Source organism: Streptomyces rubellomurinus (assembly GCF_000961885.1).
GTDB lineage: Bacteria > Actinomycetota > Actinomycetes > Streptomycetales > Streptomycetaceae > Kitasatospora > Kitasatospora rubellomurina.
This window is the reverse complement of the sequence record NZ_JZKH01000002.1, coordinates 112,221-169,123: the sequence shown is the minus strand read 5'-3', so window position 1 is coordinate 169,123 and position 56,903 is coordinate 112,221. Positions and strand designations below refer to the sequence as shown.

Sequence of the window (56,903 nt, the reverse complement as noted above, 5' to 3'; positions counted from 1 at the left end):
GCCGCCGTCATCGGCCGCGTCCCCACCCAGAGCCGCCGCCCGCCCGCGGCCGTCGAACCGCCGTACTCCGACCCGGCCCGCGAGGCCCGCCCCACCCTGCGGGTCGGCCGCGGCGACATCGCCGCCATCCGCGCGGTCGGCGACCTCTTCCGCGCGCTCGACCACGCCTACGGCGGCGGCCACGCCCGCCAGGCGCTGGTGCGCTACCTGGAGAGCGAGGCCGAGCCGATGCTGCGCGGCCGCTACGGCGAGCAGATCGGCCGGGCGCTGTTCGGCGCGGTCGCCGACCTCACCCGGCTGGCCGGCTGGACGTCCTTCGACATCGCCGCGCACGGCCTCGCCCAGCGCTACTTCGTCCAGGCGCTGCGCCTGTCCCAGGCCGCGGGGGACCGCGCGCTCGGCGGCTACGTCCTGGTGACGATGAGCCAGCAGGCCGTCCACCTCGGCCACGGCCGGGAGGCCGTCCAGCTCGCCCGGGTCGCCCAGCAGGGCGTGGGCACCGCCGTCCCGGCCACCGTCCAGGCGCTGATGCACGCCGCCGAGGCGCGCGGGCACGGCCTGCTGGGCGACGTCCGCTCCTGCACGACGGCCCTGGTGCGCGCCGAGCGCTCCCTCGCCGCCGCCCGGACGGGAGACGAACTGCCCGCGTGGGCTCGCTACTTCGACGAGGCCCAGCTCTCCGACGAGTTCGCCCACTGCTACCGCGACCTGCAGCAGTGGCGCACCTCCGCGCAACACGCCGAGAAGTCGCTGCGGCTCCGCTCGCCCGCCTACGCCCGCAGCCGGATCTTCTGCCGGCTGGTGCTCGCCACCGCCCGGCTCGGCATGGGCGACCTCGACGAGGCCTGCACCATGGCCACCGACGCGCTGCGGGCGGCCGGGGAGATGCGCTCGGCGCGCTCGCTGGAGTACGTCCGGGACTTCCACCGCCGCCTCACCCCCTACCGCGGCAGCCCGGTGGCCCGCGCCTTCGAGGAGACGGCCCGCCAGGCGGGGGTGATCTGAGCCGGCATCCGAGCGGGCACGACGGTCCGGGCCGACAGCGGGATCACCAGCTCTCGGCCCGCACCCTCGGCTGCCCCTCCTCCGGCGCCACCGCCCGGACGGCGCCGCGCACCCGCTGCGCCGCCAGCGGGAACGCCAGCACCGACAGCATCCCGGCGCCGACCAGCGCCGCCGCGGTGGAGGACGGCATGTGCCCGTCGTCCACCTCGATGGTGGTGATCACCACGACCAGCGGCAGCGCCGTCGCCCCGTACAGCCCGAGCGCCGCGCGGTCCCGCCGCCCCAGCCCGGCCGGGGCGAGCAGCGCGGCCGGTCCGCCGCGCACGGCGAGCAGCAGGACCAGGAACACCGGGACGAGCAGCAGCGTGCCCGGGTCGTCGAGCAGCGCGTCCAGGTCGAAGTTCATCCCGCTGACCACGAAGAAGACCGGCACCAGGAAGCCGAAGCCGATGCTCTCCAGCTTGGCCTCGATCACGTCCTCCTCGGCCTGCCGGATGCCCGAGAGCAGCAGCCGGGAGACGATCCCGGCGGTGAAGGCGCCGAGCAGCATGTCGAGGTCGAGCCAGAGCGCGGCGGCGACCATCGCGGCGAGCACCAGGATCACCGCCCGGATCGCGAACTGGCCGGACGTGCGGAGCGTGCGCTCGATCAGCCCGGTCGCCCAGGCCGGGCGCGGCCGGCGGGCACCGAGCAGGGCGAGGGCGGTGATCACGGCGAAGGCGCCGAGGATGACGGCCGTCCGGGCGGGGGAGTTGCCGCTGAGCAGCACGGCGATCGCGATGATCGGCCCGAACTCGCCGACCGCGCCGGTGGCCATCACCAACGAGCCGAAGGGGGTGGGCAGTTCGCCGGAGTCGCGGAGGATCGGCAGGATCGTGCCGAGGGCGGTGGTGGTGAGCGCGAGCCCGGCGAAGGCGCCGCCCAGCGGGTCCCGGTTGAGCAGCGCGCCCGCGCCGAGGGCGACCGCCAGCGAGACCAGCCACGCGGCGCCCGCCCGCTTCAGCGGGCCGCCGCGCAGCTTGGCGAAGTCGATCTCGTACCCGGCCAGGAACATCAGCATGGCCAGGCCGAACTGGGAGAGCGCGTCGATCAGGGGGTCGACGCGGGCCCAGTTCAGCACGTCCGGGCCGATCAGGACGCCGAGCACGATCTCGAACACGACGGTCGGCACGGCGATCCACCGCAGCAGCCGGTCGGCGAGCAGCGGTGCGGCCACGGCCGCCGCGGGGATCAGGATCAGCGCGACCGGCTGGGCGGAGGCGCTCACCGCGCGGCCGGCCGGGGAGCCGGTCGAACGAGCGCGGAGCCCGCAGAGGTCGTCGGAATCGTCCGATGAGCGGTCAGAGCGGTCAGAGCGGTCGGATCGGTCAGATCGGTCAGGGCGGTCATGACGGCATCCTGGCACGCGGCCGGCCCGTCACCCGGACAGACCGGCCCACGTGTCCACGGCCGCGTCCCGGCCGCTTCCCGGCGACGCGACGGCCCGTCAGGCCGCCGCCTCCGCCTCCCTGGCCCCCGCCGGGAGGCCCAGGTCGCGCAGCGCCGCCAGCGCCGCCCGCCGCCCGGACACCAGCGCGCCCTGCACGGTGCTGGTGTCCCGGTGGTCCCCGGCGACGTACAGGCCGGCCAGCACCCGCACCGGGCGCCGCAGGTTGTGCGGCGGCGGCATCGCGGGCAGCGCGTCCGGGAGGTGCCGCACGCTCAGGAACTGCCAGCCGGCCGTCGAGGCGCCGTACAGCTCGGCGAGCCGCGCCCGGACGGCCGGTTCCAGCCCGGCCGGGCCGCCCGCGTCGAAGGCGCGCCGGCCGAGCACGGTGGTGGCGATCAGCGCCTGCCCGGCCGGTGCGTACGAGGGGTGCAGCTCGCTGAGCACCAGCGAGTGCGAGACCAGCGGCGGCTGCCCGCCCGGCCGGTCGCCGTCCAGCAGCAGGACGGCCTCGCCGAGCGGGGAGCGGTCGGCCGCGTGGTAGAAGGTCGTGACCGGGTGGAAGTCCGGCAGCCGCAGCCCGGGCAGCAGGTCGGCGGCGGAGCGGGCGTCGGTGGCCACGACCACGGCCTGGGCGTCGATCCGCCCGTGCGCGGCCGTCTCGACGCCGTCGGCGGAGATCGAGGTGACCCGCACCCCGGTGCGCACGGTGCCGGCGGGCAGCGACTCGGCCACCTGGGCCGGTACGGCCGCGATCCCGCCGGCGGGCAGACAGAGCCGTCCGCGCGCGTAGGAGCGCAGCACCAGGTCGGCGATCCGGCTGCTGGTGCCGAGCGCCGGATCGCCGAGCAGGGCGCTGAGCAGGGGGCGCAGGAAGCCGTCGACGGTGCGCGGGGCGAGCCCGTGGCCGGCCAGGGCGCGGGCGGCGGTGGTCTCCGGGCGGGACTGCAGCCGGGCGGCCGGGGTGGCGGCGAGGCGGCCGAGCCAGCTGCCGAGCCGGGCCTTGTCGAGCGGACTGCCGAGCGGGGCGCGGGTGGCGGCCTGCCGGGCGGTGGTGAGCTGCGGGTCGCCGGTGCGGTAGCGGCGGCCGGCGCTGTGCACGAGCACGCCGGGCGCGAGCGGGCGCAGTTCGAGGCGGTCGAGGTCGAGCGCCCGGCGCGGTTCCGGATAGGCGGTGTTGAGCAGGTGGCTGCCGTCGTCGAGCCGGAATCCGTCCAGTTCGCGGGTGGCCATCCGACCGCCGATCCGGTCGGTGGCCTCCAGGACCTGGACGGCGAGGCCGTGGCCGGCGAGCACGCGGGCGGCGGCCAGGCCCGCGAGTCCGGCACCGACCACGACGACGTCCGGGTCGGACGGTCGGCGGGCGCGGCGGGTGAAGTCGTACGTGGGCACTGGCGTGCTCCCTCCCAAGGGGTTCCGGGGCTCCGGCCGACGCGGGCGGCGAGGTGCCGGGCACGGTCCGACGATGTGATGCCCAGTCGATGTGAGCGTCAGACAGGCACACCGGGCCGGATCCGCGGGCCGGGAGGGGTTGCGCGACACCGGCCGGGGGCGCGGTCACGGACAGTGCGCCGTGGCGGCCGCCTGCCCGGGTCGGCGGGCGCGCACGGTCACCGGGGGCGTGCAACGCGCCCGCCGTGTGCTCCCGTGCGCCCCCTCCCGGAGCCCCGCCCGCCGTCCACCCGCCAGGCTCGGCATATGCCCCTGGCCAGGGCGAACGCCGCACCGGACGTACTCGTCCGACCCACCGGCAGCCGGCGTGCGCAGCCGTCCGACGCGCCCCACCCGGCGCGCGTCGGCGGAAGGGCGCCCCCCCGGTTCGAGCGACGGCCCCGGGAGCGCCGGGGAGCGCCCCCGCCGAGGCGCGCCCCCTCGGCGCCGAGCGCCCGTCAGAGCGCCGCCCGCACCACGGCGTCCACGTCCGGGTGCTCGAACCGGAACCCCGCGTCCAACAGCCGCCGCGGCACCACCCGGTGGCTGCCGACCACCTCGACCGCCAGCTCCCCGAGCACCGCCTTGAGCACCGCCTCCGGCACCGGGAACGGTGTCGGCCGCCCGAGCGCCCGGCCGAGCGCCGCGGTCAGCTCGGCGTTGGTGGCCGGCTCCGGCGCGGCGAGGTTGAAGGCGCCGGAGAGGTCCTCCCGGTCGATCAGGAACCGCAGCGCGGCGACCTCGTCGGCCAGCGAGATCAGGCTCCAGTACTGCTGCCCGTCGCCGAGCCGCCCGCCCAGGCCCAGCTTGAACAGCGGGAACAGCCGCTGGCCGGCGCCGCCGGCCGCGGACAGCACCATCCCGGTGCGCGGGTGGACGACCCGGATGCCGGCCCGCTCGGCCGGTCGCGCCGCGGCCTCCCACTCCACGCAGACCTCGGCAAGGAAGTCGTCGCCGGCCGGGGAGTCCTCGTCGATGACCCGGGCGCCCGTCTGCCCGTACCAGCCGACCGCCGAGGCGCTGACCAGGACGCGCGGCGGCTCCTTCAGCTCGGCCAGCGCGACGGCCAGCGTCTCGGTGCCGTAGACCCGGCTCTCCCGGATCTCGCGCTTGTACCGCTCCGTCCAGCGGCGGTCGCCGACCCCGGCGCCGGCCAGGTGCACCACCGCCTCGACCCCGGCCAGCCCGTCCCGCTCGACCTGGCCGAGCAGCGGGTTCCAGCCGATCGCGGTGCTGCCGTCCGGTTGCGGCCCGGTCCGGGAGCGGCGGCGGACCAGCCGCACCACCTCGTGACCGTCCGCCAGCAGCGAGCGGACCAGTGCCGAACCGATCAATCCCGTGGAGCCCGTGACAGCGATGCGCATGGGCCCATCCTCGCAGTCCTTAAACCAGTACGACGTCCGCACGCGCCTGAATAGGGTGACGCCCATGCCCGACGACGATCTGATCATCCGACCCGCCCGGCCCGAGGACGAGCGCGAGCTCGCCGCCCTCGACCGCGCCGCCTGGTCCACCCTCTCCGACGTCTCCCCGGCACCGCGCGAGACGGACACCGTCTTCGACGAGCGCCACCTGCCCGAGCAGTACCTGCTCGCCGTCCTGGCCGGCCGGATCGTCGGCTACGTCCGCCAGGTCCCGGCGACGCCGTTGGCCAGCAACGGGCACGTCCGCCAGATCCAGGGCCTGGCCGTGGACGCCGAGGTGCGCGGCCGGGGCCTCGGCCGCCGCCTGGTCGAGGCGGCCTGCGCGGCGGCGCGCGCCGAGGGCGCCCGCAAGCTGAGCCTGCGGGTGCTCGGCTGGAACGCCCCGGCCCGCCGGCTCTACGAGAGCTGCGGCTTCGTCGTCGAGGGCTCGCTCGCCGAGGAGTTCCTGATCGACGGCAGCTACGTGGACGACATCTGGATGGCCCGCCGCCTGAGCGGCTGAGAGCCGCCCGCCCGGCACCGCCTGACGGTCAGTCAGTGACGCGGCCGCGGTGGTGCAGAGTTGTGACTCAACCGCGCTGTCTGCGGCGCACCGGGCCGGGTACCGTACGCCCGTGAGCAACTCGACGCCTCCCGGGTGGTACCCGGTCCCCGGTGCGGACGGCACCCCCGGTCTGGAGCGCTGGTGGGACGGCAACGCCTGGACCGGCGAGACCCGCCCGCTCCCGGACGGCGCCGCCCGGCTCGCGGACGCCCCGACCCAGGGCTGGCAGCCGCCCTCCCCACAGCCCGGCTACGGCTACGGCACCCCCCAACAGCCCGGCTACGGCTACCCGGGCGGCGCCCCGGCCCCGGCCCCCGGCTACGGCTACCCGGGCCAGGACGGCTACGGCTACCCCGGCCAGGACGGCTACGGCTACCCGGGCCAGGACGGCTACGGCTACCCGGGCCAGGAGCTCCAGGGCGCCGGCTACGGCTACCCCGGCCCGGGCCACCCGCAGCAGCAGCGCCCCGGCCGGACCAAGCCGGGCGTGATCGTCGCCATCTCCGTCGCCGTGCTCGCCGTCGGCGGGATCATCGCCGGCCTCGCGCTCAGCGGCGGCGGCGACGACACCCGGGCGGACCCGACCCCGAACCCCACGGCTACCACCCAGAGCACCGACCCCGGCCCCGGCCCGGCGCCGAAACCGACGCCGACGCCGACGCCGAAGCCGAGCCCGCCCAAGCCGGCACCCGCGCTCAAGTCCACGGTCCCGGACCCGCAGCACTCGATCACCATCCCGGTCTACGACGGCTGGGACGCGAACTCCGACTCCCCGCACTCCACCGTCTACCTCGGCACCGGCAGGTACACCTGCCCGACCGGCGGGGCCTGCATCCGCGGCCAGTTCTCGGTCGAGAAGGACGTCATCCAGGGCTCCTCGGCCAAGGCCGCCGCCGACGCCGCGATGCCCGCCTACGCCGAGCAGATCTTCACCGGGATCACCTCGCACACCGACGCCGGCTCCGACAACGTCAGCGTCGCCGGCGTGCGCGGCTACGCCGTCCGCTGGCACGTCCGGACCTCGGACGGCACCCAGGGCTACGTGCTGCTGGCCGCCGTCCAGGCCAAGGGCGGCGGCTACGTGGTCTTCGAGGGCGGCGTGGACGACGACCCGCAGGCGCCGGACCCGTCGGTGCTCGACCAGATCCTCAAGGGCGTCACCAAGGACGGCTCCGGCAGCGCCACCTGACGCGTCGACGCCCCGGCTCAGTACCCGTAGCGCTCCCACAGCTTGGGGAAGCGCTTCGCCATCACGTCCGGGTCCTCGAAGTCCAGCGCGGGCCCGGACGGCCGGGCCGGCTGCTGCCCGCCCACCTCGGGCAGCGGCAGGCCGGTGAGCCGCTCGTACGCCTCGTCGGCGGCGTAGCCGAGGTCCTCGGCCTCGCCGTCCTCCTCCTCGTCGAACTCGGGCAGCAGGTCCGCCAGGTCGTCCGGCTCGGCCAGCCCGCCCTCGAAGACCTCCCGGCCCTGGCCGATCAGCCAGCAGCGGAAGACGTCGAAGACCTCCTCGGACGCGCCGTCCAGCAGCAGGTGGGCGGCGCCCCACAGGTCGTTCCGGTAGGCGCGCTGGAACCGGGCCTCGAACAGCCGGGCGAAGTCGATCACATCGTCCGGAGTGAGCTGCACGAGCCGTTCCACCAGCAGGTCGGCCTGCTCGTCGGGATCGCCGTCGGCGCCGTCCCGGGTCTCGTCGATGATCTGCCAGAAGTCCGTCTCGTCCATCACCGCTCCAGCATCCCCGTTCGTCGGTCTCCGCGCATGCCACGACCCGGGCGGATGCCCGGGAACGGCGGAGCCCCGTGTCGTCCCGGGACGACACGGGGCTCCGCACGGCCGTCGTGTTCGACGGCCAATGGGCCTTACAGGCCGAGCTCGACCTCGAACTCGCCGGCCTCCAGGATCTCCTTGACCGCGACCAGGTAGCGGGCGGCGTCGGCGCCGTCCACCAGGCGGTGGTCGTAGGAGAGCGACAGGTAGGTCATGTCGCGGATGCCGATGGCGGTGCCGCCGTCGGCCTCGATGACGACCGGGCGCTTCACGGTGGCGCCGATGCCCAGGATGGCGACCTGGTTCGGCGGCACGATCACGGTGTCGAACAGCGCACCGCGCGAGCCGGTGTTGCTGATGGTGAAGGTGGCGCCGGACAGCTCGTCCGGGGTGATCTTGTTGCCGCGGACCTTGTCGGCCAGCTCGGCGGTCTTCTTCGAGATGCCGGCGATGTTGAGGTCGCCCGCACCCTTGATGACCGGGGTCATCAGACCCTTCTCCGAGTCCACCGCGATACCGATGTTCTCGGTGTCGAAGTAGGTGATGGTGCCCTCGGCCTCGTTGATCCGGGCGTTGATGACCGCGTGGGCCTTCAGCGCCTGGGCGGCGGCCTTGACGAAGAACGGCATCGGGGACAGCTTGACGCCCTCGCGGGCGAGGAAGGAGTCCTTGGCCTTGCCGCGCAGCGACATGATCTTGGTGACGTCCACCTCGACCACGCTGGTCAGCTGGGCCTGCTCGTGCAGGGCCTTCATCATGTTGTCGCCGATGACCTTGCGCATGCGGGTCATCTTGACCGTCTGGCCGCGCAGGGCGGACGGCGCGGCGGCGGCCTTCGGCGCGGCGGCCGGGGCGGCAGCGGCGACCGGGGCCGGGGCGGCCTTGGCGGCCTCCGCGGCGGCGATGACGTCCTGCTTGCGGATGCGGCCGCCGACGCCGGTGCCGGCGACGGAGGACAGCTCCACGCCGTGCTCGGCGGCGAGCTTGCGCACCAGCGGGGTGACGTAGGCGTCACCGGCGTCGGCCACCGGGGCGGCCGGGGCGACCGGAGCCGGAGCGGCAACGGGAGCCGGGGCAGCGACCGGAGCCGGAGCCGGAGCCGGAGCGGCGACCGGGGCGGCCGGGGCGGCGGCGACCGGAGCCGGAGCGGCAACGGGGGCCGGGGCAGCGGCCGGAGCCGGAGCGGCAACGGGGGCCGGGGCAGCGGCCGGAGCCGGGGCGGCAGCCGGGGCCGGGGCGGCGGCGACGGCACCGGCGGCACCGATCAGCGCGAGCTGGGCGCCGACCTCGGCGGTCTCGTCCTCGCCGACCAGGATCTTCACCAGCGTACCGGCGACCGGCGACGGGATCTCGGTGTCGACCTTGTCGGTGGAGACCTCGAGCAGCGGCTCGTCGACCTCGACCGTCTCACCCTCGGCCTTCAGCCAGCGGGTGACGGTGCCCTCGGTGACCGACTCGCCCAGCGCGGGCAGCAGCACCGGGGTGGCGTCGCCGGCCGGGGCGGCCGGAGCGGCGGCGGCCGGAGCGGCAGCCGGGGCCTCGGCGACCGGAGCCGGAGCGGCGACCGGGGCAGCCGGGGCGGCGGCGGGCGCGGCCTCGGCGGCCGGGGCGGCAGCGGCGACCGGAGCACCGGAGCCGTCGTCGATGATCGCCAGCTCGGCGCCGACCTCGACGGTCTCGTCCTCGCCGACCTTGATCGAGGCCAGGATGCCGGAAGCCGGGGCCGGGATCTCGGTGTCGACCTTGTCGGTCGAGACCTCGAGCAGCGGCTCGTCGACCTCGACACGCTCACCCTCGGCCTTCAGCCAGCGGGTGACGGTGCCCTCGGAAACGCTCTCGCCCAGCGCGGGCAGTGTTACTGAGACCGCCATGGTTTCAGCGACTCCTATCAAGTCTTGCGTACGGGAAGTACTGGAAAAGGGGGGTGGTGGGCGCGATCAGTCGTGCGCGTGCAGCGGCTTGCCGGCCAGCGCCAGGTGCGCCTCGCCCAGGGCCTCGGACTGGGTCGGGTGCGCGTGGATCAGCTGCGCGACCTCGGCCGGGAGGGCCTCCCAGTTGTAGATCAGCTGGGCTTCGCCGACCTGCTCGCCCATGCGGGCGCCGACCATGTGGACGCCGACCACGGCGCCGTCCTTGACCTGGACGAGCTTGATCTCGCCGGCGGTCTTCAGGATCTTGCTCTTGCCGTTGCCGGCCAGGTTGTACTTCAGGGTGACGACCTTCTCCTTGCCGTACAGCTCGACGGCCTTGGCCTCGGAGATGCCCACGGAGGCCACCTCGGGGTTGGAGTAGGTCACGCGCGGGACGCCGTCGTAGTCGATCGGCATCGGCTTGAGGCCGGCCAGGCGCTCGGCGACCAGGATGCCCTCGGCGAAGCCGACGTGGGCGAGCTGCAGGGTCGGGGCGAGGTCGCCGACGGCCGAGATGGTGGGCACGTTGGTGCGCATGTACTCGTCGACCAGGACGTAGCCGCGGTCCATCGCGACGCCGTTCTCCTCGTAGCCGAGGCCGGCCGAGACCGGGCCGCGGCCGATGGCGACGAGCAGCAGGTCGGCGTCGATCTGCTTGCCGTTCTCGGTGGAGACGCGGACACCGGTCTCGGTGTACTCGACGCCGGAGAAGCGGGCCTTCAGCTCGAACTTGATGCCGCGCTTGCGGAACGCGCGCTCCAGCAGCTTGGAGGAGTTCTCGTCCTCCAGCGGGACGAGGTGCGGCAGCGCCTCGACGATGGTGACCTCGACGCCGAAGGACTTCCAGACCGAGGCGAACTCGACGCCGATGACGCCGCCGCCCAGGATGACGGCCGACTTCGGGATCCGGTCGAGCTTGAGGGCGTGGTCCGAGGAGATCACGCGGTTGCCGTCGATCTCCAGGCCGGGGATCGAGCGCGGCACCGAACCGGTGGCCAGGACGATGTGGCGGCCTTCGATGCGCTGGCCGTTGACGTCCACCGAGGTCTGCGAGGAGAGCTTGCCCTCGCCCTGGACGAAGGTCACCTTGCGCGAGGCCACCAGGCCCTGCAGGCCCTTGTACAGGCCGGCGATGACGTCGTCCTTGTACTTGTGGACGCCGTTGATGTCGATGCCCTGGAAGGTGGCCAGCACGCCGAACTCGGCGGCCTCCTTCGTCTCGTCCGCGATCTCGGCGGCGTGCAGCAGGGCCTTGGTCGGGATGCAGCCGCGGTGCAGGCAGGTGCCGCCGAGCTCACCCTTCTCGACCAGGGCGACGCTCAGACCCAGCTGAGCGGCGCGGAGCGCCGCGGCGTAACCGCCGCTTCCGCCTCCGAGAATGACTACGTCGAAAACGGTGCTGGCGTCGTTCGCCACGTCACGTCCTCCATGCAATGGGGTGGGTCGCCGGGCCGGTCGCGGTCCGGTGGGTCGGAAGCCTTTGTGGGGCGCCCAGTCGTGCCGGAAATACATCTTCGCACTTGTTCGCGGTGGCTGATGTCCGGGTCTGCCCCGGAGGCGTCCCACAGAGTGGTCACCGGGGCGGTGACACCCCCTGGCGAAGGGCATCATCCCAGCTCAACGCGGTGTTGACAGCCGCCGGACGGGCGTCTTCCGCACCGCCCGGCGGGGGCTCTTCCGCACTGTGGAACAAAGTTTCGCCCGCAGCGAACAGGGGTGCGCGCCACATTCGCGTCCTACTCGCAGGTAACCCGCCGGAGAGCACGAAACGGGGCCCGGCGCGCAGTGCGCCGGGCCCCGTCGTGGAGCGCTACCGGATCAGGCCTTGCCGTTGGCGGCCGTCTGCTCGGCGAAGCGGACCAGGGTGCGCACCGCGCTCGCGGTGCCGCCCTTCGGGGTGTAGCCGTACGGCGCGCCCTCGTGGAACGCCGGGCCGGCGATGTCCAGGTGCGCCCAGTCGATGCCCTCGGCCACGAACTCCTTCAGGAACAGGCCGGCCACCAGGCCGCCGCCCATCCGCTCGCCCATGTTGGCCAGGTCGGCGATGGTCGAGTCGGTCATGCCCTTGCGCAGGTCGGCCGGCAGCGGCATCGGCCAGGACTGCTCGCCGACCTCGCCCGCCAGGGCGTGCAGGGTGTCGCGCAGCTCGTCGTCGTTGGCCATCACGCCGAAGGTGCGGTTGCCCAGGGCCAGCACCATGGCGCCGGTCAGGGTCGCCACGTCGACGATGACGTCCGGCTGCTCCTCGCCGGCCTTCACGATCGCGTCGGCCAGCACCAGGCGGCCCTCGGCGTCCGTGTTCAGCACCTCGACGGTCTTGCCGCCGTACATCCGCAGCACGTCGCCGGGGCGGGTGGCGGAGCCGGACGGCATGTTCTCGGCCAGCGCGAGCCAGGCGGTCACGTTGACGGTCAGGCCCAGGCGCTTGGCGGCGACCACGGCGGCGAACACGGCGGCGGCGCCGGCCATGTCGCACTTCATGGTCTCGTTGTGGCCGGCCGGCTTCAGCGAGATGCCGCCCGAGTCGTAGGTGATGCCCTTGCCGACGAAGGCCAGCGTGGCCTTCGCCTTCGGGTGGGTGTAGGCCACCTTCACCAGCCGCGGCGGGTTGACCGAGCCGGTGCCGACGCCCAGCAGGCCGCCGAAGCCGCCCTTGGTCAGCGCCTTCTCGTCCAGCACCTCGACCTTGAGGCCGTGCTCCTTGCCGGCCGCCTGGGCGATCGCGGCGAAGCTCTTCGGGTTCAGGTCGTTCGGCGCGGTGTTGACCAGGTCGCGGGCGCGGTTCATCTCCTCGCCGAGCGCGGTGGCGCGCTCGACGGCCGCCTTGGCGTCCTTGCTGCCCTTGCGGGCGGTCAGCAGGACCAGCTCGCCGACCGGCTCCTTGCCGTTGCCCTCGCCCTTGTAGGCGCCGAAGGCGTACGAGCCGAGCAGACCGCCCAGCGCCAGCGCCTCGATCTCCTCGGCGGACTCGGCCGGCAGGGCCAGCGCGGCCTTCTTGGTGCCGGCCAGGGTGCGGGCGGCGACACCGGCGGCGCGGCGCAGCGCCTCCAGCTCGTAACCGGACTCGGCGGCCTCGCCGAGGCCGACCGCGAGCACGAGCGCGGCCTTCAGGCCGGCGGCGGAGGGCACCTTGACGGTCTCGCCCTCGGCGCCGGTGGCGCCCAGGGTGCCGAGGACCTCGGCCAGCTTGCCCTCGAACGCCTCGTTCACGGCCTCGGCGCCCGGGGCCAGCACGATGCCCTTGGGGCCCTTGGCGACACCGACCACCAGGGCGTCCGCGCGCAGTGAGGCGGCGGAGGAGGTGCTCACAGACAATGCAGTCACGTAATGCGTCCTGTTCTTTCGCGGTCCACGGCCGGTCGCGGCGAGGCTGCCGCACCGGCGCAGCCCGCCGTCGCAGGCCGGTCCGCCGGCGCGCCTCCGGGTCCGGGCCCCCTGGCGCGCGCGTCCGCCGTCGCGGCCGCGCACACCAGAGGCCCCGGCTCCGCGGTACGGGCCGGACGGGCAGGACCTGCCACGGTGCAGGGCTGCGGTGCTCCACGCATGGTAGTCCGCATGGTGGGATCACGCGCCGCCCGGTGTCAGCCGAGCAACGCCAAGGCGAACAGGGTGCCCGTCGCGGCCGTCTCCGCCATCGCGCCGAGCACGTCCCCGGTGATTCCGCCGAGGCGCCGGACACACCGGCTGAGCAGCAGTCGGGCACCGCCGACGCCGAGCGCAACGGCCGCGGGCAGGCGCAGGGCTGACCATCCGTCGAACAGTCCGAGCAGCGCCAGGGCCAGGGCCGTGCCGCCGGTCGCGGCGAGCGCCGCGGCCGGGGTCACCGTGCTCGCCACCATCGCGCCGAGCCCGCCCGGCCGGGCGGCCGGCACCGACCGCAGGCAGCCCCAGGCGAGCGCGCAGCGGGCGGCGGCCGCCGAGGCCAGCACGGCGAGCGCGCCGCGCAGCGTCGAGTGCCCGAACTGCCCGGCCAGCGCGGCGACCTGGGCCAGCAGCACCAGGAGCAGGGTCAGCACGCCGAACGGTCCGATGTCGGACTGCTTCATGATCCGCAGGGCGTCCTCGGCCGGCTTGCCGCTGCCCAGCCCGTCCGCGACGTCCGCGAGGCCGTCCAGGTGCAGCCCCCGGGTCAGCGCGGCGAGCACGCCGACCGCGGCCACCGCGCCGAGCGGTCCGCCGGCCCGCCAGGCGGTGAACGCCCCGGCGCCGGCCGCGATCGCGCCCAGCGCCAGCCCCACCAGCGGCGCCGCCGCCATCGCCCGGGCGCCCGCCGCGCGGTCCCAGCGGTCGACCCGTACCCGCAGCACCGACAGCGTCCCGAACGCGAACCGCAACCCCTCGGCCCAGTCGGCCCGTTCCCGCTCGTCCGGCATCGGCCCTGCTCCTCCTACGTGTGCAACGAGAAACCCCGCGCCCGCTGAGCGGGCGCGGGGAAGGCCGGAGCCCGTTCCCGAAGTCGGGCCGATGGCGCGGCAGTCGGGTGGGTCGTGGCTACAGCCGCCGGAGCAGGTCCGCCGCGGAGGGCAGTTGCGGCTGCGGCTTCGGCTCCTTCGGCGCCCGCGGCGCGTACGGCTCCGGCGCCTCGTCCGCCAGGGTGTCCCCGGCGGCCTGCAGCAGCGGCAGCGCCAGCAGCGCGCCGACGCCCTCGCCCATGGTGATGCCCTGGTCCTGCAGCGGGGTCAGGGTCAGCCGGTCGTACGCCTTGGCCTGCGCGGGCTCACCGCTGGGCTGCCCGGCCCGCCACCACTCCGGCGCCCGGAAGGCGATCCGCTGGGCGACCAGCGCGCAGGCGGCCGAGACGACGCCGTCCAGCACCACCGGCAGGCGGCGGGCGGCGGCCTGCAGCAGGAAGCCGGTGATGGCGGCGAAGTCGGCGCCGCCGGTGGTGCCGAGCAGCGCCAGCTGGTCGCCGAGCACCGGACGGGCCCGCCGCAGCGCGTCGCGGATGGTGGCGCACTTGACCATCCACACCCGGTCGTCGATGCCGGAGCCGCGCCCGCACACCGCGGCCGCGTCCGTCCCGCACAGCGCGCCGACCAGCACGCCGGCCACCGTGGTGGAGCCGACCCCGAGGTCGCCGAGCAGCACCAGGTCGGTGCCGGCGTCGGCCTCCTCGTCGGCGACGGCCATGCCGGCCCGGAACGCCCGGACGGTCTCCGCGGGGGTGAGCGCGTCCTCGACGTCGATCCGGCCGGAGCCGCGGCGGACGCGGTGCGCGGTCACCTCCTCCGGGAAGTCGGCGGGGTCGGCGTCGACCGCGACGTCGACCACCCGCACCTCGGCGCCGTAGCGCGCGGCCAGCCGGGCGACCGGCGCGCTGCCGTCCAGCACCGCCCGCACCCGTGCCGCGGTGCCGCCCTCGGCGGGCAGCCGGGAGACCCCGAGCGATGCCACGCCGTGGTCACCGGCGAACAGCACCACCTTGGGGGCCGTCACCGGCCGCACCGGGGAGCGCCCCTGCACGGACGACAGCCAGCTGCCCAGCTCCTCCAGCTTCCCGAGCCCGCCGCGCGGCCGGTCGGCCGCCTGCCAGCGTTCGTCGGCGGCCCGCCGGGCGCTCTCGTCGGGGCGCTCGACGAGCGAGGAGAACGTATCGAGATCCACGGTCGTGTCCATCGGTCGGAAGGCTACACGCCACAGGTATTCGGGCTCGGCTTGACCGTCAGAACCTGCCCCGCGACGACCAGCAGCACGCGCTCCGAGGCGTCCGCGACGGCCATGTTGAGCCGGCCCAGGGTGTCCCGGAAGCGCCGCCCGGCGGCGGTCGCCGGGACGACGCCCATGCCGACCTCGTTGCTGACCGCCACCACCGTGCGCCCGGTGGCCGCCCAGGCCCGGGCCAGCGACTCGCAGCGCCGCTGCACCGCCGCCTCGCCGCCGTCCGCCCACACCCCGTCGTCCCAGGCGCCGCACTCGTCCATGACGGCGGTGAGCCACAGAGCCAGGCAGTCGACCAGCACCGGCGCCGGGTCGGCGGTGTCGGCGAGGACGGCCTCCAGCTCGCAGGTCTCCGCGGTGCGCCAGCTCGCCGGCCGCCGCTCCCGGTGCAGGGCGACCCGCTGGGCCCACTCGGCGTCGCCGTCCCGGGTGCCGCCGGTGGCCACGTACAGGACGTCGGGGTGCTCGGCCAGCAGCTGCTCGGCGCGGGTGGACTTGCCGGACCGGGCGCCGCCGAGCAGCAGCGTGCGGGGGAGCGGGAGATGCGTCGCCATGGCGTCCATCCTGCCCGACCAGGCATACGGAAGATCCGGGCGGGCAGGCTATGGTGCGCAGCACACGCGGCAGTGCACAGGGCAACGCGGCGTCAGGGGCGAAGGAGCCGACATGGTCTGGACGTGGCGGTACGAGAAGGCGGACGGCAGTGTGGTGGCGCCGGCCGGCGGCCAGGAGGAGTTCGCCGGTCAGGGCGACGCCGAGACCTGGATCGGGGAGACCTGGAAGCAGCTCGCGGAGGACGGCGTGGACAACGCCGTGCTGCTGGAGGACGACCGGGTCGTCTACTCGATGAGCCTGCACGAGGCCTGAGCCCTATTTGGCTCCGACCACGTGCAGCAGCGCCGCGACCTGCCGGTACGGGTCGGTGCGGGCGGCCCGGTCCTCGGCCTCGAGCAGCTGGGCCAGCTGCCGCCCGTCCACCGGCGGCGCGGCGTCGTCGGGCGCGTTGTCGGTGAAGACGCGGACGCCGTACCAGTGCCGCAGCGGCACCGACACCTCGGAGAGGGTGACGGTGAGGTCGGCGAGCCGGTCGGCGCGGGCGGCCAGCCCGAGCCGGTTGTAGTACCGGTCGCTCTCGAAGGCGTGCAGGGCGGCCCGCCAGTCCCCGGCGGCGGCGGGCCGCAGCGCGAGCGCGTCGCGGTTGCGGACCAGCAGCGAGAGCAGCCCGCCGGGAGCCAGCAGCCGGGCCAGCGAGGCGATCATCGGGTCCGGGTCGGGCAGGTACATCAGGACGCCGTGGCAGAGCACCACGTCGAAGCTGCGCGGGCCGAACCAGCGCCCGCACTGGTGGCCGTCGCCGCTGAGCAGCTGCAGCCGGCCGCGCACCTCGGGCGGCTCCTCGGCGAGCGCGCCCTGGGCGACGCCGAGGGCGACCGGATCGGAGTCGATGCCGGTGACGTAGTGGCCGGCCCGGGCCAGCCGGAGCGCCTGGGTGCCCTGGCCGCAGCCGATGTCGAGGACGCGCTGGGCGTGCCGTCCGGCCAGCTGTTCGGCGAGCTGCCGGGCGACCAGCTCCTGGCGGACGAAGTTGCGCAGTCCGCCGAGCCGCTCCAGCCAGGCGCCGGTGCCGCCGGCGAAGGAGCCGCTGCGGGAGGGCAGCCGGCGCTCCTGGCCGATCCGGTCGTGGCCGCCGTCGCCCTGCCCGGGGAGCGTGCCGCCCTGCCCGGGAACGGCGTAGAGGCCGGGCCCCTCCCAGTGCGGCGGGGCCCAGCCGGAGTCCACCGGTTCGGCGGTCAGGGCTTCTCCCCGCGCCCCACCTGCGGCTTGGGCAGGCGCAGGCGGCGCATCTGCAGGGTGCGCATGATGCCGTAGGCGACCACGCCGCGGGTGTTCTCGTTCGGGAAGCGCTCGGCGAGCTGCTTGCGCAGGCCGAAGCCGAGGCGGACGAAGTCCAGGATCACGAACACGAAGAACAGCAGGAACAGCAGCGTGGACAGCAGCTGCACGTTGGAGATCTTGATGATGCTCATCACCAGGATGACCACGGCGGCCGGCAGGAAGAACTCGGCGAGCGACCAGCGGGCGTCCACGTAGTCGCGGGCGAACTTGCGCACCGGGCCCTTGTCGCGGGCCGGCAGGTGGCGCTCGTCGCCGTCCATCAGGGCCTGGCGCTGCTTCTCGCGCTCGACGCGCATCCGCTCGCGGGCCTGCTTGGCGGCCTCCTTGCGGTCCTTGGGCACCGTCACCCGGGTGCGGCGGCTGGCCTCGGCCTCGCTGCGCTTGGGGGTGGGGCGGCCCTTCTTGGCCTCCGGGTGGCGGGACTGCGGCGTCTCGTCCTGCTTCTCCAGCACGGAGGAGGAGGCGGCGGCATCATCTGAACGGCGTCGGAACACAACACCAGCGTACGGGGTGCGGAGGAGCTTCCACCGGTCCCCTCGGATCCGAACCCGTATCGATATCCGGCTCCGCGGCCGCGGCGGGGTTTCCCGGCCCCTTCCCGTAGGGGATCAGTCGGATGGACGATGGGGGGGATGAGCGGCAGATCCACCCGGGGGATGAGGAACTGCCGTCGATGCCTGTAGCAGTCTTGTTGCAGGCAGGTGCACTGCGGCGACGGGCTCGCTGCACATACACTCGTCGTGTCTGGTAACGAGATTTAATACCGCAGGCCGGAGAAGGGGGCACCCGAGGCCCATGAGCGACGGAATCATGAAGCGTATGGGGCTGATCTTCCGCTCCAAGGCGAACAAGGCCTTGGACCGGGCGGAAGACCCGCGTGAGACGCTCGACTACTCCTACCAGAAGCAGCTCGAGCTGCTGCAGAAGGTACGGCGTGGCGTCGCGGACGTCGCGACCTCGCGCAAGCGCCTGGAACTCCAGCTGACCCAGCTCCAGCAGCAGTCGGCGAAGTACGAGGACCAGGGCCGCAAGGCGCTCTCCCTCGGCCGTGAGGACCTGGCCCGCGAGGCGTTGACCCGCAAGGCCAACATGCAGTCCCAGATCAACGACCTGGAGACGCAGTACCAGCAGCTGCAGGCCGAGGAGGAGAAGCTCACGCTCGCCTCCCAGCGGCTGCAGGCCAAGGTGGACGCCTTCCGCACCAAGAAGGAGACCATCAAGGCGACCTACACGGCCGCCCAGGCACAGACCCGGATCGCCGAGTCCTTCTCGGGCATCTCCGAGGAGATGGGCGACGTCGGCCTGGCCATCCAGCGGGCCGAGGACAAGACCGCCCAGATGCAGGCCCGGGCGGGCGCGATCGACGAGCTGCTGGCCTCCGGCGCGCTCGACGACGCCAGCGGTCTCGGCCGCAAGGACGACATCGAGGCGGAGCTGGAGCGCGTCGCCGGCGGCTCCGACGTCGAGCTGGAGCTGGCCCGGATGAAGGCCGAGCTGGGCGGCGGCCCGTCCTCCGGCCCGGCCGCGATCGAGCAGGGCAAGCCCCAGCAGGCGCCGCAGGACGCGCACCCGCAGGACACCCCGCGGATCAACTACAACAAGGGCTGAGCCCCACCCCACGGACCAGGGAGACGCACGGCATGATCATGAGGGTCATGGGCGAGGGGCAGTTCGAGGTGGGGGAGGACCACCTCAACCTGCTCAACCAGCTCGACGCCGACCTCGTCACGGCGGTGGAGTCGGGCGACGAGGAGCTGTTCCGGCAGGCCTACGGCAAGCTGCTGGGCGCGGTGAAGCAGTACGGCACCCCGGTGCCGCTGGATTCGCTGGAGCCGTCCGAGCTGATCCTGCCGAGCGCGGACGCGACCATCGAAGAGGTCCGCGAGCTGCTGATGGCCGACGGAGAGGGTGTGATCCCGGGCTTCCCGGAGTAGCACCCAGGCTCGCTGCCAGACGAACGGGCGGGCCCCCTCCCACGCGGAGGGGGCCCGCCCGTTCGCCGTTGCTCGCCCGTTCGCCCGCTCGGCCTCCGGGCGTTCGCGCCTACGGCAGGGCGAGCATCCGGTCCAGCGCCGCCTTGGCGTACTTCTCGGTCTCCGGGTCGACGGTGATCACGTTCGGCACCCGGCCCTCGACCAGCGACTCCAGCGCCCAGACCAGGTGCGGCAGGTCGATCCGGTTCATGGTCGAGCAGAAGCAGACCGTGCGGTCGAGGAAGACGATCTCCTTGTCCGGGTGCGCCTTGGCCAGGCGGCGGACGAGGTTCAGCTCGGTGCCGATGGCCCACTTGGAGCCGGGCTCGGCGGCGTCGAGGGCCTTGATGATGTACTCGGTCGAGCCCACCATGTCGGCGGCCGCGACGACCTCGTGCTTGCACTCGGGGTGCACCAGGACGGTCACGCCGGGGATGCGCTCGCGGACGTCGTTCACCGAGTCCAGGCTGAACCGGCCGTGCACCGAGCAGTGGCCGCGCCAGAGGATCATCTTGGCGTCCCGCAGCTGCTCGGCGGTCAGGCCGCCGCCCGGCTTGTGCGGGTTGTAGACCACGCAGTCGTCGAGCGAGAGGCCCAGGTCGCGCACGGCGGTGTTGCGGCCGAGGTGCTGGTCGGGCAGGAAGAGCACCTTCTGGCCCTGCTCGAACGCCCACTCCAGGGCGCGCTGGGCGTTGGAGGAGGTGCAGATGGTGCCGCCGTGCCGGCCGGTGAAGGCCTTGATGTCGGCGGAGGAGTTCATGTACGAGACCGGGACGGTGACGTCGGCTATGCCGGCGTCGGTCAGCACGTCCCAGCACTCGGCGACCTGCTCGGCGGTGGCCATGTCGGCCATCGAGCAGCCGGCCGCGAGGTCCGGCAGGACGACCTGCTGCTTCTCGCTGGTGAGGATGTCCGCGGACTCGGCCATGAAGTGCACGCCGCAGAAGACGATGAACTCGGCCTCGGGGCGGGCCGCCGCGTCGCGCGCGAGCTTGAAGGAGTCGCCGGTGACGTCGGCGAACTCGATCACCTCGTCGCGCTGGTAGTGGTGGCCGAGGACGAAGACGCGCTCGCCGAGCGCGGCCTTGGCCGCCCGGGCGCGCTCGACGAGGTTCGGGTCCGAGGCCGGGGGGAGGTCACCGGGGCACTCGACGCCGCGCTCGCTGTTCGGGTCGGCCTCCCGGCCGAGCAGGAGCAGGGCGAGCGGCGTCGGGGTGGGGTCTACGCCGTGGGGCTCGGTGATGGTGGTGGTCACGGGCGGGTGCCCTTCTGTGCGGCCGATCTAGCGGTGGGGCCTTTTCGTCTAACTGACGCTATCTATTCTAACCGCTTAGCGTCAGAGTGACGATGGCCATCCTGTCGATGTGACGAGAACCGCTCTCGTCCCCGTGTCCCGTCCCGGTTCCGTCCGACCGGTGAGCCGGACGTCGCCCGACCGTCATCTGCCAGCGGTGGACTCGCTCCTGGCATCCGCCAGAATGGGTGGCGAACCGTTTCGGCAGTGCCGCCCGCAGCCGCGACGCCCCGCCGACCCCCCGCACGACCCGTGGAGCCCCGCACCGATGACCAGCAGCCGAGCGCACGAGGTGGTCGGGGCCGACCTGGACGAGACCGACCGGCTCCTGCTCGCCCGGCTCGGCAGCGACGGCCGCGCCTCGTACGCCGAGATCGGCCTGCAGGTGAACCTCTCCGCCACCGCCGTGCGCCGCCGGATCGACCGGCTGCGCGCCCGCGGCGTGGTCCGGGGCTTCACCGTGGTGCTCGACCCGGCCGTGCTCGGCTGGCAGACCGAGGCCTTCGTCGAGGTCTACTGCCGCGAGCGCACCGCCCCCGAGGAGATCCTGGCCAGCCTGCGCCAGTTCCCCGAGGTCGTCGCCGCCTGGACGGTCACCGGCGACCCGGACGCCCTGGTGCACCTGCGGGCGGCCGACATGCGCCACCTGGAAGCCGTCATCGAGCGCATCCGGCGCGAGCCCGGCGTGCAGCGCAGCCGCTCCTCCGTGGTCCTCTCCCAGCTGATCGGGTGACCTGTCCGGCCCACGCAGGAATCCTGCGCGGACCCGCCCGAAGACGCCCGAAACCTGCCTGACCAGCCGCGTTCCGACGCGCGGCGAAGCGCCCTCGCTGCCTACGCTGATCACGTCCGGCCAACGCGGTGAGTCGTCCCGCAGACCGGATCCCCCCGACACCCCACAGCCGAGAGGGACAGCCGTGTCCGCAGCACCCGACCGCATGCACCGGCCCGACAACGACCTGGTCGACCTGGTTTTCGACTACATGCGGGAGCGGCTGCAGTACGACCCCGTCCCGCTCGACCACCCCGGTGACGGCGAGCACCTGCGTGCCCAGCTGGCCGGCCTGCTCAACCAGGACGGCAACAACCCGGCCGACGTGCTCAAGCTGTACGACCACGAGCTGTCCCGCGCGGTCATCTCCGCCGACAGCCCGCGCTACCTGTCCTTCATCCCGTGCGCCCCCACCAAGGCCGCGCTGCTGTTCGACATGGTCGTCTCCTGCGCCTCGCTGCAGGGCATCTCCTGGCTGGAGGCGGCCGGCGCGATCGCCGCCGAGAACCAGGTGCTGCGCCTGATCGCCGACCGCGCGGGCCTGCCGCAGACGGCCGGCGGCTGCTTCGTCTCCGGCGGCTCCGCGGGCAACCTGTCCGCCCTCGTCGTCGCCCGCGACACCGCCCGCCGCAAGCTCGCCGAGGACGGTCGACCCAGTGGGCCGGAGGCGCGGCTGCGGATAGCCGTCGCCGACCAGGTGCACTCCTCGGTCAAGAACACCTTCAACATCATCGGCGTCGAGGCCTTCAAGGTCCCGACCGTGAACCGGCGCTTCACCGGCGAGGCCCTGCGCGCCGCCCTGGCCGCCGACCCGAACCCCGAGACCGTGATCGCCGTCGTCGGCACCGCCGGCACCACCAACGAGGGCATCGTCGACGACCTGGCCGGCCTCGCCGAGGTCGCCCGCGAGCGCGACCTGTGGTTCCACGTGGACGGCGCCTACGGCGGCGCCGGCCTGTTCGCCCCCTCGGTGCGCGAGCGCTACAACGGCATCGAGCACGCCGACTCCTTCGTCGTCGACCCGCACAAGTGGCTGTTCGCCCCCTTCGACTGCGCCGCGCTGATCTACCGCAACCCGCAGCTCGCCCGCGCCGTGCACACCCAGGACGCCTCCTACCTGGACGTCCTGCACACCGAGGGCGACGAGTGGAACCCCACCGACTACGCCTACCACCTGACCCGGCGCGCCCGCGGCCTGCCGCTCTGGTTCTCGCTCGCCGTCCACGGCGTCCAGGCCTACACCGACGCCATCGAGACCGGTCTGCGGCTGGCCCGGGACACCGCCCAGCTGATCCGCGACACCGAGCACCTGGAGCTGCTGTTCGACCCGCAGCTGTCGGCCGTCTGCTTCAAGCGCACGGGCTGGACCAACGACGACTACTACCGCTGGTCGCAGCAGCTGCTCGCGGACCAGATCGGCTTCGTCACCCCCACCGGCTGGGACGGCGAGACGGTCGCCCGCTTCGCCTTCCTGCACCCGGGCACCACCATGGAGATGGTCCGGGAGATCCTGGACACCATGGCCTGATCCGCATCCGCGGACCCCGTACGGCCCCACCGGCGCTGCCCGGTGGGGCCGTACCCGGTTCCGAAGGCCCTAGAGGAACGCGCCGTTCGGCAGGTACGGCGTCGGCGGCCGCATGCCGCGCACCCCGACGAACCCCCGGGTCTCCGGGGTCAGCCCGACCTCCAGCCCGACGTCCAGCGCCCACTCCTGCTCGGCGGTCAGGTACTCCACCCGCGCCTGCGCACCGTCCGGCACCCGGGCCAGCGCCTCGCGCAGCAGCCGGGCGGCGATCCGCTTGCTGGTGGCCGCCAGCAGCCGGACGGCGCCGCCGTCCCGGTAGCAGTAGCCGCTGCCGGCCAGTGCGTCCGCGACCAGCAGCTCCTCGAAGTGCCCGAGCATCAGCTCGTGGTCCGGACCGTGCGCGGAGCCGCGCAGCCGCCGGTCCACCGAGTCCAGCAGGTGCAGGTGGGTGGCGTTGCCCCGGTGCACCGGGATGTCCCCGGGGTCGATCAGCCCCTCCCGGTCCACCCGCCCGGTCAACCGCATCGCCGGGTGCAGGGTGAAGCCCGCCAGCCGGTAGCGGCGGGCCGCCGCCGGGGCGGACGCGGCGCAGACCATCCCCCGCAGGCAGCCCCCCGCGTGCGCCGCCGCCCGTTCCAGCAGCAGCCGTCCGACGCCCCGGCCCTGCGCGGACGGCCGGACGGCGAACAGCGAGGGCATCCACAGGCCCTCCCGGCGCAGCGACAGCACCACCCCGACCGGCTCCCCGTCGACCACGGCCAGCCAGCAGCCCCCGGGATCGGTGCGCGCCAGGTGTCTGGTCCGGGCCAGCTGCAGCGGGGTCGGCCGCGGCGGGGCGGCGTCGGCGGCGGGCTCGGCGAACGCGGCGCAGGACAGCTCCTGGACGGCCTCCGCGTCCGCGGCGGTGTCCCTGACCGGGCGAAGGATCATGGTGACCATCCTGGCAACCGCCGGGCCGCCCCGGGGCCCGTTCACCGGGATCGGGAGCCGCGCCGGGAGCCGCGTCGGCAGCCGGATCGGGAACGGGGGCGGTGCCCGGTTCCGCCGGGTTGTGCGAGCATGGGTGGCGTAGGGGACACGGGTGATTCGCCCGGCCCACGGAAAACCGCCGCCGACAGGCCACCGAAAAACGTCCGCCGCCCGGGAAATGAAACCGGACGGCCGTTGGTTGGCACTGGCGGCAGACCGTCGTCAAAGACCGGGAGAAAGCAGATGACCGTCCAGGACGAGACCACCGTCGAGAGTGGCATCCTCCTCACCGATGCCGCCGCGGCCAAGGTCAAGAGCCTGCTGGAGCAGGAGGGCCGCGAGGACCTCGCGCTGCGCGTCGCCGTCCAGCCCGGTGGCTGCTCCGGCCTGCGTTACCAGCTGTTCTTCGACGAGCGCTCGCTCGACGGCGACGTGATCAAGGACTTCAACGGTGTCAAGGTCGTCACCGACCGGATGAGCGCCCCGTACCTGGGCGGCGCCACCGTCGACTTCGTCGACACCATCGAGAAGCAGGGCTTCACCATCGACAACCCGAACGCCACGGGCTCCTGCGCCTGCGGCGACTCCTTCAGCTAAGCCTGGAGCGAGCGGAGAAGGCGGCCCCGGGATCATCCCGGGGCCGCCTTCCGCGTTCCGGCGCTCCGGCCGCCGCTACTGCGCGGCGCCGTCCGGGCCGACCGGGTCCGGCCCGGCGTGCGGGTCGCCCTCCAGCGGCACGTCCTGGCCGCTCGGCTGGTCGGTCACCGTCCGCCCGGCCAGCGGCGCGCGCAGATCCGCGGAGACGGACTGCCGCTTGGCCAGCGCGTTGCAGACCTGGCCCGGCTGGGTGGTCGGCGGGCCCGGCACGACCTGCACGTTCACCCGGCCCTGCGGCGACTCGTCCACCTTGAGCGCGTACTTGGTGCAGACCCCGCCGAAGAAGTAGACGGTCAGCTTGTTGCTGCCGTCCATCCGGTAGCCGACCGCCGGGCGCGCCGGGGCGCCGCCGGTGCCGTTCGGGTTGGGCTCACCGGGGGCGATCCCGTTGACCGGGGGAGTGGCCCCGGGCGCCGGCTGCCCCGGCGGGGGCGAGGCCGGCGTGGGGGTGAACCCGGTCGGCGGCTGGGCCGGCTGGCCGGTCGCCCCCGCGGACGGGCTGCCGGAGGCGGTCGGCGCCTGCGGGGAGGCGCTCGCGGACGCGGACGTCGCGGAGGCACTGCTGCTCGCCGAGTCCGAACTCTTGCCGTCCCCGTTGCAGCCGGCCACCGTCACCACTGCCGCCAGCGCCAGACCCGCCAGGGCCACGGCCCGCCGACGGCGTCGGGGCATCGTCTCCAGATCCATCTGCACATCCTCCCGAGGGCTCAGCGGCGCCGCTCCTCGGCCGCTCCGCGCGGATCTGACGTGCCCCGGGCGAATCCGGTTCCCACCCGTTCCCGGCCGGCTCAGAAGCCGTACTCGGCCATCCCCGCCACCAGCCGCTGCGCGTCGGACGGCACCCGGACCAGCCCGGCCGGTGCCGGGGCGGCGGCGGGCTGCGGACCGTCCGCCAGCAGCGGCCAGAACCGGCGCAGCCGGCGCGAGTTGTCCACCAGCGCGTCCATCGTGTAGTCCATGTCGGCGCGCAGCGAGGGCAGCGGGGAATGATCGGTCATCATCGGGCATCGCTCCGATTCCAGGGCCGCGGCGACACTGCCCCGGCCGGCGGCGGGGCCCGCCGGTGCGGCGGGGCTCCCCTGGGCCGACCCTAGGCCGGGGTGCGGACCGCCACCAGTGCTACCCGGAGGTAGTACACGTTCGATGCCGAGGGGTGCCACGATGGCACTGCGGGCCACCGGAGGCCGGGCGGCGACAGAGGCGCTCTTGCCGATGCCCGCACCCGGCCCGGTACCGTGTGTGGGTTCGTCCATGCCTGCCCGCTGGCCATGCCGCCACCCTGAGGAGACCTTCCGTGCGTATCGCCGTCGCCGGCTCGATCGCCACCGATCACCTGATGACGTTCCCCGGCCGGTTCGCCGACCAGCTCGTCGCCGAGCAGCTGCACACCGTCTCGCTGTCCTTCCTGGTCGACACCCTGGACATCCGCCGGGGCGGCGTCGCGCCGAACATCGCCTTCGGCATGGGTGTGCTGGGCCTGCGCCCGATCCTGGTCGGTGCGGCCGGCGCGGACTTCGCCGAGTACCGCAGCTGGCTGGAGCGCAACAACGTGGACTGCGACTCCGTCCACATCTCCGAGACCCGGCACACCGCCCGCTTCATGTGCACCACCGACGAGGACCACAACCAGATCGCCTCGTTCTACACCGGTGCCATGGCCGAGGCCCGCAGCATCGAGCTGAAGCCGATCGCCGACCGGGTGGGCGGCCTCGACCTCGTCCTGATCGGTGCCGACGACCCGCAGGGCATGGTCCGCCACACCCAGGAGTGCCGCACCCGCGGCTACGCCTTCGCCGCCGACCCCTCCCAGCAGCTGGCCCGCCTGGAGGGCGACGACATCCGCGACATCGTCGACGGCGCCGCGTACCTGTTCACCAACGAGTACGAGGCCGCGCTGATCGAGAGCAAGACCGGCTGGGACGCCGACGAGCTGCTCGGCCGGGTCGGCACCCGGATCACCACCCTCGGCAGCAAGGGCGTGCGGATCGAGCGCAAGGGCGAGGCCCCGATCCTGGTCGGCTGCGCCAAGGAGGAGGCCAAGGTCGACCCGACCGGCGTCGGCGACGCCTTCCGGGCCGGCTTCCTGGCCGGCCTGTCCTGGAACCTCGAACTGGAGCGCGCCGCCCAGCTCGGCTGCATGCTCGCCACCCTGGTGATCGAGACCGTCGGCACCCAGGAGTACGAGCTGCGCCCGACCGCCTTCCTGGCGCGCTTCGAGGCGGCCTACGGCGCCGAGGCCACCGCGGACGTCCGCGCCCACCTGGTCAAGTAGCGGCCCGCTCCGCTCAGGAGCGACGCACCACGAGGTAGGCCGAGCCCCGGTCGCCGCCGTAGTCGGCGGCCGGGGCCTCGCCCGCGTACTCCTGCTCGCGCATCTCGCACCAGGCCGGGACGTCCAGCCGGGCCGCCTCGTCGTCCGCGAGCACGGCGACCGTGCCGCCCACCGGCACCTCGCCGATCCGCTTCGCCAGCTCGATCACCGGCAGCGGGCAGCGCTTGCCGAGCGCGTCGATCACTGTGACTCGCGCGCTCGCCTCCGGGCGCTCTGACCCGGCGCCGACACTCGTCGCTCCGGCGCTCCCTCCTTCGTCGGTCGCTTGTCGCTCCTCGCTTTCGGCACCGGCGCGCCCTTCGGCTCGGGGCGGGGAGGTCTCCGCCACCGGCTCGGCCTTCGGCGCCGGCAGGTCCAGCCCGAGCGGGGCCCGGACGCCCGCCACCAGTTCGGGCAGCACGGCGAGGAAGCGCTCCACGTCCGCCTCGGCCGTCCCGTACGGCAGCGAGACCCGTACGTTGCCCTCGGTGAGCACCCCCATGGCGGCCAGCACGTGGCTCGGCGTCAGCGTGGACGAGGTGCAGGACGAGCCGGAGGAGACCGCGAAGCCGGCCCGGTCCAGCTCGGTGAGCAGCACCTCGCCGTCCACGTACAGGCAGGAGAAGGTGACCAGGTGCGGCAGCCGCCGGACGGGGTCGCCGACCACCTCGACCTCGGGCACCAGCTGCGGCACCCGGGCCCGGATCCGCTCCACCAGTTCGTGCAGCCGGGCGTTCTCCCGCTCGGCCTCGGCCCGGACGGCCCGGAGGGCGGCGGCCGCGGCGACGATCGCCGGGACGTTGACGAAGCCGGGCACCCGCCCGCCCTCGCGCTCGTCGGCCGGCAGCGGCGAGGCGTACCGGACGCCCTTGCGCACCGCCAGGATCCCGACGCCGGGCGGCCCGCCCCACTTGTGCGCGCTCGCGGTCAGCAGCGACCACCCGGCCGGGACGTCCATCCGCCCGGCGCTCTGCGCCGCGTCCACCAGCAGCGGCACGCCCGCCTCGGCGCACCGGGCGGCGACCTCGCCGACCGGCTGGACGGTCCCCACCTCGTGGTTGGCGCTCTGCAGCGCGGCCAGCGCGGTGTCCGGGCGCAGCAGCGCGGCGAAGGCCGCCGGGTCCACCCGGCCGGCGCGGTCCACCGGGGCGACCGTCACCTCGCCGCCGGCGGCCGCGTGGCGCTCGGCGACGTGCAGCACGCTGGAGTGCTCGACGGCGGAGTGCAGCAGGTGGCCGCCGCGGCGCCGGTTGCCGGAGAGCGCGCCCAGCAGGCCGAGTTGGACGGCCTGGGTCCCGCTCGCGGTGAAGGAGACCTCGTCCGCGCGGGTGCCGAGCACGGCGGCGACCGTCTCGCGGGCGGCGTCGAGCAGCATCCGGGCCTGCCGGCCGGAGCGGTACAGCCGGGCCGGGTCGGCCCAGCCCTCGTCCAGGGCGGCGGTCAGCGCCTGCCGGGCGACGGGGTGCAGGGGGGCCGTCGAAGCCACGTCGAAGTACACGGTCACATTTAACGACACACCCGGGGTCGGAGAACGGCGGGGAATTCCCGTGGCTCCGTCTCACCGGCCGTCAGTCGATCATCCCGAATGTCCGGTTCGTCCGCGTCCGACGAGCCGTCACCCGTGTTGTTCGAGGTCATCCCCCGATCGGGCGTACGGACCTCGAATGCCTACGATGACCTGCGGCGCAGTGCTTGCCGGGCCTGATCGGGCGACCGGGCGGCGCGTTACCGGGGGCTGCCCGTCAGGAGCGCATAAGGCTGGAGTAGGGTTTGGCCCGCATAAGCATTCAAACCGTGCCCGTGGACGGGTCGCCGGAGGCTCACCATCCTCCTCGGGGCGACGCGAAGGCGGGCGAGACTTCGGGAAGGCGCTACGTGAGTCCCAACGGCTCCGACCGCTCGCCGCGGCGCACGATGCGGCGGAAGCTGCCTCAGGCGCTGGCACTGGGCCTCGTCATCGCTACCGCCACCGGCTGCTCGGCCAACGACCTCCCCAGGCTTGGCCTCCCGAGCCCCGTCACCAAGGAAGGGCCGATGGTCCTCCAGATGTGGCAGGGGTCCTGGATCGCGGCGCTGGTGGTCGGCGTACTGATGTGGGGTCTGATCATCTGGAGCGTGATCTTCCACCGGCGCAGCCGCACCGGTGTGGAGGTTCCCCCGCAGACCCGGTACAACGTGCCCATCGAGGCGCTCTACACCGCGGTCCCCATCATCATCGTGTCGGTGCTCTTCTACTTCGTCGCCCGCGACGAGTCGAAGCTGACCAAGGTCTCCGAGAAGCCGCAGCACGTGGTCAACGTGGTCGGCTTCCAGTGGAGCTGGGCGTTCAACTACGAGAACACCGAGACCCCCGACCCGGCCAACAAGAACGCCGCGTACGAGGTCGGCACCCCCAAGGACGCGCCGACGCTCTGGCTGCCGGTCAACGAGACGGTGCAGTTCCGTCTCACCTCGCGTGACGTCATCCACGACTTCTGGCCCGTCAACTTCATGATGAAGATGGACGTCGTGCCGGGTGTGGTGAACAAGTTCGAGGTCACCCCGACCGTCAAGGGCGACTACATGGGCAAGTGTGCCGAGCTCTGCGGCACCGACCACTCGCGCATGCTGTTCAACGTCAAGGTCGTCGACCGCGCCGACTACGACAAGCACCTGGCCGAGCTTCGTGACAAGGGCCAGAGCGGTGCGGTGCCTTCCGGCCTGATCAGCATGGGAAGTGAAGAGAAGTGACCATCCTCAACGAGCCCGCCGCGGCCGGCGGGGGCGCCGGGGCCGTCACGGTCGGAGCGCAGCGGACCCGCAAGCCGGGTGCGACCATCATCAAGTGGCTGACCACCACCGACCACAAGACGATCGGCACCCTGTACCTGGGCACGTCGTTCGCCTTCTTCCTGATCGGTGGCATCCTCGCCCTGGTCATGCGTGCCGAGCTGGCCCGTCCCGGGACGCAGATCCTGTCGAACGAGCAGTTCAACCAGGCGTTCACGATGCACGGCACGATCATGCTGCTGATGTTCGCGACGCCGCTGTTCGCGGGCTTCGCGAACTGGATCATGCCGCTGCAGATCGGCGCCCCGGACGTGGCCTTCCCGCGTCTGAACATGTTCGCGTACTGGCTGTACCTGTTCGGCTCGATCATCGCCGTCGCCGGCTTCGTGACCCCGAACGGTGCCGCCAACTTCGGTTGGTTCGCCTACTCCCCGCTGTCGGACGCGGTTCACTCGCCCGGCATCGGCGGCGACATGTGGATCATGGGTCTGGCCTTCTCCGGCTTCGGCACGATCCTCGGTGCGGTCAACTTCATCACCACGATCATCTGCATGCGCGCACCCGGCATGACGATGTTCCGGATGTCGATCTTCGTCTGGAACACCCTGCTGACCGCCGTGCTGGTCCTGCTGGCCTTCCCGGTGCTGGCCGCCGCGCTGTTCGCCCTGGAGGCGGACCGCAAGTTCGGCGCCCACGTCTTCGACCCGGCCAACGGCGGGGCGATGCTGTGGCAGCACCTGTTCTGGTTCTTCGGCCACCCCGAGGTCTACATCATCGCGCTGCCGTTCTTCGGCATCGTGTCGGAGATCATCCCGGTCTTCAGCCGCAAGCCGATGTTCGGCTACTCCGGCCTGATCGCGGCCACCATCGCGATCGCCGGTCTGTCCGTGACGGTGTGGGCGCACCACATGTACGTCACCGGCCAGGTGCTGCTGCCGTTCTTCTCCTTCATGACCTTCCTGATCGCGGTCCCGACCGGTGTGAAGTTCTTCAACTGGGTCGGCACCATGTGGAAGGGCTCGCTGAGCTTCGAGACCCCGATGCTCTGGACGGTCGGCTTCCTGGTCACCTTCCTCTTCGGTGGTCTGACCGGTGTCCTGCTGGCCTCCCCGCCGATCGACTTCCACGTCTCGGACTCGTACTTCGTCGTCGCCCACTTCCACTACGTGGTCTTCGGCACCGTCGTGTTCGCGATGTTCGCCGGCTTCCACTTCTGGTGGCCGAAGATGACCGGCAAGATGCTGGACGAGCGCCTCGGCAAGATCACCTTCTGGACGCTGTTCTTCGGCTTCCACGCGACCTTCCTGGTGCAGCACTGGCTCGGCGCCGAGGGCATGCCCCGCCGCTACGCCGACTACCTGGAGTCGGACGGCTTCACCACGCTGAACACCGTCTCCACCATCGGCTCCTTCGTGCTCGGCCTGTCGATCCTGCCGTTCCTCTACAACGTCTGGAAGACCGCCAAGTACGGCGAGAAGGTCGAGCAGGACGACCCGTGGGGCTTCGGCCGCTCGCTCGAGTGGGCGACCTCCTGCCCGCCGCCGCGGCACAACTTCCTCACGCTGCCGCGCATCCGCTCGGAATCCCCGGCCTTCGACCTCCACCACCCGGAGATCGCCGCGCTGGACTACCTGGAGAACCACGGCGAGCAGGCGAAGCACCTCGCCGGTGTGACCCCGGCGAAGTACGACGCCCCGAAGCTGGGCAAGGGCAAGCAGGAGGGTGACGCCTGATGAAGGAACAGGGAAAGATCTTCCTCGGTCTGGCGGTCTTCGTCCTCGCGATGGCCATCACCTACGGCCTGTGGACGAACAGCTCCGACCTCGGCATCGAGGCGGCCGGCACCACCGCGCTCTTCCTCGCCTTCTCGCTGTGTGCCTTCATCGGGTACTACCTCGCCTTCACCGCCCGCCGGGTGGACAGCGGCGCGGGTGACAACCCCGAGGCCGAGGTCGCGGACGACTCCGGTGAGCTGGGCTTCTTCGCCCCGCACAGCTGGCAGCCGCTCTCGCTGGCGCTCGGTGGCGCGCTCGCCTTCCTGGGCGTGATCTTCGGCTGGTGGCTGATGTTCTGGGCCGCTCCGATCATCGCGATCGGCATCTTCGGATGGGTCTTCGAGTTCTACCGGGGCGAGAACCAGAACCAGTAAGGTTCCGACTCCGACACCGGGGCCGGTCCTCCCGCAGGGGAGGGCCGGCCCCGCTGCGTTTTCCCCGGCCCGCCGGGGTCCGGGGAGCGGGGCCCCGGCGCGGGGGCCTCGGAGCGGGTCTCACCCGCCCGGCCGAACGACGGCACGCTCGGATGTCGCTCAGCCCCATGACGTTCCTACGATCTGATCAATCGTGCGAACCCCGGAGGCGGGCATGTCCGACAGGCGCGCAATAGCAGGCATCGGCAGCATCTCGCTGACCCTCGCCGTCCTGGCCTCACTGGCCGCGTGCTCGTCCGGCGAGGAGGAGACCGCCGGACCGCACCGGATCGACGCGGCCCCGCTGGTGCACCTCTCGGCCGAGGGCAAGGCCGACCCCTCCCAGCCGGTCACCGTGACCGCCGTGGCGGGCAGCCGGCTCACCGACGTCACCGTGGTCGGCCCGGACGGCCGGGTGGTGGCCGGCAAGCTCGCCGAGGACCAGCGCAGCTGGCAGACCACCGGGCACCTGAAGGCCGGCACCGCGTACACCGTCCGGATCTCCGCCGACGACGGTCGCAACGGCCGCGGTGACACCACCGCCGGCTTCAGCACCCTCGCCGCCCAGCGCCTGCTCACCGCCAAGCTCGGCCCGGACTCCTCCGGCAGCGGCGTCTACGGCGTCGGCCAGCCGCTCACCGTGCAGCTCTCCGAGGCGGTGAAGGACCCGCAGGCCCGGCAGGAGGTCGAGCGGGCCCTGACCATCACCTCCCAGCCCGCCGTCACGGGCGGCTGGTACTGGGTGGACGACAAGGACCTGCACTTCCGCCCGGAGGAGTACTGGCCGGCCGGCACGACCGTCTCGCTGGCCTTCGACGGCACCGGCAGCCGGATCTCGGACGGCCTGTACGGCGGCGACCGCAGCTCGCTGCGGCTGCGGATCGGCGAGCGGGTCGAGTCGGTGGTCGACGCCGCCGCCCACGAGCTCACCATCAAGCGGGACGGCGAGGTGCTCCGGACCATCCCGGTCACCACCGGCAAGCCCGGCTTCGACACCCGCAACGGCGTCAAGGTGGTGCTCGGCCAGGAGCGGTCGGTCCGGATGAACGGCGAGACGATCGGCATAGCCGCCGGCGGTGCGGACTCCTACGACCTGGAGGTGGAATGGGCCACCCGGGTGACCTGGAGCGGCGAGTACGTGCACGCGGCGCCCTGGTCGGTCGGCTCGCAGGGCGTGGAGAACGTCAGCCACGGCTGCACCGGCATGAGCACCGAGAACGCCAAGTGGTTCTACCAGAACACCCGGGTGGGGGACCTGGTGACGGTGGTGAACAGCCGGGGCGCCGAGATGGAGCCCTTCGGCAACGGCTTCGGCGACTGGAACGTCTCCTGGGCGAACTGGACCAAGCACAGCGCCCTCGGACAGGCCGTCAGCACCACCGCCCCGGCCGCCCAGGCCCCGGCCGCGGGGATGATCCGCCCGGAGGTCTGAGGCAGGCCCGGGAGGCGCCCTACGCCTCGGGCAGGGCCCGCAGCGCGGTGTCCACCGCCGCGAGGGCGTCGGCGCGGGAGAGCCCGAGCCGGGCGGCCCGCTCCGCGTACGCGGCGGCGGCCTCGGCGGCCAGGCGGTGGGCGGTGTCCCCGGTGGCGGCGATCAGGGTGCCGCGCCGGCCGTGGGTCTCCACCACGCCGTCCGCCTCCAGCTCCTTGTAGGCCCGGGCGACCGTCCCGGCGGCCAGCCCCAGCTCCTCGGCCAGGGCCCGGACGGTCGGCAGCCGCAGCCCGGTCGGCAGCTCGCCGGTGCGGGCCCGCTCGGCGATCTGGGCGCGGATCTGCTCGTACGGGGGAGTGGCGGCGGCGGGATCGACGGACAGCTGCACGGGGGCTCCAGGCGACGGGCGGGTACGGGACCGGCGGGTTCGGGGCGGGCGGGTACGGGCGGGCGGGTACGGAAAAGCCCGAGGGCCGCCGACCAGGTGAACTCTGGTCAGCGGCCCTCGGGGTGGCGCGTACGGGATCAGTGGTGGCCGTGGCCGCTGGTGATCTCGTGGTGCTCCTCGGCGGTCGGCTTGGGGATCTGGCTTCCCTCGCCGTAGAAGCCGCGGGAGAGCTTGGCCCGGGTGCGGGTGAGGACGCCGGCCTTGCGGGCCACGCCGTTCTCGTCCGTCTGGGCCGGCAGCTGGACCGGCTGGATCTGCTCGTGCGCGGTGAGCGTGTGCAGGTCCTTCTGGGGCAGCTGGGCGTGCACCTCGACGAACTCGCCGTGCGGCAGGCGCTTGATGACGCCCGTCTCGCGGCCGTGCAGCACCTTCTCCTTGTCACGGCGCTGCAGGCCGAGGCACCAGCGCTTGGTGACGATGAAGGTGACGACCGGGACGACGAAGAAGCCGACGCGGACGAAGTAGGTGATGGCGTTCAGCGACAGGTGCAGGTGGGTGGCGAACAGGTCGTTGCCACCACCGATCAGCAGCACCAGGTACAGGCTGATCCAGGCGGCACCCAGCGCGGTGCGGACCGGGGCGTTGCGCGGGCGGTCCAGGATGTGGTGCTCGCGCTTGTCGCCGGTGATCCAGCTCTCGATGAACGGGTAGACCGCGATCGAGACCAGGACCAGCGGGAAGACCACCATCAGCGGGATGAAGACACCCAGGTTCAGGGTGTGGCCGCCCCAGACGCTGATCTCCCAGCCCGGCATGACGCGGATCAGGCCCTCGGAGAAGCCCATGTACCAGTCCGGCTGGGCGTCGGTCGACACCTGGTCGGGGCGGTACGGGCCGTACGCCCAGATCGGGTTGATCGAGGCGATCGCCGAGATGGCGGCGATGAGGCCGAACACCAGGAAGAAGAAGCCACCGGCCTTGGCCATGTAGACCGGCATCAGCGGCATGCCGACGACGTTCTTCTCGGTCTTGCCCGGGCCCGCCCACTGGGTGTGCTTGTGGTAGAAGACCAGGATCAGGTGCGCCACCAGCAGGCCGAGCATGATGCCCGGGATCAGCAGCACGTGGATCGTGAAGAACCGCGGGATGATGTCGTGGCCGGGGAACTCGCCCCCGAACAGGAACATCTGGACGTAGGTGCCCACCAGCGGGACGGCGAGGATCGCGCCTTCCATGAAGCGGATACCGGTACCCGACAGCAGGTCGTCCGGCAGCGAGTAGCCGAAGAAGCCGTCGAACATGCCCAGGACCAGCAGCAGGAAGCCGAAGACCCAGTTGATCTCACGCGGCTTGCGGAACGCGCCGGTGAAGAACACGCGCATCATGTGCACGAGCATGCCCGCCACGAAGACCAGCGCGGCCCAGTGGTGGATCTGGCGGATCAGCAGACCGCCGCGCACCTCGAAGCTGATGTCGACGGTCGAGGCGTACGCCTCGGACATCCCGATGCCCTTGAGCGGGACGTACGAGCCGTCGTAGATGACCTCGCCCATCGAGGGCTTGAAGAACAGCGTCAGGTAGACGCCGGTCATGATGATGATGATGAACGTGTAGAGGCAGATCTCGCCCAGCATGAAGGACCAGTGGTCCGGGAAGATCTTCCGCAGGTTGGCCTTGGCGAGGGAGTAGATCCCCAGCCGGCCGTCCGTCCAGTCAGCGGCGGCTTCCCACTTGCTCGCGGGCTTGGCGCGCGTGCTGGCGGGCTTGGCGGCACCGGAGGTGGTGCTGCTCGCGCTACTCATCGAGCACGCTCCCAGTAGCTCGGGCCGACGGGCTCAGCGAAGTCGCCGGTGGCGACCAGGTTGCCCTTCTCGTCAGTGATGATCTTCAGCTGCGGCAGCGGGTGGCCGGCCGGGCCGAAGATGACGCGCGCGCCGTCCGCCAGGTCGAAGGTCGACTGGTGGCAGGGGCAGAGCGCGTGGTGGGTCTGCTGCTCGTACAGGCTGATCGGGCAGCCGACGTGGGTGCAGATCTTGGAGTAGGCGAGGATGCCCTCGAAGCCCAGCTCCCGGGACTTGTCGTCCTTGATGTCCTCCGGTGCGATGCGCACCAGCATCAGGGCGTCCTTGGCGATGCGCTGCTGGAAGTCCTCGTCGTGGGTGGTCAGACCCTTCGGCATGGCGAAGGTCAGCGAACCGACGACGATGTCCTCGGCCTTCATCGGCTGCATGGTGCTCATGTTGACGAGCTCCAGCGGCATGGCCTGGGTGGCCTTGCCCCAGCCGGTGCCCATGAGCTTCTTCTCGGGCAGCGGGCCCAGGTCGCGGAGCAGGACCACGCCGGAGAGCGGGACCAGCGCCAGCGAGCCGAGGAGGGTGTTGCGGATCATCTTGCGGCGGCCGAAGCCGGACTCCGCGGCGCCCTGCCGGAACTGCTCCATGATGTCGGCGCGCAGCTCGTCGTCGGCCTCGATCGGGTGACGCTCGGCCGGGACCTCGACGTCCGACATCAGGGTGCGGGCCCAGTGGACCGCGCCGGCGCCGATCATGAACAGCGCGACGCCCAGGGTCATGCCCAGCGCGAAGTTCAGCGCGCTGACCTTGCCCAGCGGGAAGATGTAGACGATCTTGTCGGGGTCGATGGCCACGAACGAGGCGATGAAGCCGATGGTGGCGAGCATCGAGACCACGAACATCAGCGAGACCTGGCGCTCGGCCCGCTTGGCGGCCCGCTCGTCGATGTCGGTGCGACGCGGCTCGTGGGCCGGCAGGCCCGGGTCGGCGAAGGGGTTGCCGTGCTCGGCGACCTCGCCGGCGGAGCCGTGCGACTCCGGGAGGTTCTCTGACATGTCGTGGCTCATGACTTCTTGGCCTTGGTGGTGTGGGCGGCGACCCAGATCGCGACCGCGATGAGCGTGCCGAGACCGAAGATCCAGCCGAACAGACCCTCGGTCACCGGACCGAGGCTGCCGAGCGTGAGACCACCGGGGTTGGGCTCATCGGAGGTGGTGTGGCGGACGAAGGCCACGATCTGCTTCTTCTGCTCCTCGGGCATGGTGGTGTCCGGGAACGACGGCATGTTCTGCGGGCCGGTCTGCATGGCCTCGTAGATGTGCTTGGCGTCCACGCCCTCCAGCGAGGGGGCGTACTTGCCCTTGGTCAGGGCACCGCCCTGGCCGGCGAAGTTGTGGCACTGGGCGCAGTTGGTGCGGAACAGCTCGCCACCCTTGGAGATGTCCTCCGGGTTGGTCGAGGTGTACTGCTCAGCCTTCGGCGCGACCGGGCCGGGGCCCAGCGAGCCCACGAAGGCGGCGAGCTGGTCGATCTCGGCCTGGGAGTAGATGTTCTTCTTGCGCGGGACCTGCGCGCCGGGCTGCTGGGCCGGCATGCGGCCGGTGCCGACCTGGAAGTCGACGGACGCGGTGCCGACGCCGACCAGGCTCGGACCGTCGCTGCTGCCCTGGCCGTTCAGGCCGTGGCAGGAGGAGCAGCCGACGGCGAAGAGCTTCTTGCCCTCTTCGATCTCGAGCGACTGCGCGGTGACGTCGGCCTGCGCCTTGCTGGCGGGCGCGAACGCGGCGTACAGCCCCCCGGTGGCCGCCAGGGCGAGAAGTAGGACGACCAGCGCCGCCAATGGGTGGCGCCGTCGTGCGGAGAGCTTTTTCACGGAATAACCCCGGTGTCAGGATCTGGTCGACTGGTGGGTGCACCCGGCGGCCGGTCTGGCCGGCACGAGGCTGCCTCTCTAGGGCTGCGCGCGCGGTCGGTCGGTGGGAGCTTCGGCACCGGCAGAAGCGGCCCGACGCCGGTGAGGGCGGGGGCCGCAGCCGGTGGCCAGCGACCTGATCAGCTGGTTACTTGATCAGGTAGATGGTCGCGAACAGGCCGATCCACACGACGTCGACGAAGTGCCAGTAGTACGACACGACGATCGCGGCGGTGGCCTGCTCGTGCGTGAAGCGCTTGGCTGCGTAAGTCCGTCCCAGGACCAGCAGGAAGGCGATCAGACCACCCGTCACGTGCAGACCGTGGAAGCCGGTGGTCATGTAGAACACGGTGCCGTACGGGTCGGAGGACAGCGAGAGGCCGTCCTTCTTGACCAGCTCCGTGTACTCGAAGATCTGACCGCCGATGAAGATCGCGCCCATCATGAACGTGATGACGAACCACGCGCGGAGCTTCTTCACGTCCCCGCGCTCGGCGGCGAACACGCCGAGCTGGCAGGTCAGCGAGGAGAGCACCAGGATCGTGGTGTTGCCCGCGGAGAAGGGGACGTTGAGGGCGTGCGCCTTCTCGGTCCAGAACTCGGCTCCCTTGACGGAGCGGAGCGTGAAGTACATCGCGAAGAGGGCCGCGAAGAACATCAGCTCGGAACTGAGCCAGACGATCGTTCCGACGCTGACCATGTTCGGTCGGTTGACCGATCCATGCGCGTGCCCGGTTTCTACTGCTGTTGCTGTCGCCACGACGGACATTATGTCGGTCCCTTATTCCGTCTTCACGCCGGGGGGTGTCCCTCGGAGTGTCCGGTGCGTGCGGTATGCCCGCTTGGGGGGCGGCCGGGGGGCCGGACGGGGGCTGAGCAGCGGCGTGTCCCTTTTCTGACGGTTCCTCGACGGGGCCCTGCGGCCCGCTGGCCAGCGTGTCGCTGCCGGGTCGCGCGGGCGCGCGGAGGTAAGGGGAACGGGCCCGGGGTCGGCCGTACGAGTGGACCGCGGGTGACGGGGTGACGGGGTGTCCTCCAGGCGGCCGAGCGGCGGGCGCGACGGCTTGGGGAGGAAGGTGTGCGCGGGGGAGTCGGCGACGGGGGAAAGCGGAGTAGCATCCGGATCAGGCGAACGTGGTCCGGATCACACTTGAGGGAGCAGGGTCCATGGCGTACACGACCGACGAGACGCTCACCGTCCTGGTCTACAGCGACGACCGCAACACCCGCGAGCAGGTGCTGACGGCGCTCGGCCGCCGGCCCGCCGAGGATCTTCCCGAGCTGGACTACCTGGAATGCGCGACCACCCCCGCGGTGCTGAAGGCGCTGGAGAAGGGCGGCGTCGACCTCTGCGTCCTGGACGGCGAGGCGGTGCCGGCCGGCGGGCTCGGGCTCGGGCGCCAGCTCAAGGACGAGATCTACGGCTGCCCGCCGGTGCTCGTGCTGATCGGCCGGCCGCAGGACTCCTGGCTCGCCGCCTGGAGCCGGGCCGACGCCGCGATCTCCCGCCCGGTGGACCCGGTGGCGCTGGCCGAGGCGGCCGCCGTCCTGCTGCGGGGCCGACTGGCGAAGCGGGCGCCGGCCGCGCGCTGAGCGCCGGCGGACGGCCCGGAGCCGTTCCCGTACGAAGTTGCCGGTGCTGTCTCAGTACGAGAGAAGGGGCCGCCGCGGCGGCCCTTCCGCTCGATAGGCTGACTTCCATCCGTACGGACGTCCCCCGTGGGTGGGGGAACCGACAACAGTGGAGTCAGCCATGGTGAACGCGAACCCTGCGAACGGCGGTAGCGACCCCGCGCAGGTGGTCCGTACCTGGCCGGACATCCTGGCGGCGCTGTTGAAGGGGGAGGACCTCGACCGCTCGGCCACCGCGTGGGCGATGGACCGGATCATGAGCGGCGAGGCGTCCCCCGTCCAGGTCGCCGGCTTCATGATCGCGCTGCGGGCCAAGGGCGAGACGGTCGACGAGATCACCGGTCTGGTGGACTCGATGTACGCGCACGCCGAGCCGCTGGAGATCGCCGGCCCGGCGGTCGACATCGTCGGCACCGGCGGCGACCGGGCGAAGACCGTCAACATCTCCACCATGTCGGCGATCGTCGCGGCCGCGGCCGGCGCCAAGGTGGTCAAGCACGGCAACCGGTCGGCCTCCTCCGCCAGCGGCTCCTCGGACGTGCTGGAGAAACTCGGCGTCGCGCTCGACCTGCCCGCGCGGCGGGTCGCCGAGGTCGCCGAGGAGGTCGGGCTCACCTTCTGCTTCGCCGCGAAGTTCCACCCCTCGATGCGGCACGCCGCCACCGCGCGGCGCGACCTCGGGGTGCCGACCGCGTTCAACATCCTCGGCCCGCTCACCAACCCGGCCAAGGTCAGCGCGCACGCGATCGGCTGCTTCGACACCCGGCTCGCCGGGCTGATCGCCGGGGTGCTCGCCCGGCGCGGGGCCAGCGCCCTGGTGTTCCGCGGCGACGACGGGCTGGACGAGCTCACCATCACCACCACCTCGCAGGTGTGGATCGTGCGCGACGGCGCCGTCACCGAGACCTCCTTCGACCCGCGGGACGTCGGCATCGAGCTGGTCGGCATCGAGGCGCTGCGCGGCGGGGACCCGTCCTACAACGCCGAGGTCGCGCGCCGGCTGCTGGCCGGGGAGCGCGGGCCGGTGCGGGACGCCGTCCTGCTGAACACGGCGGCGGCGCTGGTCGCGCTCGAACCCGGCGACGCGCCGCTCACCGAGCAGCTCGCGGCGGGGATGGTGCGGGCGGCCGAGGCCATCGACTCGGGTGCGGCGGAGGAGCTGCTGCGCCGCTGGTCGGGGGCCACCAGCCGGGGCTGAGGCGGTAGTTGACGGGCCCGTGGCGATTCGTCGCCGCGGGCCCCTGTCGTGTCCGGATGGTGGACCTGTGTTTGACCGTCCGATGTGTGCGACCTAGAGTCTTGGCCAGGTCATGAGTGACAGCGACAAGCCCCAGCTTGCTGTCCGGCAACCCTCCGTCCGTGGCGGGGTGCCCTGGGTGAGGACCGGGTCGCTCGGCGAATCGTCCGTGCGGCAAGCGCGGACGCCGGACGACGAGCACTCCCGGGGTCCCTGACCCGTAGAAGGAGTGCATCCTCATGTCCCTCTCCCACCCGTCGCCCGCCACCACCCTTGCATCGACGCTCCCCCAGACTCCGTCCGGGGGGACCCCCGTCGCGCGGCCCCTCCCGTGCGCCCCGCTCGCCGTCCTCGGCCGTGACGTCCAGGTCCCGCTCGCCAGCGGGGAGAAGGTCGGCTACGCGGCGCTCGACTACGCGGCCAGCTCGCCGGCGCTGCAGCGGGTCTGGGACGACGTCGCCGCCTACGCGCCGTACTACGGCAGCGTGCACCGGGGCGCCGGGTACCTCTCCCAGCTGTCCACCGACCTGTTCGAGCAGAGCCGCCGGACCGTCGCCGAGTTCCTCGACCTGCGCGAGGGCGACCAGGTGGTGTTCACCCGCGCCACCACCGACTCGCTCAACCTGCTGGCCGGGGCCGTGCCGGCCGGCACCCGGGTGTTCGCCTTCGAGACCGAGCACCACGCCTCGCTGCTGCCCTGGGCGCACGCCGGGCTGGAGGTGCGGTACCTGGCGGCGCCGCGCTCGCGGGCCGAGGCGGTGGCCGCGCTGGACGCCGCGCTCGCCGAGGCGCCCGAGGGCCCCAAGCTGCTGTGCGTCACCGGCGCCTCGAACGTCACCGGGGAGCTGTGGCCGGTCGCCGCGCTGACCGAGACCGCGCACCGGCACGGCGCCCGGGTGGTGCTGGACGCCGCGCAGCTCGCCCCGCACCACCGGGTCTCGGTGCGGGAGTCGGGCGTCGACTGGATCGCCTTCTCCGGCCACAAGCTCTACGCGCCGTTCGGCGCGGGGGTGTTGGCCGGTCGCTCGGACTGGCTGGACGCGGCCGAGCCGTACCTGGCCGGCGGCGGGGCGACCCGGACGGTGGCCCGGGAGACGGACGGCTCGGTGGCCGTGCAGTGGCACACCGGCCCGGCCCGGCACGAGGCCGGTTCGCCGAACGTCATCGGCGCCTACGCGATCGCCTCGGCCTGCCGGGCGCTGACCGAGGCGGGCTTCGAGGCGCTGGAGGCCCGGGAGCAGCGGCTGATCGACCGGCTGACGGCGGGGCTGGCGGAGATTCCGCAGGTCAAGGTGCTGAACCTGTTCGGCCCCGGCTCCGCGCGGGTGGGGGTGCTGTCCTTCGTCGTCCAGGACTGGAACAGCTCGCACTTCTCGGCCGCGCTGTCCGCCGAGTACGGCATCGGGGTGCGCGACGGCCTGTTCTGCGCGCACCCGCTGGTGCGCACCCTGCTCGGGGACGACACCCCGGCCGCCGACTCGGCGTGCGGTGCTCCCGACGCGTCGCTGCCCGGTGAGCGCAGCCTGAACGCGATCCGGGTGAGCTTCGGCGCCGGGACGCCGGACGAGCACGTCGAGCGCTTCCTGACCGCCGTCCGTGAGCTGGTCACGGACGGCGCGGCGTGGAACTACCGTAACGAGGGCGGGCGTTGTGTCGCCGACAGCCGGCGGGAGGGCTGAGCGGGCCCCGGGGCGTCCTACTCGTCGAGGCCGAGGGCGAAGGCGGCTTCCAGGTCGTGCTGGGAGTAGGTGCGGAAGGCGATCTGGGTCTCGGTCTGGGCCACGCCCGGGACCTTGTTCAGCCGGCCCGGGATGACGTCGGCCAGGTCGTCGTGACGGCGCACCCGGACCATCGCCACCAGGTCGTAGCCGCCGGTCACCGAGTACACCTCGCTGACGCCCTCGATCGCGGCGATGGCCTCGGCGATCTCCGGAATGCGGTCGACACTGGTCTTGATCAGGACGATGGCGGTGATCACTGTTCGCGCTCCTTCGTGGGTTGCCGCCAGGGTATCGGGCGTCGGCCGGGTCGTCGCGGGGGGTGACCGAGCACGGTGCAGGCGTAGAGGAACCCGGCCGAGAAGCCGATGACGTGCACCAGGTAGGCCACGCCCGGGCCGGCCGCGTGCACCGACCACCACTGCAGCGCGAACCACAGGCCGAGCACCAGCCAGGCCGGGAAGCGCAGCGGCAGGAAGAGCAGCAGCGGGACGAGGGTGGTCACCCGGGCGCGCGGATGGAAGCGCAGGTAGGCGCCGAGCACGGCGGAGATCGCGCCCGAGGCGCCGATCAGGACGCGGGTGGAGCCCGGCGAGTGGGCCTCGGCGAGCGCGAAGCCGTACGTGGCCAGGCTGCCGGCGGCCAGGTAGAAGAGGGCGAACCGGGCCCGGCCCAGGCGCTGTTCGACGGTGGGGCCGAAGACGTGGAGGAAGAGCAGGTTGCCGAGCAGGTGCAGCCAGCCGGCGTGCAGGAAGAGGCCGGTGAGGACGGACAGCGCCGGGTGCTTGCCCGGGGTCGCGGCGACCGGGCAGCCCGGGACGGGGTCGGGGGCCTCGGCCAGCTGTTCGGAGGTCAGCGGACGGCCGGCCAGGATCTCGGCCGGGATCGCGCCCCAGCGCTGCTCGTACCGCTGCTCGGCGCAGACCCGGGCCTGGCCGGTGCCGTACAGCGGGTTGAGGCCGGCGGCCGGGGCGAGCAGGAACACCAGGGTGTTGACCGCGATCAGGGCGTAGCTGACCGCCGGGGCGGGCCCGGCCGGTGCGTCGGTGTGGTCAGGGGCCGCGAGCGCCATGGGGCCAAGCATCCCTCCGGGCGGCCGAGGTGACACGGCGCAGTACGGCAGGTGGGCTAGGGGGCGGCTTGGCTGAACTGGTGGCCGGGGTGGTTGCCCCAGGCAATAGGCTTGGGGCGGGCATTCCCGCCTCCCGCCGCCGATGCCGGGGCTCCGGGGGGAGCGCCTGGCCCACCCAGGGATCACCCGAGAGGACCCCCGATGACCGTCCCCGCCCTGACCGCGCAGACGCGCTGGCGCTGCACCCTGTGCGGCAACCTGACCCGCTTCGACGTGACCCGCACCGCGCGGGTGACCGAGTTCCTCCACTTCGACCTGGCCGGCGAGTCCAAGGTCGAGGAGACCCAGGTGCTGAGCGAGACGATCGAGTCGGTGCGCTGCCGCTGGTGCAACGCGGTGGACCAGGTCGAGCTGGTGGCCCGCCCGGGCGCCGAGGGTGCGGAGACCCCCGCCGAGCAGGGCTGATGCCGGGGGTGCGGTGGGCGGTGCGGGCGCGCCCGTCCACCGCACGGGACAATACAGACAAGACGCACGGAGCGTGACGACAGGGGGCGGCCGCGGCCGTGCCCCGCTGGACCAGGATCGGAGCCGAGGACGTGGTGGACGCAGCGAAGGAGCCCGACGAGTCGGCGGCGTCCGAGTCCGGGGCGACCGGGGTGTCCGGCGCGGCGTCGGAACGGGCGGCCGAGAAGCTCGACCGGCCGCTGCCCGAGGGGGTGCGCCGGCGGGTGGTCGGGCTGGCCTCGGACGCGCTCGGCGGCCTGCCGGCGGCCGAACTGCCGCAGAGCCTGCGCCAGTACGCGAAGTTCACCCCCGCGCGGCGGGCCAAGTACGCGGCGACGGCCCTGGCGGCGGCGCTGGAGTCGGAGCCGGCCTTCCGGGTGCGGATAGCGGAGCGGCTGCGGCTCGGCCAGCCGGACCTGGTGAAGGCGCTGGAGTCGGGCACCGTCCCGGGCGCCGCCGATCCGATGGACGTCGCGGCCGCCGCGTACCTGGTGCGCTCGGCCGGGTGGAGCCGGCTGGTGACGGAGGCCGGCGAGGAGGCCGAGCGGGCCGGGGCCGAAGGCGCGGCCGCGGAGTCGGCGCGGCTGGTGGAGAAGCTGCAGGCGGAGCTGGCCGAGCTGCGGGCGGCGGCGCGCGCGGACCTGGACCGCCAGCGGGCGGAGTCCGAGGAGGTCCGCCGGGAGGCGGAGTCGCTGCGCAAGAAGGTGCGGTCGCTGGAGAGCGACACCCGCCGTGCGCAGGCCGAGACGCGCCGGCTGGCGGGGGAGCTGGAGGCCGCGAGGGCGCAGGCGGCGGCCGAGCGCGGCACGGCGGAGAGCGAGGCGCGGCGGCTGCGGCACCGGGTCTCCGAGCTGGAGACGGCCGCCGAGCAGGGGCGCCGTTCGGCCCGCGAGGGGCGCAGCGTGGAGGACATGCGGCTGCGGCTGCTGCTGGACACGGTGCTGCAGTCGGCGCAGGGGCTGCAGCGGGAGCTGGCGCTGCCGGTCTCGCAGATCCGCCCGGCGGACCTGGTGGAGGCGGTCGTGCCGGGGGCGGCCTCGCCGCACGACGTGGCCAGGCGGGGCCTGGCGGAGGACGATCCGGCGCTGCTGGACCAGCTGCTGGCGATCCCGCAGGTGCACCTGGTGGTGGACGGCTACAACGTGACCAAGACCGGCTATCCGACGCTGCCGTTGGAGCAGCAGCGGATCCGGCTGCTGGGCGGGCTGGCGATGCTGGCCCAGCGCACCCAGGCGGAGGTCACCTGTGTGTTCGACGGGCAGGACCTGGACGTCCCGGTGATCATGGCGCCGCCGCGCGGGGTGCGGGTGCGGTTCAGCCGGACCGGGGAGACGGCGGACGAACTGATCCGTCGTCTGGTGCGGGCCGAGCCGCAGGGCCGTCCGGTGGTGGTGGTGTCCACCGACCGCGAGGTGGCGGAGGGCGTGCGGAAGGCGGGTGCGCGCCCGGTCGCCTCGGTGCTGCTGCTGAACCGGCTGGCCCGGCCCTGACCCGGGCCTATGGGCGTGATGCCTGGTCAGCGCCCGGATGGCGGCCGTGTGCGGATCCGGTGAAGTCAGCGTCGGGAGCGGGTTTCACGCCATCGGGGGGTTGGCGAAACGCCTGGATCTTCACTAGGGTCTGGCGTCAAACCTATTTTCCGGATTCTCACTCGTACAGGTGAGACCGATGGAAGAAGGAGCCGGTCCCTTGGCCTCCCACCGCCGTCCGAAGCAGCCGAGCCGCGCACGGGTGTCCGTGCTCACCGCTGCCGCCGCGACCGCGGTCGCCCTCTCGGCCCAGGTGGCCGCGCACGCCGCGCCCCAGCCCAGCAAGGCCGACGTCAAGGCGCAGATCGACCAGCTCCAGCAGGAGCAGGAGCAGGCTGCGGAGAAGTACAACGGCGCCAAGGAGCGGGCCGACCAGCTGCGCAAGCAGTCGGACCAGCTGCAGGACCAGGTGGCGCGCAGCCAGGACCAGATGACCCAGCTGAAGTCGGGTCTGTCCGAGGTGGCCGGTGAGCAGTACCGCACCGGCGGCATCGACCCGTCCGTCCAGCTGATGCTCTCCTCCGACCCGAGCGGCTACCTGCAGAAGGCGTCCAGCGTCCAGCAGGCCAGCAACAGTCAGGCCGAGGCGCTCAAGGGGCTGCTGGACCAGCAGCGCCGGCTGGACCAGCAGAAGTCCGAGGCGGCCGCGGTGCTGGCCTCGCTCGACTCCACCACCAAGGACCTGAACCAGGCCAAGGCGGACGTCAACCAGAAGCTCAAGGCCGCGCAGGACCTGATGAACTCGCTCAGCGCCGCCGACCGCGCCGCGCTGCGCGCCCAGCAGCAGGACGACCGGGCCTCGCGCGGCGCGGACCGCCCGGACATCGGCCAGCTGCCGCAGGCGAGCGGCTACGCGGGCGTCGCGGTGGCCAAGGCGATGAGCAAGCAGGGCTCGCCGTACCAGTGGGGCTCCACCGGGCCGAGCACCTTCGACTGCTCGGGCCTGATGGTCTGGGCGTACGGCCAGGCCGGCGTCTCGCTGCCGCGCACCTCGCAGGAGCAGGGCAACGTCGGCACCCGGGTGCCCTCGCTGGACCAGGCCCAGCCGGGCGACCTGGTGATCTACGGTCCCGACCGGCACCACGTCGGGATGTACATCGGCAACGGCATGGTGGTGCACGCGCCGCACACCGGTGACGTGGTGAAGGTGATGAAGGCCGACGCGATGCCGATCAACACCATCCGCCGGGTCTGACGGACCGGCAGGCCGGAAGGCCGCCCGGGGCCCCTGCGGTTCCCCGCGATCCCCTGTGATCCCCTGATCCCCTGTGATCCCCGCCACCTCCCGCCTCCCGGGGGGTGGCGTTCGGTTGTGGCCGCCGGCCGACCGCTGCCTGAGCGGTTCGTGAAATCCGATCAGCTATGCGTGTGGACGTGATCACCTTCGGTCATTTTCACAAGAGAACTTGGGTATTCTTACGTCTTTTTTCTGACAAGGATTTGAACGGATCACGGTTCAGTTACTAGGGTCATGACCCGAACCACCGCACTGTCGATCACCCAGCCCGGGTGGCGGCGGTGGTTTCCGTCGAGTTCGTGAAGCAGCGGGGCAGGTCGAAGCGACTGCCCGACAGGGGAGCCCAGTGGTCGGGGGCGCTGTGGAGCGGAGCCGGGGAACCACGTTCCTCCGGGGTGAATCGGCGCCAGGTCGGCCGATGGAACGGCCGTGAGGCGTCGTAGGGCATGCTTCCGGCCCGAACCCGTCAGCTCACCCGGTAGGCGGACGTAGGAAGAAGGAGTCCGCCTTCGTGGCGTCCCATCGTCGTCCCAAGCCCGCCGGCCGCGCCCGCGTCTCGATCCTGACCGGCGTCGCCGCCGCTGCCGTCGCCCTCTCCGCGCAGGGTGCGCACGCCGACCCGCAGCCGACCAAGGACCAGGTCAAGGAGCAGGTCGACAAGCTCAACGAGCAGGCCGAGCAGGCGACCGAGAAGTACAACGCCTCGCAGGAGAAGCAGCAGGAGCTGCAGAAGCAGGTCTCCGGCCTGCAGGACAAGATCGCCCGCCAGCAGGGCCAGGTCACCGACCTGCAGGGCGGCCTCGCCGAGATCGCCGGCGAGCAGTACCGCAACGGCGGCATCTCGCCGACCGTCCAGCTGATGTTCAACTCCAGCCCGGACACCTTCCTCAGCCAGGCCGGCACCCTGAACCAGGTCGGCGGCACCCAGAAGAACCAGCTGAAGGAACTCCAGGACCAGCAGCGCAAGCTCGACCAGGACCGCAACGAAGCCCAGGGCAAGCTCAACGAGCTGGAGTCCACCACCAAGCAGCTCAAGTCGGACAAGGAGGAGGTCCAGGGCAAGCTCAAGGCGGCCCAGGACCTGCTCAACACGCTGACCGAGCAGGAGCGCCAGCAGCTGGCCGCCGCCGAGGCGAAGGCCGCCGCCGACGCCAAGGCCAAGGCGGACGCCGCCGCGAAGCCCGCGCAGCCGGCCGCCGACCGCGCCTCGCGCGACAGCAGCCGCAGCGACCTCTCCGCGTCGTCGGCGCCGGTCTCCGTCGCCCCCGGCAGCTCGCACGGTGCCGCGGCGCTCCAGTACGCCGCCTCCAAGCTCGGCAGCCCGTACGTCTACGGCGCCACCGGCCCGGGCTCGTTCGACTGCTCCGGCCTGATGCAGTGGGCCTTCAACCAGGCCGGCGTCTCGCTGCCGCGCACCTCGCAGGAGCAGGCCGGCGCCGGCACCCGGATCGGCTCCGACCTGTCCCAGGCTCAGCCCGGCGACCTGCTGATCTTCTTCGGCGACGCCCACCACGTCGGCATCTACGCCGGCAACGGCCAGGTGCTGCACGCGCCGAAGCCGGGCGCCGTGGTGCGCTACGAGGCGGTCTCCAACATGCCGCTCGCCTCCATCGTGCGGGTCTGATCCCGCGGAGCTCCCGTCAGGCCCGGCCTTCCCCACGGAAGGCCGGGCCTGCGGCTTTGTCGGCGGCTCGTCCTGATGTCCGATTGGTGGGCGAATATTCGCACCGGTGGGGGTTTGGACTCGATTGCCCGGACTCGCTAACGTCTGCCACCGGACTCCCGCTCCAGGGCCGCCCGTTCCGGTGCGGCGGCGGGGCCGCGCCGCAGGATTGGAGCCGCTGCCGCCATGCCCGTGCATCGACGTTCCCAACTGCTCGCCCGCGCGCTGGTGCTGACCGCGGCCGCCACCACCGCCCTCGGGGTGACGACCGCCGGCTCCGCGCAGGCCGCCCCCGGAGGCCCGGACGCGCCCGACCGCAAGGACGTCAAGGCGCAGGTGGAGCAGCTGTACGACGAGGCCGAGCAGGCGTCCGAGAAGTACAACGCGGCGCAGGACGCCCAGCGGCGCCTCCAGGGCGAGACCACCACCCTCCAGGGCGAGATCGCCACCGCCCAGGACCAGCTCAACCAGCTGCGCGGCGACCTCGCCACCGTGGCCGGCGCCGAGTACCGCGGCGGCGGCCTGGCGCAGACCGCCCAGCTGATGCTCTCCAGCGACCCGGAGGGCTACCTCTCCCGGGCCCGCACGCTCGGCCAGGCCGCCACCCGCCAGCAGGAGACCCTGCACGAGCTGGTCACCCGTCAGCGCCGGCTCGACCAGCGCCGCGCCGAGGCCGGCGGCAAGCTCGCCGCGCTGGAGGAGTCCCGCCGCACCCTGGCCGACAGCAAGCAGCAGATCCAGCAGCGGCTCGCCAAGGCGCAGAAGCTGCTCAACGGCCTGGGCGCGGCCGAACGGGCCAGGATGAGCGCCCAGGACGCCCGGGAGGCCGAGCAGCGCGCCACCCGCGGCACCGACCGGCTGGACCTCGGCACCGCCCCGCCCGCCTCCGAGCGCGGGGCCGCCGCGCTGGCCGCCGCGGTGCGGATGATCGGCTCGCCGTACGTGTACGGCTCCACCGGGCCCCGTGCGTTCGACTGTTCCGGTCTGATGTACTACAGCTGGCGGCAGGCCGGAGTGACCCTGCCGCGCACTTCGCAGGCCCAGGCGTCCGCCGGGCAGCGGATCAGCCTCTCCGAAGCGCGGCCGGGAGACCTGGTGATCTTCTACCGGGACATGCACCACGTCGGCATGTACGCCGGCGGCGGGGTGATCGTGCACGCCCCCTACCCGGGCGCGAAGGTCCGCTACGAGAGCGTCAACGCCATGCCGGTCTCGGGGGTGGTCCGGCTCTGAGAGCGGCGACCTCCGACCCGATAGCCGAGGATCCTCCCCGCCGCCCGCTGTCCCGGCGCGGCGCGCTGCTGCTCGCGGCCGGCGGGCTGGCCCAGCTGTCGCTGCCGCCGGCCTCCCCGGCCGCGCCCGCGCGGCCCGCGGCAGACCTGCTGGCCCGGGTGACGGCGCTGCTGGCGGCCCGCGCGGCGGCGCTGCCCGGCCTGGCCGGGGTGCCGCTGACCGGGGCGGTCTACCGCAACCTGGTGCTGTCGCCGGAAGCGCCCGGGGCGGACCGGCTGACCGTCGCCGCCGACCTCGCCGTCCAGGTCGCCGGCTACGACGACTACCCCGTGGTGTACCCGCGCCGGATCGACCTGGCCCGGGCCGGGGACGGCTGGCAGGTCGAGCACGAGGAGAGCACGAGCGGGCCCCCGGCGCTCTGGGACCTCGGCGCCGCCCGGTCCGCGGCCGGCGCGCACTGCCTGGTGCTGGGCCTCGCGGACGGGCCGACGCTCGCCGCCCTGGCCGCCCTGGGGGACCACGCGGCGCCGGCCGTCAGCGAACTCTGGGGCACCGCCTGGCCGGGCCGGCTGCTGCTCGAACTGCCCGCCACCGAAGCGCAGTTCGCCCGGCTGCTGGAAGCCGACCCGACCGGCTGGACGGGCATGGCGGCGGTCACCGTGGCGGCGCCCGGCGCGCCCTGGCACACCCCGGCGGACCGGGTGCTGGTCAACCCGGAGACGTACCGCGCGCTCAGCGACTTCGGCCGCCAGGTCGTCCTCACCCACGAGACCACCCACGTCGCCACCAGGGCCGACACCCGCGCCTGGACGCCGCTGTGGCTCTCCGAGGGCGCCGCCGACTGGACGGCCTACCGGGGCTCCGGCCGCAGCCCGCGGCAGATCGCCCCCGAGCTGGCCCGGGACGTCGCCGCCGGGAAGCTGCCCGCCGCGCTGCCCGCCGACCGGGACTTCGCGGCCGGCGCCGAGGGCATCGCCCAGGCGTACGAGCAGTCCTGGCTCGCCTGCCGGCTGATCGACCGCCGGTACGGGCCGCAGCGGCTGGTCGCCTTCTACCGCGCGGTCGGCGCCGGGGACGGCGCGGGCGAGGACCGCGAGCGCCGCACCGACCGGCTGCTGCGCGCCGAACTGGGCGTCGGGCTGGCCGAGTTCACCCGGCTCTGGCTGGACGAGGTGGCCGCGCTGGGGCGTTGAACGCCGGGCCCCGTCAGGCCGGACGGGGCCGGGGTCCTCAGCGCCGCTCGGCCGCCGCGGTGCCCGGGTGGTCGATGCCGTCGAGCAGGTCCTGCTCGTACGCGATTCCCGGGCGGACCGGGTAGCCGGCCGACACCGGCTCGGGCGGGGCCAGCACCACCGTGGCCGGCAGCTGCGCCGGGCCGCGGGTGGCCCGCCACAGCCGGACGCCGGAGAGGACCGCGGCGGCCAGCAGCAGCAGGTTGCGGGTGCCGAGCAGGGCGATCGCCCCCGGGTCGCTGGCCAGCACCTGGGTGAACATGGTGGGGAACTCGGCCAGGGTCAGCGGGCAGGCCAGCAGGATCAGCAGCGCCACCGGCCGCTGGCTGCTGCCGCGCACCGTCAGGCAGACCGCCGCCACGCCGACCAGCCAGACCAGGTACTGCGGGCTGATCACCCGGCTGGTCACCACGAAGATCAGCAGCGCGCACAGCGCCGCGTCGTACATGGTGGCCGCGTTGCGGCGCTTGGCGGTGAAGCGCCAGAGCAGCAGCCAGCCGAAGCCCAGCACGGTGCCGGCCAGCATCACCTTGCTGATCACGCTGACCCACGGCCCGAGCATCTCGGGGGAGCCGTAGTTCATGGTGACCCGGCCGTCCCAGCCGCCGGCGATCCGGGCGATGTGCAGCGGCAGCGCGCCGACCGACTCCACCTCGATGCCGCGCTCCTTCTGGAACGCCAGGAAGCCGAAGGCGCCGTTCATCCCGGCCGCCAGCAGGAAGCCCACCGAGACGGCGGTCGCCGCCGCCAGCGTCCAGGAGCGGCGGGTGCGGCGGCCGGACGGGGTGCCGATCAGGCCGATCAGCGGCCAGAGCTTGACGATGCCGCCCAGGCCCAGCAGCAGCCCGCCGACCGCCGGGCGCCGCACCAGCGCCAGCAGCCCGGCCAGCGCGATCGCGGTGACGATCAGGTCGAAGCGGTTGTAGATCATCGGGCCGAGCAGCGGGACGCCCACCACCCACATCCAGGCGCCGGTCAGCGCCCGGCCCCTGCGCAGGCCGGTCCGCACCAGCAGCACCGTCGCGACGGCGTCGGTGATCCCGCAGATCACCCAGAACGACACCAGGTACGACCAGGGCAGCAGGCCCGGCAGCAGGATCACCAGGGCGGCGCCCGGCGGGTACTGCCAGGTCACGTCGTCGAACGGGAAGGTGCCGGTCTGCAGCACGCCGTACCAGGCGTGGTAGATCATCCAGACGTCGGCGCTGACGTCGCCGCCCGGCGCCTTCAGGACCCCGGTCATCGCGAGGATCAGCACCGCCCTGGTCGCCAGCCAGGTCACCCCGAGCGCGGCGAGCGCCCCGAGCGGGCGGCCGAGACGGCCGCGCGAAGAACCGGGCTCGGTGGCCGGGGCCAATTCCACTGCGCTCCCTCGTTCGTCTCGGACGTCCTCGCCGGAGGCGTCGTGCCGACGGACGCCCGGGCCGCGCCCCCTTGCCGGCGGCCTAGGTATGAGGACTGACCCGGGGGTCAAACGGTTGCCGTGTTCGGTTCCGTTCCCGGCGGGCCATGGTGTTGACCTATCGTACGGATCACCCAGCGGTGCGCCGAGCACCCCCTACCGAGCGAGCCGTGGCCCGATGCACAGAACCTTGATCGTCACCAACGACTTCCCGCCCCGCCCGGGTGGCATCCAGGCCTTCGTCCACAACATGGCCGTCCGTCAGCCCGCAGGAAGCGTCGTGGTCTACGCCTCCACCTGGCGGGACAGCAGCGAGGTGCGGAGCTTCGACGCCGAGCAGCCGTTCCCGGTGATCCGGGACCGCACGAAGGTGATGGTTCCCACACCGCGGGTCACCCGGCGGGCCGCCGAGATCCTGCGCGCCGAGAAGTGCGACTCGGTGTGGTTCGGCGCCGCCGCCCCGCTCGGCCTGATGGCCCCCGCGCTGCGCCGGGCCGGCGCCGACCGGCTGCTCGGCATGACGCACGGCCACGAGGCCGCCTGGGCCCAGCTGCCCGGCTCCCGGCAGCTGCTGCGCCGGATCGGCGCGGGCACCGACGTGCTGACCTACCTCGGCGAGTACACCCGCTCGCGGATCGCCGGCGCGGTCGGGCCGCAGGCCGCGGCCCGGATGGTGCAGCTGCCGCCCGGCGTGGACGAGACGGCCTTCCACCCCGGGTCCGGCGGCGCCGAGGTGCGCCGGCGGCTCGGCCTGGCCGACCGGCCGGTGGTGGTCTGCGTCTCCCGGCTGGTGCCGCGCAAGGGCCAGGACACCCTGATCGAGGCGATGCCGCAGATCCTGGCCGACGTGCCGGACGCCGTGCTGCTGATCGTCGGCGGCGGCCCGTACCGGGCGGACCTGGAGAAGCTGGCGGACGCCCGGGGCGTGCGGGCCTCGGTGCGGTTCACCGGCTCGGTGCCGTGGGAGGAGCTACCCGCCCACTACGGGGCCGGGGACGTCTTCGCGATGCCCTGCCGCACCAGGCGCGGCGGGCTGGACGTGGAGGGGCTGGGGATCGTCTACCTGGAGGCCTCGGCGACCGGCCTGCCGGTGGTCGCGGGGGACTCCGGCGGCGCGCCCGACGCCGTGCTGGAGGGCGAGACGGGGTACGTGGTGCCCGGCGGCTCGGCCGCGGCGGCCGCGGAGCGGATCGTCCGGCTGCTGCGGGACGAGGAGCTGCGCCGGAGCATGGGCGAGGCCGGGCGGCGCTGGGTGGAGCGCTCCTGGCGCTGGGACCTGCTGGCCGGGCGGCTGACTTCGCTGCTGGCGGGCTGACGGCTGACGTTTGACGGCTGACGCGGCGAAGGGCCCCGGACGGTGTCCGGGGCCCTCTCGGTACGCGTGCGCTACTTCTGGTAGATGGCCTCCACGTCGGCCGCGAAGTCCTTCAGCACCAGGTTGCGCTTGAGCTTCAGCGAGGGCGTCAGGTGGCCGCTCTCCTCGGAGAACTCGGTGTCCAGCAGGCGGAACTTCTTGACCGCCTCGGCGTGCGAGACCGCCTTGTTGCCGTCGTCCACGGCGGCCTGCAGCGCGGCCAGCAGCTCCGGGTCGTCCGCGAGGTCGGCGACGGTGGCGCCGGCGGGCTTGCCGTTCAGCTCCTTCCACTTGGGGAAGAAGTCCGGGTCGACGGTGATCAGGCAGGCGACGAACGGCTTGCGGTCGCCCACCACCATGACCTCGCCGACCAGGGCGTGCGCCCGGATGCGGTCCTCGATCACGGCCGGGGCGACGTTCTTGCCGCCGGCCGTGACGATGATCTCCTTCTTGCGGCCGGTGATGGTCAGGTAGCCCTCGGAGTCCAGCGAGCCGATGTCGCCGCTGGCCATCCAGCCGTCCTTGAGGGCGTCGGCGGTGGCCTGCGGGTTGTTCCAGTAGCCGGTGAAGACGTGCGGGCCCTTGAAGAAGACCTCGCCGTCGTCGCCGACCCGGACGGCGGAGCCGGGGACGGGCTGGCCGACCGTGCCGATCTTCGGCTTGTCCCACGGGTTGAAGGTGGTGGCCGCGCAGGTCTCCGTCAGGCCGTAGCCCTCCAGGACGGTGAAGCCGATGCCCCGGTAGAAGTGGCCCAGCCGCTCGCCGAGCGGGGCGCCGCCGGAGATCGCGTGGGTGGCCCGGCCGCCGAGGGCCGCGCGCAGCTTGCTGTAGACCAGCTTGTCGAAGACCGCGTGCTTGATCCGCAGGACCAGGCCCGCGCCGCCGGCGTCCAGCGCCCGGCTGTAGGCGATCGCGGTCTCGGCGGCCTTGTCGAAGATCTTGCCCTTGCCGTCGGCCTGGGCCTTGGCGCGGGCGGTGTTGTAGACCTTCTCGAAGACTCTGGGCACGCCGAGGATCAGGGTCGGCCGGAAGGCGGCCAGCTCGGCGGTGACGTCCCGGATGTCGGAGACGTGGCCCAGCTTGATCGGCGCCATCGCCGGGGCGATCTCGGCGATCCGGCCGAGCACGTGGGCCAGCGGCAGGAACAGCAGGACCGAGCTCTCGCCGGTGCGGAACAGCGGGGCCAGCCGCTCCACCACGTTGCCGCACTCGGCCATGAAGTTGGCGTGCGTCAGCTGACAGCCCTTCGGGCGGCCGGTGGTGCCGGAGGTGTAGACGATGGTCGCGATCGTGTCGGCGGTGGCGATCGAGCGGCGCTCGGTGACGGTCGTGTCGGCGACCTGGCGGCCGGCCTCGGCCAGCGCGGCGATCGCGCCCTGCTCGATCTGCCAGGTGTGCTTCAGCTCCGGCAGCCGGTCGCGGACGTCCTCGACCGTCCTGCGGTGCTGGTCGGTCTCGGTGATCACGGCGACGGCGCCGGAGTCCCCGAGGATCCACTGGACCTGCTCGGCGGAGGAGGTCTCGTACACCGGGACGACGATCGCCCCGGCCGTCCAGATCGCGAAGTCCAGCAGCGTCCACTCGTAGCGCGTCCGCGACATGATGCCCACGCGGTCGCCCGGGCGCACGCCCGAGGCGATCAGGCCCTTCGCCGCGGCGTGCACCTCCACCAGGAACTGGGCGGCGGTCAACTCCTGCCACTGGCCGTCCACCTTGCGGCTGAGGACGGCGACGTCCGGGTGCCGCTCGGCGTTCTGGTGCACGAGGTCGGAGAGGTTACCGCCGCTCGGTACCTGGTAGAGGGCCGGAAGGCTGAAGTCGAGCAAGACTGCTCCTCGTTCGCGACGCTGCGGGACGGCAGGACGTTACTGCCCGGTAGGCGGCTACGGCCAGGGGGTCGGGTCCGGTGTTCGAAGTGTCACATCCGGGCGGGTTCGACCAGGCCGTGACCGGGTCGTTCGAATGGCACCCTACGACAGACGGGGGGTGACCGGTCGGTAGCATTCCGCGCCGGCCACCGCGCCCGAGCTGCCGTCATGCCTCGGCCGGGTGGCCGCCGGGCCGCCGCCGGGCCCGTACCGCCCCGGTGCCGGGCCGTCGCCGGCGCCCGTGCCCGTAGGGCCGACAGTCGGGCGCCGCACCCGGGCGCGGTAGCCTGCTCCGGGCGGACCGGCCCGAGCGGGGACTCGACCGGACCGGCAGGCAGCAGGACGACGCGGAGGGTCATTCCATGGCGGAGCACACCAGGTCGAGCATCACCATCGACGCGACCCCGGCCACGGTCATGGCCGTGATCGCCGACTTCGCCGCCTACCCGGCCTGGACCGGCGAGGTCAAGGAGGTCGAGGTCCTGGCGACCGGCCCGGACGGCCGCGCCTCCGAGGTCCGACTGCTGCTCGACGCCGGTGCCATCCGCGACGAGCACGTCCTCGCCTACACCTGGGACGGCGACCGCGAGAGCGCCTGGACCCTCGTCCGCAGCCAGATGCTCCGCTCGCTGGACGGCTCCTACACCCTCGCCCCGGTCGCCGGCGGCCGCACCGAGGTCACCTACCAGCTCGCCGTGGACGTCAAGATCCCGATGCTCGGCATGATCAAGCGCAAGGCCGAGAAGGTCATCATCGACCGCGCGCTGGCCGGCCTGAAGAAGCGCGTCGAGGACACCGCCGCCAAGAGCTGACGGAGCGGGAACGGAAACGGGAACGGGAACGGGACACGGCGGCGGGAACGGGGGCCGGGCGGCATGACGGCGAAGCGCACCATCCTGATCAGCGGTGACGCGGGCGCGCCCGCGGTGGCCGCCGCCACCGCCCTGCACGCCGCCCGGCGCGGCCACCGCACCTGGCTGCTCGCCGCCGACGACCCGCACCGCGCGCTCGACGCCGCGCTCGGCACCCGCCTGGAGCCCGAACCGGCCGCGTACGCACCCGGGCTGACCGTCTCCCGGATCGACGAGCAGGCCGCCTTCCGCTACGCGGTCGGCGAGCTGACCGACAAGCTCTCCCCGCTGTTCGACCTGCTCGGCGCCGACCGGCTCGACCCGGAGGAGCTCACCGCCCTCCCCGGCATCGCCCGGCTCGCCCTGCTGCGCGCCCTGCCCGCCGCCGACGACGACGTCCTGGTGGTGCTCGCCCCGCCGCCCGCCGAACTCATCGCCACCCTCGCCCTGCCCGAACAGCTCACCCGCTACCTGGACCGGCTCGTCCCCGAACAGCGGCAGGCCGCCCGGGCGCTGCGCCCGCTGCTGGCCGGCCTGGCCGGCGTCCCGATGCCGGCCGAGTGGCTGTACGAGGGGCGCGGCAAGGCCGCCGCGGCCCTCGCCGAGTCCCGCGCGGCGATCACCGACCCCGGCACCAGCATCCGGCTCGTCGTGCCCGCGGACGGCCACCCGTACGGGGAACTGCGCCGGATCCGGGCCGGGCTGGCCCTGCACGGGCACCGGCCGGACGCCGTGGTGGTGCACGGCGCGCTGCCCGAGGGCGCCGTCGACTCGCCCGACCCGTGGCTGGCCGCGCTGGCCCGCCGCCGGGCGGAGGAGCTGACCGCGCTCGCCGCCGAGACCGATGCGCCGGTGCTGGTCACCGGCCCGGCCGAGGCCACCCTGGAGGCCGTCGCCGAGCGGCTGTACGGCGACGGGGAGGGGCCCGAGCGGCTGGCGCCGCAGCCCTGGGCCGTCGAGGACCGGCTCGCCGAGGAGGGCCTGCTGGTCTGGCACCTCGACCTGCCCGGCGCCGACCGCGCCGAGCTGGACCTGGTCCGCCGGGGCGACGAACTCGTGGTCGGGGTCGGCACGCACCGCCGGGTGCTCGCCCTGCCCTCGGCGCTGCGCCGCTGCACGGTGGCGGGGGCCGGGCTGGGCGACGGGGTGCTCGCGGTGCGGTTCGCGCCGGATCCGGCGCTCTGGCCGCGCGGCTGAGCTCCGCGGACGTCGCGGCGTCGCCGGGGCCACGGGTTTCGCGGCTCCGTCTGCTTCGCGGGCTTCGCGGGCTTCGCGGGCCGGTTCCGGCCGGCCGGGGCCCTGCGGCCGTTCGGGTAGCGTCGGG

The 56,903-nt window shown here is 73.2% G+C and carries 51 protein-coding genes, 1 pseudogene and 2 riboswitches (1 of these 54 only partly in view); of the genes and pseudogenes, 26 read left to right on the top strand and 26 right to left on the bottom strand.

Annotated features, from left to right (window positions below):
* Window positions 1-1,005: the 3' portion of an NsdA family TPR-like regulatory protein gene (locus VM95_RS02050; protein WP_244178577.1), read on the top strand. 867 nt of this gene lie to the left of the window's left edge; 1,005 of the gene's 1,872 nt are visible here — the last part of the coding sequence; its start codon lies beyond the left edge, outside the window; its stop codon occupies window positions 1,003-1,005.
* Between the two features lie 43 nt (window positions 1,006-1,048).
* Here VM95_RS02050 and VM95_RS02045 read toward each other — a convergent pair whose 3' ends face one another.
* From VM95_RS02045 to VM95_RS02035, 3 genes are all read right to left on the bottom strand, one after another.
* Window positions 1,049-2,272: a cation:proton antiporter gene (locus tag VM95_RS02045; RefSeq protein WP_045692204.1), complete on the bottom strand. Its 1,224-nt coding sequence runs from the start codon at window positions 2,270-2,272 to the stop codon at window positions 1,049-1,051.
* 219 nt (window positions 2,273-2,491) lie between these two features.
* A complete protein-coding gene (locus VM95_RS02040; RefSeq protein WP_045692203.1) occupies window positions 2,492-3,823 on the bottom strand; it encodes an NAD(P)/FAD-dependent oxidoreductase in 1,332 nt (443 codons plus the stop codon).
* Window positions 3,824-4,320: 497 nt separating this feature from the next.
* Window positions 4,321-5,226: a TIGR01777 family oxidoreductase gene (locus tag VM95_RS02035; protein WP_045692202.1), complete on the bottom strand. Its 906-nt coding sequence runs from the start codon at window positions 5,224-5,226 to the stop codon at window positions 4,321-4,323.
* 64 nt (window positions 5,227-5,290) lie between these two features.
* Here VM95_RS02035 and VM95_RS02030 point away from each other — a divergent pair, with 64 nt between their 5' ends.
* Window positions 5,291-5,788, top strand: coding sequence for a GNAT family N-acetyltransferase (locus VM95_RS02030; RefSeq protein WP_045692201.1), 498 nt, complete (start codon window positions 5,291-5,293; stop codon window positions 5,786-5,788).
* A gap of 112 nt (window positions 5,789-5,900) precedes the next feature.
* Window positions 5,901-7,019, top strand: coding sequence for a DUF2510 domain-containing protein (locus VM95_RS02025; RefSeq protein ID WP_045692200.1), 1,119 nt, complete (start codon window positions 5,901-5,903; stop codon window positions 7,017-7,019).
* Between the two features lie 17 nt (window positions 7,020-7,036).
* On the opposite strand, the gene VM95_RS02020 is transcribed toward VM95_RS02025, so the two are convergent.
* From VM95_RS02020 to cobU, 7 genes and pseudogenes are all read right to left on the bottom strand, one after another.
* On the bottom strand, window positions 7,037-7,552 hold the full coding sequence (locus VM95_RS02020; RefSeq protein ID WP_045692199.1) for a DUF4240 domain-containing protein: 516 nt from the start codon (window positions 7,550-7,552) through the stop codon (window positions 7,037-7,039).
* A gap of 137 nt (window positions 7,553-7,689) precedes the next feature.
* Window positions 7,690-9,468 carry a 2-oxoglutarate dehydrogenase, E2 component, dihydrolipoamide succinyltransferase gene (sucB, locus tag VM95_RS02015; RefSeq protein WP_045692198.1) on the bottom strand — a complete coding sequence of 593 codons (1,779 nt, stop codon included), beginning with the start codon at window positions 9,466-9,468 and terminating at the stop codon, window positions 7,690-7,692.
* A 66-nt stretch (window positions 9,469-9,534) separates the two neighbouring features.
* The gene (gene lpdA / locus VM95_RS02010; protein WP_045692197.1) at window positions 9,535-10,923 is read right to left on the bottom strand and encodes a dihydrolipoyl dehydrogenase; all 1,389 of its coding nucleotides are present in this window, start codon (window positions 10,921-10,923) and stop codon (window positions 9,535-9,537) included.
* Between the two features lie 402 nt (window positions 10,924-11,325).
* Window positions 11,326-12,831, bottom strand: coding sequence for a leucyl aminopeptidase (locus tag VM95_RS02005; RefSeq protein WP_045692196.1), 1,506 nt, complete (start codon window positions 12,829-12,831; stop codon window positions 11,326-11,328).
* A gap of 257 nt (window positions 12,832-13,088) precedes the next feature.
* Window positions 13,089-13,880, bottom strand: a complete 792-nt coding sequence (locus tag VM95_RS02000) for an adenosylcobinamide-GDP ribazoletransferase (protein ID WP_045692195.1) — start codon at window positions 13,878-13,880, stop codon at window positions 13,089-13,091.
* Window positions 13,881-13,998: 118 nt separating this feature from the next.
* On the bottom strand, window positions 13,999-15,123 hold the full coding sequence (locus VM95_RS01995; RefSeq protein ID WP_045692194.1) for a nicotinate-nucleotide--dimethylbenzimidazole phosphoribosyltransferase: 1,125 nt from the start codon (window positions 15,121-15,123) through the stop codon (window positions 13,999-14,001).
* Window positions 15,124-15,134: 11 nt separating this feature from the next.
* Window positions 15,135-15,695, bottom strand: a pseudogene (gene cobU, locus VM95_RS01990) (bifunctional adenosylcobinamide kinase/adenosylcobinamide-phosphate guanylyltransferase); the annotation flags it as partial.
* 136 nt (window positions 15,696-15,831) lie between these two features.
* Between cobU and VM95_RS01985 the strand changes: the two are divergent.
* Window positions 15,832-16,032 carry a hypothetical protein gene (locus VM95_RS01985; RefSeq protein ID WP_045692193.1) on the top strand — a complete coding sequence of 67 codons (201 nt, stop codon included), beginning with the start codon at window positions 15,832-15,834 and terminating at the stop codon, window positions 16,030-16,032.
* 3 nt (window positions 16,033-16,035) lie between these two features.
* Here VM95_RS01985 and VM95_RS01980 read toward each other — a convergent pair whose 3' ends face one another.
* Both VM95_RS01980 and VM95_RS01975 read right to left on the bottom strand, forming a co-directional pair.
* Window positions 16,036-16,776 carry a methyltransferase domain-containing protein gene (locus VM95_RS01980; protein WP_244178585.1) on the bottom strand — a complete coding sequence of 247 codons (741 nt, stop codon included), beginning with the start codon at window positions 16,774-16,776 and terminating at the stop codon, window positions 16,036-16,038.
* 179 nt (window positions 16,777-16,955) lie between these two features.
* Complete coding sequence (locus tag VM95_RS01975) at window positions 16,956-17,555, bottom strand: DUF3043 domain-containing protein (protein WP_063773433.1); 600 nt, start codon at window positions 17,553-17,555, stop codon at window positions 16,956-16,958.
* A gap of 301 nt (window positions 17,556-17,856) precedes the next feature.
* On the opposite strand from VM95_RS01975, the gene VM95_RS01970 reads away from it, so the two are divergent.
* Window positions 17,857-18,669, top strand: coding sequence for a PspA/IM30 family protein (locus VM95_RS01970; protein WP_078859513.1), 813 nt, complete (start codon window positions 17,857-17,859; stop codon window positions 18,667-18,669).
* 32 nt (window positions 18,670-18,701) lie between these two features.
* Window positions 18,702-18,995, top strand: coding sequence for a PspA-associated protein PspAA (pspAA, locus tag VM95_RS01965; RefSeq protein WP_045692191.1), 294 nt, complete (start codon window positions 18,702-18,704; stop codon window positions 18,993-18,995).
* 109 nt (window positions 18,996-19,104) lie between these two features.
* On the opposite strand, the gene nadA is transcribed toward pspAA, so the two are convergent.
* Complete coding sequence (nadA, locus tag VM95_RS01960) at window positions 19,105-20,289, bottom strand: quinolinate synthase NadA (RefSeq protein ID WP_045692190.1); 1,185 nt, start codon at window positions 20,287-20,289, stop codon at window positions 19,105-19,107.
* A gap of 307 nt (window positions 20,290-20,596) precedes the next feature.
* On the opposite strand from nadA, the gene VM95_RS01955 reads away from it, so the two are divergent.
* Together VM95_RS01955 and VM95_RS01950 are read left to right on the top strand one after the other, a co-directional pair.
* Complete coding sequence (locus tag VM95_RS01955) at window positions 20,597-21,061, top strand: Lrp/AsnC family transcriptional regulator (RefSeq protein WP_045692189.1); 465 nt, start codon at window positions 20,597-20,599, stop codon at window positions 21,059-21,061.
* Between the two features lie 184 nt (window positions 21,062-21,245).
* Complete coding sequence (locus tag VM95_RS01950) at window positions 21,246-22,628, top strand: pyridoxal phosphate-dependent decarboxylase family protein (RefSeq protein ID WP_107072826.1); 1,383 nt, start codon at window positions 21,246-21,248, stop codon at window positions 22,626-22,628.
* Window positions 22,629-22,697: 69 nt separating this feature from the next.
* Here VM95_RS01950 and VM95_RS01945 read toward each other — a convergent pair whose 3' ends face one another.
* The gene (locus VM95_RS01945) at window positions 22,698-23,558 is read right to left on the bottom strand and encodes a GNAT family N-acetyltransferase (protein ID WP_045692257.1); all 861 of its coding nucleotides are present in this window, start codon (window positions 23,556-23,558) and stop codon (window positions 22,698-22,700) included.
* Between the two features lie 282 nt (window positions 23,559-23,840).
* Here VM95_RS01945 and erpA point away from each other — a divergent pair, with 282 nt between their 5' ends.
* Entirely contained in the window at window positions 23,841-24,194 is a 354-nt protein-coding gene (gene erpA / locus VM95_RS01940) for an iron-sulfur cluster insertion protein ErpA (RefSeq protein ID WP_045692187.1), read from the top strand.
* Between the two features lie 75 nt (window positions 24,195-24,269).
* On the opposite strand, the gene VM95_RS01935 is transcribed toward erpA, so the two are convergent.
* Both VM95_RS01935 and VM95_RS01930 read right to left on the bottom strand, forming a co-directional pair.
* A complete protein-coding gene (locus VM95_RS01935; protein ID WP_157881968.1) occupies window positions 24,270-24,941 on the bottom strand; it encodes a hypothetical protein in 672 nt (223 codons plus the stop codon).
* 101 nt (window positions 24,942-25,042) lie between these two features.
* Entirely contained in the window at window positions 25,043-25,255 is a 213-nt protein-coding gene (locus VM95_RS01930) for a hypothetical protein (RefSeq protein ID WP_045692185.1), read from the bottom strand.
* Window positions 25,256-25,548: 293 nt separating this feature from the next.
* Here VM95_RS01930 and VM95_RS01925 point away from each other — a divergent pair, with 293 nt between their 5' ends.
* Complete coding sequence (locus VM95_RS01925) at window positions 25,549-26,526, top strand: carbohydrate kinase family protein (protein ID WP_045692184.1); 978 nt, start codon at window positions 25,549-25,551, stop codon at window positions 26,524-26,526.
* 13 nt (window positions 26,527-26,539) lie between these two features.
* On the opposite strand, the gene VM95_RS01920 is transcribed toward VM95_RS01925, so the two are convergent.
* On the bottom strand, window positions 26,540-28,063 hold the full coding sequence (locus tag VM95_RS01920) for a cysteine desulfurase/sulfurtransferase TusA family protein (RefSeq protein ID WP_045692256.1): 1,524 nt from the start codon (window positions 28,061-28,063) through the stop codon (window positions 26,540-26,542).
* Window positions 28,064-28,440: 377 nt separating this feature from the next.
* Here VM95_RS01920 and ctaC point away from each other — a divergent pair, with 377 nt between their 5' ends.
* From ctaC to VM95_RS01900, 4 genes are all read left to right on the top strand, one after another.
* Window positions 28,441-29,295: an aa3-type cytochrome oxidase subunit II gene (gene ctaC / locus VM95_RS01915; protein ID WP_045692183.1), complete on the top strand. Its 855-nt coding sequence runs from the start codon at window positions 28,441-28,443 to the stop codon at window positions 29,293-29,295.
* Window positions 29,292-31,067, top strand: a complete 1,776-nt coding sequence (gene ctaD / locus VM95_RS01910) for an aa3-type cytochrome oxidase subunit I (protein WP_045692182.1) — start codon at window positions 29,292-29,294, stop codon at window positions 31,065-31,067. The genes ctaC and ctaD overlap by 4 nt, the downstream gene beginning before the upstream one ends.
* Entirely contained in the window at window positions 31,067-31,483 is a 417-nt protein-coding gene (locus VM95_RS01905; protein WP_045692181.1) for a cytochrome c oxidase subunit 4, read from the top strand. The genes ctaD and VM95_RS01905 overlap by 1 nt, the downstream gene beginning before the upstream one ends.
* Before the next feature lie 214 nt (window positions 31,484-31,697).
* Window positions 31,698-32,954, top strand: a complete 1,257-nt coding sequence (locus VM95_RS01900) for a L,D-transpeptidase (RefSeq protein ID WP_052707092.1) — start codon at window positions 31,698-31,700, stop codon at window positions 32,952-32,954.
* Between the two features lie 19 nt (window positions 32,955-32,973).
* Here the strand turns inward: VM95_RS01900 and VM95_RS01895 are convergent, their stop codons facing one another.
* The 5 genes from VM95_RS01895 to ctaE form a co-directional block, all read right to left on the bottom strand.
* Window positions 32,974-33,342, bottom strand: a complete 369-nt coding sequence (locus VM95_RS01895) for a GntR family transcriptional regulator (RefSeq protein ID WP_045692180.1) — start codon at window positions 33,340-33,342, stop codon at window positions 32,974-32,976.
* 137 nt (window positions 33,343-33,479) lie between these two features.
* Window positions 33,480-35,144 (bottom strand): cytochrome bc1 complex cytochrome b subunit, encoded by a 1,665-nt coding sequence (gene qcrB, locus VM95_RS01890; RefSeq protein ID WP_045692179.1) that lies wholly within the window; start codon window positions 35,142-35,144, stop codon window positions 33,480-33,482.
* Window positions 35,141-36,190, bottom strand: coding sequence for a cytochrome bc1 complex Rieske iron-sulfur subunit (gene qcrA, locus VM95_RS01885; RefSeq protein WP_244178576.1), 1,050 nt, complete (start codon window positions 36,188-36,190; stop codon window positions 35,141-35,143). Before qcrA ends, qcrB begins: the two co-directional genes overlap by 4 nt.
* Before the next feature lie 8 nt (window positions 36,191-36,198).
* Window positions 36,199-37,008 carry a cytochrome bc1 complex diheme cytochrome c subunit gene (qcrC, locus tag VM95_RS01880; RefSeq protein WP_045692177.1) on the bottom strand — a complete coding sequence of 270 codons (810 nt, stop codon included), beginning with the start codon at window positions 37,006-37,008 and terminating at the stop codon, window positions 36,199-36,201.
* Between the two features lie 187 nt (window positions 37,009-37,195).
* On the bottom strand, window positions 37,196-37,816 hold the full coding sequence (gene ctaE, locus VM95_RS01875; RefSeq protein WP_045692176.1) for an aa3-type cytochrome oxidase subunit III: 621 nt from the start codon (window positions 37,814-37,816) through the stop codon (window positions 37,196-37,198).
* A gap of 398 nt (window positions 37,817-38,214) precedes the next feature.
* On the opposite strand from ctaE, the gene VM95_RS01870 reads away from it, so the two are divergent.
* From VM95_RS01870 to VM95_RS01860, 3 genes are all read left to right on the top strand, one after another.
* Window positions 38,215-38,640 (top strand): response regulator, encoded by a 426-nt coding sequence (locus tag VM95_RS01870; RefSeq protein WP_045692175.1) that lies wholly within the window; start codon window positions 38,215-38,217, stop codon window positions 38,638-38,640.
* A 160-nt stretch (window positions 38,641-38,800) separates the two neighbouring features.
* A complete protein-coding gene (gene trpD, locus VM95_RS01865) occupies window positions 38,801-39,877 on the top strand; it encodes an anthranilate phosphoribosyltransferase (RefSeq protein WP_045692174.1) in 1,077 nt (358 codons plus the stop codon).
* Window positions 39,878-39,985: 108 nt separating this feature from the next.
* Window positions 39,986-40,103, top strand: a riboswitch (SAM riboswitch).
* Between the two features lie 52 nt (window positions 40,104-40,155).
* Complete coding sequence (locus VM95_RS01860; protein ID WP_045692173.1) at window positions 40,156-41,595, top strand: aminotransferase class V-fold PLP-dependent enzyme; 1,440 nt, start codon at window positions 40,156-40,158, stop codon at window positions 41,593-41,595.
* A gap of 17 nt (window positions 41,596-41,612) precedes the next feature.
* Here VM95_RS01860 and VM95_RS01855 read toward each other — a convergent pair whose 3' ends face one another.
* The gene (locus tag VM95_RS01855) at window positions 41,613-41,894 is read right to left on the bottom strand and encodes an Lrp/AsnC ligand binding domain-containing protein (RefSeq protein ID WP_045692172.1); all 282 of its coding nucleotides are present in this window, start codon (window positions 41,892-41,894) and stop codon (window positions 41,613-41,615) included.
* The gene (locus tag VM95_RS01850; protein ID WP_052707091.1) at window positions 41,891-42,706 is read right to left on the bottom strand and encodes a rhomboid family intramembrane serine protease; all 816 of its coding nucleotides are present in this window, start codon (window positions 42,704-42,706) and stop codon (window positions 41,891-41,893) included. The genes VM95_RS01855 and VM95_RS01850 overlap by 4 nt, the downstream gene beginning before the upstream one ends.
* Before the next feature lie 201 nt (window positions 42,707-42,907).
* Here VM95_RS01850 and VM95_RS01845 point away from each other — a divergent pair, with 201 nt between their 5' ends.
* From VM95_RS01845 to VM95_RS01820, 6 genes are all read left to right on the top strand, one after another.
* Window positions 42,908-43,171 carry a hypothetical protein gene (locus tag VM95_RS01845; protein WP_045692170.1) on the top strand — a complete coding sequence of 88 codons (264 nt, stop codon included), beginning with the start codon at window positions 42,908-42,910 and terminating at the stop codon, window positions 43,169-43,171.
* Between the two features lie 134 nt (window positions 43,172-43,305).
* The gene (locus VM95_RS01840; protein WP_078859526.1) at window positions 43,306-44,700 is read left to right on the top strand and encodes an NYN domain-containing protein; all 1,395 of its coding nucleotides are present in this window, start codon (window positions 43,306-43,308) and stop codon (window positions 44,698-44,700) included.
* Window positions 44,701-44,899: 199 nt separating this feature from the next.
* The gene (locus VM95_RS01835; RefSeq protein WP_045692169.1) at window positions 44,900-45,934 is read left to right on the top strand and encodes a C40 family peptidase; all 1,035 of its coding nucleotides are present in this window, start codon (window positions 44,900-44,902) and stop codon (window positions 45,932-45,934) included.
* Window positions 45,935-46,323: 389 nt separating this feature from the next.
* Window positions 46,324-46,477, top strand: a riboswitch (cyclic di-AMP (ydaO/yuaA leader).
* A gap of 10 nt (window positions 46,478-46,487) precedes the next feature.
* On the top strand, window positions 46,488-47,600 hold the full coding sequence (locus VM95_RS01830) for a C40 family peptidase (RefSeq protein WP_045692168.1): 1,113 nt from the start codon (window positions 46,488-46,490) through the stop codon (window positions 47,598-47,600).
* A gap of 225 nt (window positions 47,601-47,825) precedes the next feature.
* Window positions 47,826-48,872, top strand: coding sequence for a C40 family peptidase (locus VM95_RS01825; protein WP_045692167.1), 1,047 nt, complete (start codon window positions 47,826-47,828; stop codon window positions 48,870-48,872).
* Between the two features lie 158 nt (window positions 48,873-49,030).
* Window positions 49,031-50,065 (top strand): hypothetical protein, encoded by a 1,035-nt coding sequence (locus tag VM95_RS01820; RefSeq protein ID WP_052707090.1) that lies wholly within the window; start codon window positions 49,031-49,033, stop codon window positions 50,063-50,065.
* Between the two features lie 37 nt (window positions 50,066-50,102).
* Here the strand turns inward: VM95_RS01820 and VM95_RS01815 are convergent, their stop codons facing one another.
* Entirely contained in the window at window positions 50,103-51,467 is a 1,365-nt protein-coding gene (locus tag VM95_RS01815; RefSeq protein ID WP_244178575.1) for a glycosyltransferase 87 family protein, read from the bottom strand.
* Between the two features lie 217 nt (window positions 51,468-51,684).
* On the opposite strand from VM95_RS01815, the gene VM95_RS01810 reads away from it, so the two are divergent.
* Window positions 51,685-52,821, top strand: coding sequence for a glycosyltransferase family 4 protein (locus VM95_RS01810; RefSeq protein ID WP_045692165.1), 1,137 nt, complete (start codon window positions 51,685-51,687; stop codon window positions 52,819-52,821).
* A 71-nt stretch (window positions 52,822-52,892) separates the two neighbouring features.
* Here VM95_RS01810 and VM95_RS01805 read toward each other — a convergent pair whose 3' ends face one another.
* Window positions 52,893-54,686 (bottom strand): AMP-dependent synthetase/ligase, encoded by a 1,794-nt coding sequence (locus tag VM95_RS01805; protein ID WP_045692164.1) that lies wholly within the window; start codon window positions 54,684-54,686, stop codon window positions 52,893-52,895.
* Between the two features lie 404 nt (window positions 54,687-55,090).
* On the opposite strand from VM95_RS01805, the gene VM95_RS01800 reads away from it, so the two are divergent.
* A complete protein-coding gene (locus VM95_RS01800; protein ID WP_045692163.1) occupies window positions 55,091-55,540 on the top strand; it encodes an SRPBCC family protein in 450 nt (149 codons plus the stop codon).
* 63 nt (window positions 55,541-55,603) lie between these two features.
* Complete coding sequence (locus VM95_RS01795; protein WP_045692162.1) at window positions 55,604-56,776, top strand: ArsA family ATPase; 1,173 nt, start codon at window positions 55,604-55,606, stop codon at window positions 56,774-56,776.
* The last annotated feature ends 127 nt before the right edge of the window (window positions 56,777-56,903 follow it).

Coding starts and splice junctions, on each gene's coding strand:
- VM95_RS02035 (WP_045692202.1), bottom strand. CDS start 5,226: ATGCGCATCGCTGTCACGGGCTCCACGGGATTGATCGGTTCGGCACTG.
- VM95_RS01945 (WP_045692257.1), bottom strand. CDS start 23,558: ATGATCCTTCGCCCGGTCAGGGACACCGCCGCGGACGCGGAGGCCGTC.
- VM95_RS01795 (WP_045692162.1), top strand. CDS start 55,604: ATGACGGCGAAGCGCACCATCCTGATCAGCGGTGACGCGGGCGCGCCC.
- trpD (WP_045692174.1), top strand. CDS start 38,801: ATGGTGAACGCGAACCCTGCGAACGGCGGTAGCGACCCCGCGCAGGTG.
- qcrB (WP_045692179.1), bottom strand. CDS start 35,144: ATGAGTAGCGCGAGCAGCACCACCTCCGGTGCCGCCAAGCCCGCCAGC.
- pspAA (WP_045692191.1), top strand. CDS start 18,702: ATGATCATGAGGGTCATGGGCGAGGGGCAGTTCGAGGTGGGGGAGGAC.
- VM95_RS01935 (WP_157881968.1), bottom strand. CDS start 24,941: ATGGATCTGGAGACGATGCCCCGACGCCGTCGGCGGGCCGTGGCCCTG.
- VM95_RS01860 (WP_045692173.1), top strand. CDS start 40,156: ATGTCCCTCTCCCACCCGTCGCCCGCCACCACCCTTGCATCGACGCTC.
- VM95_RS01955 (WP_045692189.1), top strand. CDS start 20,597: ATGACCAGCAGCCGAGCGCACGAGGTGGTCGGGGCCGACCTGGACGAG.
- VM95_RS01930 (WP_045692185.1), bottom strand. CDS start 25,255: ATGATGACCGATCATTCCCCGCTGCCCTCGCTGCGCGCCGACATGGAC.
- sucB (WP_045692198.1), bottom strand. CDS start 9,468: ATGGCGGTCTCAGTAACACTGCCCGCGCTGGGCGAGAGCGTTTCCGAG.
- VM95_RS02000 (WP_045692195.1), bottom strand. CDS start 13,880: ATGCCGGACGAGCGGGAACGGGCCGACTGGGCCGAGGGGTTGCGGTTC.
- VM95_RS01870 (WP_045692175.1), top strand. CDS start 38,215: ATGGCGTACACGACCGACGAGACGCTCACCGTCCTGGTCTACAGCGAC.
- VM95_RS01985 (WP_045692193.1), top strand. CDS start 15,832: ATGGTCTGGACGTGGCGGTACGAGAAGGCGGACGGCAGTGTGGTGGCG.
- ctaE (WP_045692176.1), bottom strand. CDS start 37,816: ATGTCCGTCGTGGCGACAGCAACAGCAGTAGAAACCGGGCACGCGCAT.
- VM95_RS01970 (WP_078859513.1), top strand. CDS start 17,857: ATGAGCGACGGAATCATGAAGCGTATGGGGCTGATCTTCCGCTCCAAG.
- VM95_RS01800 (WP_045692163.1), top strand. CDS start 55,091: ATGGCGGAGCACACCAGGTCGAGCATCACCATCGACGCGACCCCGGCC.
- VM95_RS01845 (WP_045692170.1), top strand. CDS start 42,908: ATGACCGTCCCCGCCCTGACCGCGCAGACGCGCTGGCGCTGCACCCTG.
- qcrA (WP_244178576.1), bottom strand. CDS start 36,190: ATGTCAGAGAACCTCCCGGAGTCGCACGGCTCCGCCGGCGAGGTCGCC.
- VM95_RS01850 (WP_052707091.1), bottom strand. CDS start 42,706: ATGGCGCTCGCGGCCCCTGACCACACCGACGCACCGGCCGGGCCCGCC.
- VM95_RS02030 (WP_045692201.1), top strand. CDS start 5,291: ATGCCCGACGACGATCTGATCATCCGACCCGCCCGGCCCGAGGACGAG.
- VM95_RS01905 (WP_045692181.1), top strand. CDS start 31,067: ATGAAGGAACAGGGAAAGATCTTCCTCGGTCTGGCGGTCTTCGTCCTC.
- VM95_RS01995 (WP_045692194.1), bottom strand. CDS start 15,123: ATGGACACGACCGTGGATCTCGATACGTTCTCCTCGCTCGTCGAGCGC.
- VM95_RS02020 (WP_045692199.1), bottom strand. CDS start 7,552: ATGGACGAGACGGACTTCTGGCAGATCATCGACGAGACCCGGGACGGC.
- VM95_RS01900 (WP_052707092.1), top strand. CDS start 31,698: ATGTCCGACAGGCGCGCAATAGCAGGCATCGGCAGCATCTCGCTGACC.
- VM95_RS01825 (WP_045692167.1), top strand. CDS start 47,826: ATGCCCGTGCATCGACGTTCCCAACTGCTCGCCCGCGCGCTGGTGCTG.
- VM95_RS01810 (WP_045692165.1), top strand. CDS start 51,685: ATGCACAGAACCTTGATCGTCACCAACGACTTCCCGCCCCGCCCGGGT.
- erpA (WP_045692187.1), top strand. CDS start 23,841: ATGACCGTCCAGGACGAGACCACCGTCGAGAGTGGCATCCTCCTCACC.